General features: G+C 61.6%; 49 protein-coding genes and 1 pseudogene (1 of these 50 running past the window's edge). 18 read left to right on the forward strand and 32 right to left on the reverse strand.

Translation table 11 applies throughout. The annotated features are described in order from the left end of the window. Positions 1–73: 73 nt before the first annotated feature. Positions 74–418: pseudogene (locus tag CO667_RS25350) on the reverse strand (LysR family transcriptional regulator); the annotation flags it as partial. A 107-nt stretch (positions 419–525) separates the two neighbouring features. On the opposite strand from CO667_RS25350, the gene CO667_RS25355 reads away from it, so the two are divergent. The 3 genes from CO667_RS25355 (at position 526) to CO667_RS25370 (ending at position 2,556) form a co-directional block, all read left to right on the forward strand. After that, positions 526–957, forward strand: coding sequence for a DoxX family protein (locus CO667_RS25355; protein ID WP_097621047.1), 432 nt, complete (start codon positions 526–528; stop codon positions 955–957). Between the two features lie 44 nt (positions 958–1,001). Continuing rightward, on the forward strand, positions 1,002–2,042 hold the full coding sequence (locus tag CO667_RS25360) for an AraC family transcriptional regulator (RefSeq protein WP_097621048.1): 1,041 nt from the start codon (positions 1,002–1,004) through the stop codon (positions 2,040–2,042). A gap of 274 nt (positions 2,043–2,316) precedes the next feature. Further along, positions 2,317–2,556 carry a hypothetical protein gene (locus tag CO667_RS25370; protein ID WP_179874218.1) on the forward strand — a complete coding sequence of 80 codons (240 nt, stop codon included), beginning with the start codon at positions 2,317–2,319 and terminating at the stop codon, positions 2,554–2,556. Between the two features lie 11 nt (positions 2,557–2,567). Here the strand turns inward: CO667_RS25370 and CO667_RS25375 are convergent, their stop codons facing one another. From CO667_RS25375 to CO667_RS25390, 4 genes are all read right to left on the reverse strand, one after another. Beyond that, a complete protein-coding gene (locus CO667_RS25375; RefSeq protein ID WP_097621050.1) occupies positions 2,568–3,281 on the reverse strand; it encodes an RNA polymerase sigma factor in 714 nt (237 codons plus the stop codon). 44 nt (positions 3,282–3,325) lie between these two features. Then, positions 3,326–3,652: a cupredoxin family copper-binding protein gene (locus CO667_RS25380; protein ID WP_097621051.1), complete on the reverse strand. Its 327-nt coding sequence runs from the start codon at positions 3,650–3,652 to the stop codon at positions 3,326–3,328. Between the two features lie 7 nt (positions 3,653–3,659). Further along, positions 3,660–4,181 (reverse strand): DUF4142 domain-containing protein, encoded by a 522-nt coding sequence (locus CO667_RS25385; protein WP_097621052.1) that lies wholly within the window; start codon positions 4,179–4,181, stop codon positions 3,660–3,662. Between the two features lie 152 nt (positions 4,182–4,333). Continuing rightward, positions 4,334–4,681, reverse strand: a complete 348-nt coding sequence (locus CO667_RS25390; RefSeq protein WP_097621053.1) for a DUF488 domain-containing protein — start codon at positions 4,679–4,681, stop codon at positions 4,334–4,336. A gap of 204 nt (positions 4,682–4,885) precedes the next feature. On the opposite strand from CO667_RS25390, the gene CO667_RS25395 reads away from it, so the two are divergent. After that, positions 4,886–6,025: a polysaccharide biosynthesis/export family protein gene (locus CO667_RS25395; protein WP_097621054.1), complete on the forward strand. Its 1,140-nt coding sequence runs from the start codon at positions 4,886–4,888 to the stop codon at positions 6,023–6,025. On the opposite strand, the gene CO667_RS25400 is transcribed toward CO667_RS25395, so the two are convergent. From CO667_RS25400 to tssA, 14 genes are all read right to left on the reverse strand, one after another. Then, positions 6,022–6,954, reverse strand: a complete 933-nt coding sequence (locus tag CO667_RS25400; protein WP_097621055.1) for a serine/threonine-protein kinase — start codon at positions 6,952–6,954, stop codon at positions 6,022–6,024. The two genes, CO667_RS25395 and CO667_RS25400, sit on opposite strands and share 4 nt — an antisense overlap. Beyond that, a complete protein-coding gene (gene tagF / locus CO667_RS25405; protein ID WP_097621056.1) occupies positions 6,944–8,317 on the reverse strand; it encodes a type VI secretion system-associated protein TagF in 1,374 nt (457 codons plus the stop codon). The genes CO667_RS25400 and tagF overlap by 11 nt, the downstream gene beginning before the upstream one ends. Before the next feature lie 10 nt (positions 8,318–8,327). Next, positions 8,328–11,804: a type VI secretion system membrane subunit TssM gene (tssM, locus tag CO667_RS25410; RefSeq protein ID WP_097621057.1), complete on the reverse strand. Its 3,477-nt coding sequence runs from the start codon at positions 11,802–11,804 to the stop codon at positions 8,328–8,330. Continuing rightward, positions 11,801–13,330 (reverse strand): type VI secretion system protein TssL, long form, encoded by a 1,530-nt coding sequence (gene tssL / locus CO667_RS25415; protein WP_097621058.1) that lies wholly within the window; start codon positions 13,328–13,330, stop codon positions 11,801–11,803. The genes tssM and tssL overlap by 4 nt, the downstream gene beginning before the upstream one ends. Beyond that, positions 13,327–14,667 carry a type VI secretion system baseplate subunit TssK gene (gene tssK, locus CO667_RS25420; RefSeq protein ID WP_097621059.1) on the reverse strand — a complete coding sequence of 447 codons (1,341 nt, stop codon included), beginning with the start codon at positions 14,665–14,667 and terminating at the stop codon, positions 13,327–13,329. Before tssK ends, tssL begins: the two co-directional genes overlap by 4 nt. Continuing rightward, positions 14,657–15,820, reverse strand: coding sequence for an FHA domain-containing protein (locus CO667_RS25425; RefSeq protein ID WP_097621060.1), 1,164 nt, complete (start codon positions 15,818–15,820; stop codon positions 14,657–14,659). The genes tssK and CO667_RS25425 overlap by 11 nt, the downstream gene beginning before the upstream one ends. Positions 15,821–15,830: 10 nt before the next feature. Next, positions 15,831–16,832 (reverse strand): type VI secretion system baseplate subunit TssG, encoded by a 1,002-nt coding sequence (gene tssG / locus CO667_RS25430; RefSeq protein WP_097621061.1) that lies wholly within the window; start codon positions 16,830–16,832, stop codon positions 15,831–15,833. 20 nt (positions 16,833–16,852) lie between these two features. Further along, on the reverse strand, positions 16,853–18,634 hold the full coding sequence (gene tssF, locus CO667_RS25435; RefSeq protein WP_097621062.1) for a type VI secretion system baseplate subunit TssF: 1,782 nt from the start codon (positions 18,632–18,634) through the stop codon (positions 16,853–16,855). Next, the gene (gene tssE, locus CO667_RS25440; RefSeq protein WP_097621063.1) at positions 18,627–19,136 is read right to left on the reverse strand and encodes a type VI secretion system baseplate subunit TssE; all 510 of its coding nucleotides are present in this window, start codon (positions 19,134–19,136) and stop codon (positions 18,627–18,629) included. Before tssE ends, tssF begins: the two co-directional genes overlap by 8 nt. Then, positions 19,129–19,959 (reverse strand): type VI secretion system accessory protein TagJ, encoded by an 831-nt coding sequence (locus CO667_RS25445; RefSeq protein ID WP_097621064.1) that lies wholly within the window; start codon positions 19,957–19,959, stop codon positions 19,129–19,131. The genes tssE and CO667_RS25445 overlap by 8 nt, the downstream gene beginning before the upstream one ends. Continuing rightward, positions 19,956–21,410, reverse strand: coding sequence for a type VI secretion system contractile sheath large subunit (gene tssC / locus CO667_RS25450; RefSeq protein ID WP_280953248.1), 1,455 nt, complete (start codon positions 21,408–21,410; stop codon positions 19,956–19,958). The genes CO667_RS25445 and tssC (CO667_RS25450) overlap by 4 nt, the downstream gene beginning before the upstream one ends. A 3-nt stretch (positions 21,411–21,413) precedes the next feature. Further along, entirely contained in the window at positions 21,414–22,895 is a 1,482-nt protein-coding gene (tssC, locus tag CO667_RS25455) for a type VI secretion system contractile sheath large subunit (protein ID WP_097621066.1), read from the reverse strand. A 130-nt stretch (positions 22,896–23,025) separates the two neighbouring features. Then, the gene (gene tssB / locus CO667_RS25460; RefSeq protein WP_097621067.1) at positions 23,026–23,550 is read right to left on the reverse strand and encodes a type VI secretion system contractile sheath small subunit; all 525 of its coding nucleotides are present in this window, start codon (positions 23,548–23,550) and stop codon (positions 23,026–23,028) included. Positions 23,551–23,629: 79 nt separating this feature from the next. Beyond that, positions 23,630–24,694: a type VI secretion system protein TssA gene (gene tssA, locus CO667_RS25465; RefSeq protein ID WP_097621131.1), complete on the reverse strand. Its 1,065-nt coding sequence runs from the start codon at positions 24,692–24,694 to the stop codon at positions 23,630–23,632. Positions 24,695–24,923: 229 nt separating this feature from the next. Between tssA and tssH the strand changes: the two genes are divergently transcribed. The 11 genes from tssH (at position 24,924) to CO667_RS25525 (ending at position 38,023) form a co-directional block, all read left to right on the forward strand. Then, on the forward strand, positions 24,924–27,686 hold the full coding sequence (gene tssH / locus CO667_RS25470) for a type VI secretion system ATPase TssH (protein WP_097621068.1): 2,763 nt from the start codon (positions 24,924–24,926) through the stop codon (positions 27,684–27,686). 41 nt (positions 27,687–27,727) lie between these two features. Next, positions 27,728–28,204, forward strand: coding sequence for a type VI secretion system tube protein Hcp (locus CO667_RS25475; protein WP_003575677.1), 477 nt, complete (start codon positions 27,728–27,730; stop codon positions 28,202–28,204). Between the two features lie 111 nt (positions 28,205–28,315). After that, the gene (locus CO667_RS25480; protein WP_245433287.1) at positions 28,316–29,398 is read left to right on the forward strand and encodes a hypothetical protein; all 1,083 of its coding nucleotides are present in this window, start codon (positions 28,316–28,318) and stop codon (positions 29,396–29,398) included. A 10-nt stretch (positions 29,399–29,408) separates the two neighbouring features. After that, positions 29,409–30,335: a hypothetical protein gene (locus CO667_RS25485; protein WP_245433272.1), complete on the forward strand. Its 927-nt coding sequence runs from the start codon at positions 29,409–29,411 to the stop codon at positions 30,333–30,335. Between the two features lie 30 nt (positions 30,336–30,365). Continuing rightward, positions 30,366–32,528: a type VI secretion system tip protein TssI/VgrG gene (tssI, locus tag CO667_RS25490; RefSeq protein ID WP_097621070.1), complete on the forward strand. Its 2,163-nt coding sequence runs from the start codon at positions 30,366–30,368 to the stop codon at positions 32,526–32,528. 4 nt (positions 32,529–32,532) lie between these two features. Continuing rightward, the gene (locus CO667_RS25495; RefSeq protein ID WP_097621071.1) at positions 32,533–32,895 is read left to right on the forward strand and encodes a hypothetical protein; all 363 of its coding nucleotides are present in this window, start codon (positions 32,533–32,535) and stop codon (positions 32,893–32,895) included. Beyond that, positions 32,888–34,426: a hypothetical protein gene (locus CO667_RS25500; RefSeq protein ID WP_097621072.1), complete on the forward strand. Its 1,539-nt coding sequence runs from the start codon at positions 32,888–32,890 to the stop codon at positions 34,424–34,426. Before CO667_RS25495 ends, CO667_RS25500 begins: the two co-directional genes overlap by 8 nt. A 2-nt stretch (positions 34,427–34,428) precedes the next feature. Next, positions 34,429–35,454 (forward strand): hypothetical protein, encoded by a 1,026-nt coding sequence (locus CO667_RS35975; protein WP_245433275.1) that lies wholly within the window; start codon positions 34,429–34,431, stop codon positions 35,452–35,454. Between the two features lie 74 nt (positions 35,455–35,528). Beyond that, entirely contained in the window at positions 35,529–35,777 is a 249-nt protein-coding gene (locus CO667_RS25510; protein ID WP_097621134.1) for a PAAR domain-containing protein, read from the forward strand. 557 nt (positions 35,778–36,334) lie between these two features. Continuing rightward, on the forward strand, positions 36,335–37,087 hold the full coding sequence (locus CO667_RS25520) for a GAD-like domain-containing protein (protein WP_097621074.1): 753 nt from the start codon (positions 36,335–36,337) through the stop codon (positions 37,085–37,087). Positions 37,088–37,594: 507 nt separating this feature from the next. After that, a complete protein-coding gene (locus CO667_RS25525) occupies positions 37,595–38,023 on the forward strand; it encodes a chemotaxis protein (protein ID WP_245433277.1) in 429 nt (142 codons plus the stop codon). 161 nt (positions 38,024–38,184) lie between these two features. Here CO667_RS25525 and CO667_RS25530 read toward each other — a convergent pair whose 3' ends face one another. The 9 genes from CO667_RS25530 to CO667_RS25570 form a co-directional block, all read right to left on the reverse strand. Continuing rightward, complete coding sequence (locus CO667_RS25530) at positions 38,185–40,443, reverse strand: EAL domain-containing protein (protein ID WP_097621135.1); 2,259 nt, start codon at positions 40,441–40,443, stop codon at positions 38,185–38,187. Between the two features lie 179 nt (positions 40,444–40,622). After that, positions 40,623–42,068, reverse strand: coding sequence for an aldehyde dehydrogenase (locus CO667_RS25535; RefSeq protein WP_097621076.1), 1,446 nt, complete (start codon positions 42,066–42,068; stop codon positions 40,623–40,625). Between the two features lie 21 nt (positions 42,069–42,089). After that, entirely contained in the window at positions 42,090–42,875 is a 786-nt protein-coding gene (locus tag CO667_RS25540; protein WP_097621077.1) for a coniferyl-alcohol dehydrogenase, read from the reverse strand. Positions 42,876–42,915: 40 nt separating this feature from the next. After that, positions 42,916–43,953, reverse strand: coding sequence for a branched-chain amino acid ABC transporter permease (locus CO667_RS25545; protein ID WP_097621078.1), 1,038 nt, complete (start codon positions 43,951–43,953; stop codon positions 42,916–42,918). Continuing rightward, positions 43,950–44,882, reverse strand: coding sequence for a branched-chain amino acid ABC transporter permease (locus tag CO667_RS25550; RefSeq protein WP_097621079.1), 933 nt, complete (start codon positions 44,880–44,882; stop codon positions 43,950–43,952). The genes CO667_RS25545 and CO667_RS25550 overlap by 4 nt, the downstream gene beginning before the upstream one ends. Further along, entirely contained in the window at positions 44,879–45,607 is a 729-nt protein-coding gene (locus CO667_RS25555; RefSeq protein ID WP_097621080.1) for an ABC transporter ATP-binding protein, read from the reverse strand. The genes CO667_RS25550 and CO667_RS25555 overlap by 4 nt, the downstream gene beginning before the upstream one ends. Then, positions 45,604–46,356, reverse strand: coding sequence for an ABC transporter ATP-binding protein (locus CO667_RS25560; RefSeq protein WP_097621081.1), 753 nt, complete (start codon positions 46,354–46,356; stop codon positions 45,604–45,606). Before CO667_RS25560 ends, CO667_RS25555 begins: the two co-directional genes overlap by 4 nt. A 5-nt stretch (positions 46,357–46,361) precedes the next feature. Continuing rightward, positions 46,362–47,681, reverse strand: a complete 1,320-nt coding sequence (locus tag CO667_RS25565) for an ABC transporter substrate-binding protein (RefSeq protein WP_097621082.1) — start codon at positions 47,679–47,681, stop codon at positions 46,362–46,364. Positions 47,682–47,743: 62 nt separating this feature from the next. Continuing rightward, entirely contained in the window at positions 47,744–49,207 is a 1,464-nt protein-coding gene (locus tag CO667_RS25570; RefSeq protein WP_179874220.1) for an aldehyde dehydrogenase, read from the reverse strand. 238 nt (positions 49,208–49,445) lie between these two features. Between CO667_RS25570 and CO667_RS25575 the strand changes: the two genes are divergently transcribed. After that, the gene (locus CO667_RS25575) at positions 49,446–50,345 is read left to right on the forward strand and encodes an AraC family transcriptional regulator (protein WP_097621083.1); all 900 of its coding nucleotides are present in this window, start codon (positions 49,446–49,448) and stop codon (positions 50,343–50,345) included. Between the two features lie 549 nt (positions 50,346–50,894). Continuing rightward, the gene (locus tag CO667_RS25580) at positions 50,895–52,079 is read left to right on the forward strand and encodes a restriction endonuclease (protein ID WP_097621084.1); all 1,185 of its coding nucleotides are present in this window, start codon (positions 50,895–50,897) and stop codon (positions 52,077–52,079) included. Positions 52,080–52,097: 18 nt separating this feature from the next. Here CO667_RS25580 and CO667_RS25585 read toward each other — a convergent pair whose 3' ends face one another. The 4 genes from CO667_RS25585 to CO667_RS25600 form a co-directional block, all read right to left on the reverse strand. Then, positions 52,098–52,634 carry a restriction endonuclease gene (locus CO667_RS25585; RefSeq protein ID WP_097621085.1) on the reverse strand — a complete coding sequence of 179 codons (537 nt, stop codon included), beginning with the start codon at positions 52,632–52,634 and terminating at the stop codon, positions 52,098–52,100. Then, positions 52,634–53,536, reverse strand: a complete 903-nt coding sequence (locus CO667_RS25590) for a TIR domain-containing protein (RefSeq protein WP_097621086.1) — start codon at positions 53,534–53,536, stop codon at positions 52,634–52,636. Before CO667_RS25590 ends, CO667_RS25585 begins: the two co-directional genes overlap by 1 nt. Positions 53,537–53,786: 250 nt before the next feature. Beyond that, on the reverse strand, positions 53,787–54,698 hold the full coding sequence (locus tag CO667_RS25595; RefSeq protein ID WP_097621087.1) for a TOPRIM nucleotidyl transferase/hydrolase domain-containing protein: 912 nt from the start codon (positions 54,696–54,698) through the stop codon (positions 53,787–53,789). Beyond that, positions 54,695–55,633: an ATP-binding protein gene (locus CO667_RS25600; protein ID WP_097621088.1), complete on the reverse strand. Its 939-nt coding sequence runs from the start codon at positions 55,631–55,633 to the stop codon at positions 54,695–54,697. The genes CO667_RS25595 and CO667_RS25600 overlap by 4 nt, the downstream gene beginning before the upstream one ends. A gap of 500 nt (positions 55,634–56,133) precedes the next feature. On the opposite strand from CO667_RS25600, the gene CO667_RS25605 reads away from it, so the two are divergent. Then, positions 56,134–57,671, forward strand: partial view of a carboxy terminal-processing peptidase gene (locus CO667_RS25605; protein WP_097621089.1) — the 5' portion only. It continues 559 nt past the right edge of the window; only the first 1,538 of its 2,097 coding nucleotides appear in the window; the start codon lies at positions 56,134–56,136; its stop codon lies beyond the right edge, outside the window.

Below are 57,671 nucleotides of genomic sequence, written 5' to 3' on the forward strand. Positions count from 1 at the left end.
CAGCACCCAGGATGAATCACAATTCTGCTGATTTGGGAATCCCACCTCGATTCCGATAAGCAATGAACCGCTCTAGCACGTCGACGACGATCTCCGACGGCACGATGGAACTCAGCGCGACATTAAGCTCCGCCTCCAGGCCGTCGCTCAGGGCTTGCACGCGCGCCCGCATCAGATCGAGATCGCCGAGCAGCCGGCGGGCGTCCTCGAGAACGGATCTGCCGGCCTCGGTCAGCTGCGGCCGCTTGGTGCCGGAACGGCTGAAAAGCGCCACCCTGAGCTGCGCCTCGAGATTGGCGATCGTATAGCTGACGACCGACTGGGTTCGGTTCAGGGCACGGGAAGCGGCTGAAAAGCTGCCTTTCTCGACCACGGTGAGGAAGACCTGAAGCTGATCCAAGGTCGGCTGGGGCTGCATATCTCATCGATCCTATCGATAAATTTTTTCGAAAATATAACGGTTTTCACGATGAGCTTCCAGCCGTATCTGTTCGGCTCGCCATTCATTGTATTCATGAGGTTCGAATGTCCAACGCCGCGACCGTTTCGCCTGCAGCGCCCGCGGGAAAAGGGCTCCAGATCGCCTTATGGGTCGCGCAGGCGCTCATCTTCGCGTCCTTCACCCTGTTCGGCTGCATGAAATTCTTCCTGCCGGTCGATCAACTGGCGGCGATGTGGGTCTGGCCGGGCGAGGTTCCCGTATGGTTTCTGCGCCTGATGGGCGTCATCGATTTTGCGGGCGGGGTGGGCGTCCTGTTGCCGGCCCTGACTCGGATCCAGCCGCGCCTGAGCGTGCTCGCCGCGCTCGGCTGCGTGCTGCTGCAGATCGCCGCCATGATCTTTCATCTCTCCCGCGGCGAAACCCCCGCGCTGCCGCTCAACGTCATCCTGCTTGCCCTTTCGGCGTTCATTCTCTGGGGCCGCGGCAAGAGGGCGCCGATCGCGCCGCGCGAATAAGGGCTTCAAACCCGATACATAGGATTGGTGAGGATAAGCCTGGAATGCCGCAAGCAAGTTGGAACGCCTTCGATCACCTGTCCTTCGCCGGGACGGATCTGCAGGAGCTTTCAACGTCGCTTTCCCGCTTGCGCAGCGGAATAGACGTAAGGCCGGAAGGCAGCCGGAAGGCGCAGTATCAGATAAATATGGTTCGCGCGCGGGGGATCTCGATCATCGCAAGCGTCTATGACGGCGATTTCTCGATCCATTTTCCCGCATCGGCCGAGACGATCATGGTTCTCATTCCGCTGACGGGGAGCGCAACGGTCACTGTCCCCGACCGCAAGCTGCCGTCCATCCAAAACCAGGGTATTTTCCTCGACGGCCAGTCGAACGGTCAGCTGCGTATTGCCGGCCCGAGAACGCATCTTTGCCTTAGCGTGCCCCACCTCGAATTCGCCCGGCGGATCGAAGCCCGGTTGAATGCTTCATTGCGGGGACGTCTTCGCTTCGCAAACGAGATCGATCTGTCGCAAGGATCCGGATTGGACGTGGCGCGGCTCGCAATAACCATGCATCACGGCCTGGTGGGTGAAACCCTCCGTAAATCGCCCGGGGCGCTTGGCCATCTCCTCGGAGCAATGCTCGAGCTTCTCATCGACGCCATACCGCACAACTATTCCCAGGAGTTCTCCCGTGACAGGAAATCTCCGGTTCCATGGCACGTCAAGCGCGCGATCCACTACATGCACGGCAATATTTCCGAGGTGATGACCCTCAAGGAAATCGCCGAAGCCTGCGGCGTCAGTCCCCGTACCCTGCAGGATGGCTTCCGAAAATTTCGCATGACGACGCCCATGGCCTATCTGGAGCATCTCCGTCTCGATGTCGTGCGCCAGGAGCTTTCATCCGCCCATCCCGATCAATCGGTGAGAACCATTGCGCAGAAATGGGGCTTTGCCCATCTCGGCCGTTTCTCGGGTCAATATCGAAAGCGCTTCGGCGAACTGCCATCCCAAACCCTTTCCCGGATCGGCGAAAATCCGGCCGATGCCGGGAAGGCCGATGCAGACCGCTCGCGACCAATGGCGCTTGCCGAATGAACCCGTCTTTGCTCGGAATTAATAGCTGTCCGAATTTCGCATCTCTATCCATTTGGCGCGGCAAAGCTGCAAACTGAGCTGCCGCGCGGGTGAAAATAGGGATTTGTTAAGGCTGATGCGGCGTTTAGTGTCATACGAACAAGGCGCAACACATTGAAATGAAAAGCGAAGTTGTTCCGGTTGATCGGCGATGAAACCACCGCAGCCCATTGAGCTATCGGGCCTGGAGACATGAGAGTTTCCTGTCCTCCAGAACAACGAAACAAGAATGCAAATGGCTGAAATTATCCCATTTCCAAATCCGGTCTCCGACACCGCTCTTCACAACCTCGAGGCCGCAGGCACACCGTCCGGCGATTCGGAAGTGGATCAAATGCTCCAGGCGCGCGCGCGGATCCAAAAGGTCCTGGACGAACTCGACAAATTGAACGGTGCGCTGCAAACCAGTTTCGCGTCGCCGGGAATCGCAACCGTCGCCCCTCACGTTGAGGCGTCGAGCGAGTTCAGCGTGTGAATTGCAAGACATCATGGCGTCTCGTCGCGAAGGGCTGCGACGACGCGATCGGCCATGAAGGCGCAACGGGCGCCATCGAACGGAAACAGCGCCGAGAATGCGCCGGAAAGCTGCTTTTCGATCGACTGGCGCATCATCTTCCGCGCCCGGTGCAGCCGGGTCTTGGCCGCCTCGGGTTTGATGCCGAGATAGGATGCGGTCTCGTCGGTGCTCATGCCCTCGACATCGCGCAACACGAAGACGGCGCGGAACTCGTCCGGGAGTTCGTCGACCGCATGTTCGAGGAAGTGCCGTGCCTGGCTTCGCGACAGTTCGGTTTCCGGGTCGGCTGCCGAAAGCGAGGACGGAAACTGGAGCACCTGGCCGCCCGGCAACGTCGTCTGCATGTCGATTTCCTCAAGCCCGGTGGTGTTCTTGCGGCTGCGCACGCGGCCCAGCGCCTCGTTGAGCGTAATCCGGGTCAACCATGTGGAAAGCTCGGCCTCGCCGCGGAAGGTCGCCAGATTGGTGAAGGCTTTGACATAAGCCGCCTGCACCACATCCTCCGCCTCCCAATCGCTGCGGATGACGGCGCGGGCCGTGCGAAACAGGCGCTGGTTGTGACGCTGGATGATGGCGCGAATGGCGGGCTCTTCGCCCATCTTCGCAAGCGGCACGAGTTCGGCGTCGGAGAGTGTCGATAGGTGCTGCCGGTGTCGCTCGACCGGAACCGGAATGGCTGCCATGGAAATCTCCGCCTGCCTGTCTCGTCTTTTGGTGGAGCCCGGCCTTACGGCCGGACGTCCAGTTTACCCGTCATGGCGGGATGAAAGCGGCAATAGAAATCGACCGCTCCTGCCCGGCTGATCGTCATCCGCCCCTCCGATTTCGGCGGCAGGTCGATATCGAAGCTTTTGTCGCGAGCCGTTGCAGTATGCCGGAATATATCATCATTTCGCCAGACGATCACATCGCCGACATGCAGCTCGGCGGGCGGCGCACTGAATTTCATGCCCGCGACGGTGACCCGATATTCCGCCGCCGCTGCAATGCCGGCGCCTGCCCAAAGCAGCGCCAACAGCGACGCAAGCCGCAGCGATTTCTTGAGCAGGTCCATCGCAGGCCTACTTGATCATCGAAGCAAGATGCTCTGCATGCATCTGGTGCTGCTTGAACAGGGTGAGGCCCGTTTCCAGAAGCGACTTCAGCTCCTTGTTCTGAGCCGAGGGGATCAGCACCTCGGCAAGCGCTGAGTTGACCGACTTGTGATAGGCAACCTCGTTTTCGACATAGGCCTTGTCGAAGGCCGCGCCGTCGAGGTTACCGAGCGTCGTCAGTTCTTTGCTTGCCTGTGTCGACAAGGACTGGCTGATCGCATTGTCCTCAGGCGTCACCTTCAGCTTCTTGACGAGGGCGAGCGCCTGATCGTTGACGGCCTTGTGGTCGCGTTCCATGGTCTTGGCGAATTCGATGACTTCGGCATTCCTACTCTTTTTCAGCGCCTGCTCTGCGGCGGTGACATCGATCTGCCCTGCCGTGTAGGCGATATGGGCGATCTGCGGGTCGGTCGGCTTGGCATCGGCGGCGATCGAAGCCGTGCCGAGCGAGGCCGCCAGGAGGGCTGCGCCGAGAATTGGTTTCAACATGATCTGTCTCCCTTATGTCATATGACGGAACGTCTGCCAGCCGCGGCGGTGCGCCTCTGGAAGCAAGCATTGGATGCAGATCGGGCGAAAAGGTTCCCGGAAAATTTTTACGCGGTGCAAGCGGCGTATCATCGGCGTTGGCCGCCGAGGCTTCAGTCTTTGCCGAGGAAGCGCTGAAGCACGAGCGCGTGGTTGTGGTGCAGATCTTTCGCCGCATAGAGCAGCGTGGCGTTCGATTTTCCGATCTGGCGTTCGAGTTCCTCGACGGCCGACGCGTTCTTTTCGAGTTCCTGCCGGTAACGGCGCTGGAACTCGGTCCATTTGGCGGGATCGTGGCCGAACCATCGGCGCAACGCCGGGCTCGGCGCGATATCCTTCAGCCAGATGTCGATGGCCGCATCCTGCTTGTTCAGTCCGCGCGGCCAGAGCCTGTCGACCAGAATGCGCGTGCCGTCTTTGTCTTCGCTAGGCTCGTAGATTCGTTTGATGTGCAAGGTCATTTGCTCGCCTGAATAGGTTCGAAACCGTTTCGACCGAATAGGTTGACGAGGGATTTGGTTCCAGCTCAAGCCAGATGGTTGCCAATTAGTCACAGCGGCCTGCCTCTGAGCTGTCACAATTGATTTTTCGCGTACAACTGGTATTGCTCGGTCATCTGCCGCTGATATTTTCCGATTCTCTCAATATTGCCAAAAGGATACCTGATGCGAAAGCTGGCGCCGTTGGTCCTTGTCGCAGTTCTTAGCGCATGCGCCCGGCCATCTGATGGCCCAACTGCCGGTGGTTTCTATAATGCCACCTCACCGCAAACGAACGAGCGAATTCCCGTTGTCAGGTTGTCGGAAGCGCCGATGGGTCCGGTTTCTTCAGCCCCGCTTGCCTATGCGGCCACTGATGCAGGGCTCAGCAGCATGCGCTCGAGCGGATTTGCCGATACCAGGCTGCGGCGCGGCGACGTCATCGACGTGACGATTCTCGACCCCGGCGAGGATGGGCTTTTCTCCTCGACCCAGAGCAAAACCCTCAATCTCGGCCGCTTCACCGTCGATTCCACCGGCAATGTGACGCTTCCCTTCATCGGCAAGCAGCGGGTGGTGGATTCCTCGACCGAGGCGCTGCAGACGCGCATCGTCACCGGCCTGAAGGGGTCGGCGGTCAATCCGCAGGCTGTCGTCACCGTGGTCGACAGGCCTTCCAGCGGCGTCACCGTCAATGGTGACGTACGCTCCGCCGGCCGTTTCCCGCTCACCGCACGCAAGGAGCGCGTACTCGATGCGGTCGCACTTGCCGGCGGCGCATCGTCTGCGCCGGGCTCGGCGACCGTGACGCTGATGCGCGGCAAGCAGCGCGCCACCGTGCCGCTGCAGCGCGTCATCGACGACAGCAAGCAGAATGTCTATCTGCTGCCGGACGATCAGATCTACGTCGACAAGGATTCACCGACCTTCACCGCCTTCGGCGCCTTCAAGAGCGTCGGCGAGTTCGAATTCGAGCCGGGCAGACTGACGCTGGCCCAGGCGCTCGGCCGGGCGGGCGGGCTGCTCGACGATCGGGCCGATGCGAGCAATTTCTATGTGCTGCGCAACCAGCCGGTCTATACGCAGGTGGCAGCTGTGAATGCCAAGACTGCCGCGCCTGTTGTGGTGAGCAGCAAGCCGGTGATCTACCGGGTCAACATGAAGGACGTGTCCAATTTGGCGCTGATGCAGCGCTTCCAGATGATGGACGGCGATATCATCTACGCCAGCAATGCCAGCCTGGTGGACTTCGCCAAGCTCTTCAACGTCTACCAGAAAAGCGTGCCGACGGCCGCTGCACCAATCCCCGGCTCGAGCGGCAATTAAGCGCCGACTGGACGTTTCGAGGGGCCGCCGAGCAGATGCAAGGCGGCCTTCGCATTTTGGGGCCTCTCTTCAGGATTGCGCTGCGACAGGCAGATCGCCAACGCCTCTAAAGCCTGAAGCTCTTCGCCTTCCTCGTCGCAATGATGGAGGAGCAGGGACAGCAGAAGTCCCGCGGCATAGAGGTCGGATCGGCCGTCGAGCGATCCACCGGCCATTTGTTCCGGTGACACGAAATCCGGTTGGCCGGCGAAGGCGAGATCGAGTTGCCCGTGCCGGAACCCGACCTCGATCGCGATGCCGAAATCGGCGATCTTCAAATGGGAGAGGTCGCCATCGGCAAGGAGAAGATTGAGCGGCGACAGGTCGCAATGCACGGTGCCGGCGGCATGGATGGCGTCCAGTCCGGACAGCACCGAAATCATGATCGAGATGACCTCATCCAGAGAGAACGGTTGTTCCTGCAAGCGATCCGCAAGCCGTCTCCCGAGCCATTCCAGGACCAGGGCCGGGCGTCCGTCGGCAAGGCGCAGAACCGCTTGTGTTCCAGCGATATGAGGGTGACGGAGCGTTATGCCGATCTCGGCTTCGCGCAGCATGAGTTTCCTCAGCACGGGGTCGTCGGCGTGGTCGGGCCGCGGCATCTTGATGGCATGAAGCGTTCCGAGATCACGATGGCGAGCACGATAGATTTGGGTGAGCGCGCCGTCATGGACCAGCGCCTCGAGCACGAAGCTGTTGGCGACGATCCGGGGATCGGTATCGCTGAGGCGGGCCTCGCCTCGATCGAGTGCATCCCGGACCCGGTCGACCAGCATCTGCCGGGTCTCGGGCGGATACGGACTGTCCGCCCTGGCATTCAATGCCTGCCAGAGATGGGCGAAACGTCGCGCGATCTCCTCGAAATCCGCGTTCGGAGGTTCACGGCTCATCAGTCTTCACGTCGATCACGATGGCGCTGAGATTGTCACGGCAATTGGCGATCAGCCCCTCCTGGACGAGGATGTCGGCCGCCTTTTCGATTTTTGCGGAAAGCAGGATTTCGGCGATGCTGCGTTCAGGGACCGTATTCGGCAACGGCGCGCTGCAGAGCAGGAGCCGGTCGCCGGCCTGCAATCCGCCGGAGAGGACTTCCGGAATGAGATGGCCGCGCAGACCGATGGCGCGTGAGAGCGTGCGCCGCAGGCCGATCTCCACATGGTCGCGGGTGAGGCAGCGCATCATGCCCTCCCGCAGGAGGTAGCAGCGGGCATTCCCGACCCAGAGCAGGGCGCAGCTCTCCTGAAGCGTGGCCAGCACGACGATGCTGGCGGCCGACGGCTCGCGATCGGAGGAATGATATGCCGATTGAAGCAGGCCGTGGGCACGGCCGAGCTTGCCCTTGACCTCCTGCACCAGAGCTTCGATCGTCTGCTGCTTCGCCGTTTCGGCCAGCACGTGAACGGCGATCTTGCCGACTTCGGCCGCGGCGTTGCCGTCACCGACGCCATCGGCGACGGCAAACAGCGAAGGCGTCTCCGAAACGAGCAGTGCGTCGGCATTGACTGTGAGCCGCGTGCCGGCATGTGTGGCGTGGCTGTGACGGAGCACCAGAGGATGATGTGGTTCGACGACAACTGCGCGCGGTGTCGCGGCTGTTTCAGGTTGCGGGGCCGTTGAAACCACACCGGAACTCTCGCGCAACAGCTTTGCCAAGTGAGCAGGTTCCGGGGCGCCGGTGACGCCAAATCCCTTGGCCCGCCGCTCCTGCGGGTCGATCCGCCACCAGATCGTGCCGCGGCTGGACGTTCTGTCCTGCAGCGTCTCGTTTTCGGCGAGATCGGCCGGCCGCAAGCTCCGCAGCCGCTTCAGGCTTGCGGTGAAATGGTTGATGTCGAAATCCCGCTTGGCCGAGCTTTCGGCGATCGCCTCGGCCGCCGTGAACCACGCGTCGTCGAGATAGAGCTGGCGCGGATGCTCGGCAAAGCCGTGAAGCTGGGCAGCGATGACAAGCGGAAAACTGCGCCCGACGCGATCGAGGCTGGGCAGCAGAACGCCGGCGACGGTGGCCGGTCCCCAGAGGCCGCGTTCGACGATGAAACGCCATGCCGGCATGAGACGGAAGCGGCGTTTCCAATCCTCGCCGAATTCCTGCTGTGCCGCTTGCAGCCCAGCCTGCAGCCAGGCGTCGAGCGCGGATTGCAGATTGCGGCCCAAGTCCATGGAAACGAAATCGCCATGGCTCGGCAGCTTGCCGAAGAAGCCGATCCTGTCGGCCTCAATCGGGTTTCGCTCGAGGGTGGCGCGCTCGTTCATACCAGGCCGATCAGAATTGCACCGGGCATGAGAAGGCGCCGAGCGCCTCCAGCCGGAATGGATTGAGCACCGAACCGAATTGCACGTCGAACTCCGCCGCCTGGCCGTCCTGCTGGAATTTTGCCCGGAAAAGATCGTCGCCCTGAACCGTGACGTTGGCATCGTCGAAAAGGCGGAAGGGCGACCAGTCGCCATTTTCCGTCAAGGCCTGCTGCCAGCCGCCCGGCTGGAAGGCGATGCGCGAAGCGTTGCTGGCTTCCGCCGATGGCCATGTGATCGATTTCGACTGGATCGGACCGTGGAAATAGACCACCCGTTCGCCTTCGATCTCCAGCATCACGGCGCTGGCGGCATCGGTCAGCGAGACCGGTTTGACGTTGATCGTGATCGACGGGTTCTTGCTGCCGGCCGGGAAGAAGGCGCGGTTGATCTTATCGGCATTCTCGAACTGGGCGATCGCCGCGCTCGGGATGCTTGCCGCGCCGAACGTGCCTTTCCAACCCCATGGCGAAGCGCTGGTGTCGACGAAGGCTTCGAGCTTTTCCTTGAAGAAGGTCTTGAACAGGCCCTCGGGGCCGAACAGCCTGACGAAGTCGCTCATCGCCACGTCGCGCGTGGATTTCCGGTCGAAAGGATAACGGCCGGCGACGACATTCGAGCAGAAGCCCGCGCCTTCCGCGGCCCAGGCGCCGCTGATGCGCGAACGGGCGGATTTGACCGCCAGCGATCCGACATCCGCAGCCAGCCCCGCCATCCAGCTATCCACCGGCGCGGGCAACTTGCGGGCCTGCTGAAGCAGGTCCTGATTGGCGTCGGTCAGCTGGCTGTCGACGTCGAACACTTTCGCCACTTCGGCTGTCGACGTCGTCGCCCGCGAAAGTTGCTCCTGCACCCGCTGCAGGATCGGCTCGAGCTGCCCGATCTCCGACCGCGGCGCATCCTTCGACTGGTCGGGAAGCGGAGACTGGCCGGCCGGCGCCTTTAGCGCGTCGCGCAGGCGGCCGAAGGGATCGGGCGCATTCGCTGCGCCGGCAAGCGCCGTGGTCGAGGTCGCCAGGCTGTCGCCGGCGGCCGAGGCGATTTCGGCGCCAGGCCCGCGCAGATCGGTGGCAGCAGTGATCGATTTCGCAATCGTCTCGACCGGACCGGGCTTGCCGGCCAGAATGCGGGTGGTTTCCGCCGCATCGCCGGTCGTCTGGGAAGGCTTCACCCTGATATCGGTCAGAAGCGTGGACCAGCGCTGCTCGAAAGCGTCGAAGTAAAGCTGAAGTGTCGCCCGGGCGACCGTATCGACCGTGACGCCGGCAGGATTGGGATCGCCGCGGACCCATCGCTCGTCAAGCGCCTCGCGCGCGGCGTCGGTGATCCCGGTGAGAACGACGGTACGGTAGCCGGTCGCCGAGAAAAGGCCGGGAATGCCGTCGCTGAGCGGCGCCTTGGAGGTCCGCTCGAAAGCCTGTTCGCCGAGCGGTCCGAGCGCGCCGGCTGGGCTCCAGCCGGGAAGGGCGCGAGACTCGCGATATTCCGCCAGGATGTCATAGGCGCGGCTGGCGATATTCTGCGAGCGGATGATTTCGCGCGCCTTGGCGATCAGCGTCTTGTCGAGCTCGATCGGCGGCAGCGCGCCGCGCGTCATGGCTTCGGCATGGGCGATCAGCGCGTTGCGGGCTGCGGCCCGGCCTTCGTCTGGATAGAGCCTGGTGAACATGTCCTCTGCCTCAAGCGAGGCAAAGTCCGTATCCACGGGGCCGAGACCGCCGAGCATGCCATAGAGTTTCAGCGCGTCGAAGGTCCGGGTGACGTCGGTGGTCTCGGACATCTCCTTCTGCAGCTGCACCAGCATGCGCGGCAGGAGCAGCGTGTTCAGCGCCCGCTGATAGGCCTCGCGCTGGCGGCTTTCGACCTTGCCTTCCTGGTCGAGGCCGAGGCTGATCGGCCAGACGCGGGTCTTGCCGAAGTCGGTGGTGACGGTGGCCAGATTGTCGAGCGCCGGCAGGATGCGCAGGAAATCCGCATCCGACACGTCGCGCACCGGCACGCCGCGTACCAGCTGTTCATAGGCGTCGATGCGCCTTTCCGCGCCGGCAAGCGCCGTGGTGTTCTGGATGTAGGTGGCCGTCCAGCTCGTCATCACGACGGCAAGCAGCAGGACCGCCGATACATAGGCCGCCCGACGGAAGAGGAGCTGCCGGCCGGAAAGCCGCTTGTCGCGGGCAACCAGCGAGGCCTCGCCGAAGATCACCTCCTTGAAGAGCCGCGAGAGGAAATAGCTGCGCCGCATGCGGGGAACGGCAACGGTCTCCTCCCTCTGGGTGCTGGAGGCGAAGTAGATGCCGCGCAAGAGCGGCGCTTCCACCAGTTTCGAACCCGAGCACAGTTCGGTCACGACCTCTTGCAGGCGCTCCTTCAAAGAGACGAGTTCGGCCGGGAAGCGGAAGATGCGGCCGCGCAGCTCCGGATTGGGCTCCTGCTGCAGGCGTTCGATCAGCATGGCGTCGACGCGCTGCTGCAGCAGGGTGAATTCCTCTATGAAGCGTTCCGGGAGGTTCGCCGCCTTGTAGCTTTCGTCGAGCCCGAAGGTCGTGCCCCAGACCTGTTCGCGGTCGCTCTTGTTGAAGCCGTCGAAGAACTCGACGAAGCCGGTCAGCAGATCGGCCTTGGTCAAAAGCAGATAGACCGGCACACGCGCATGCAGGAGTTCGTCCAGCTCGGACAGCCGCTGGCGGATCGCCCTGATCTCTTCGCGCTGGGCTTCGGGATCGCGTGTCAGAAGATCGCCGATCGACAGCGTCACCAGCGCGCCATTGATCGGCTGCGAACGCCGGTACTTGCGCAGCAGGCCGAGAAAGCCTTCCCAGCCGGCCTTGGCGGTGCCGTTCAGATCGTCCTGCGTCGTGTAGCGGCCGGCCGTATCGATGAGGATCGCCTCGTCGGTGAACCACCAGTTGCAGTTGCGCGTGCCGCCGATGCCCTGCACCGAATTGCTGCCGAGCGCATCGCCGAGCGGGAATTTGAGGCCGGAATTGCTGAGCGCCGTCGTCTTGCCGGAACCCGGGGCGCCGAAGATGACGTACCATGGCAACTCATAGATATAGCCGAAGCGCTTCTTGGTGATGCGGCGGAGCAGCTGCAGCGCCTCCTTGAGCCGGCTGTGGATCTCGCCGACCTCAGCCTGCTGGCTGGCCGCCGCTTCGGCTTCCGCGTCCCGCTCGATACCGTCCACGAGCTGCTTGTCGCGGCGGCGGTCGCGGATGGTGGTGAAGACGAGATAAGCGAGCCAAGCGGCGATGATGATGCCGATCAGTGTCAGCCGCGCGCTGGTGCTCGCCAGCGGCTTGAAATCGCCATAGGCGGCGAGATAGCCGTAGAACCAGATGACGACGCAGATTGCCGCCACCCAGATGATCGAGATGAAGCGGCGGCCGATGAGGCCGGCATAGGCCTCCACATAGGAACGCAGCGTATAGAAATAACTGAGCGGGTTCATCGCGAACCACCTCCTGCAGCGGGCAGCGTCGGTTCATCCGGCGTGTCGGCCCCACGCGATGTCGTCAAACCCGCATCGTTCAGCCGCTCGCTCGGATCGGTCAGGACCAGGATCTCGGTGCGGCGGTTCATCTCCCGACCCTCCGACGTATCGTTGGCGGCGATCGGATCGGTGTCGGCACGCCCCTCGGTCAGGATCGCGCCCGGCCCGGTGAACGAAGTGAGGATTTCGCCGACCGCTTTGGCGCGGGCTTCGGAAAGGTGCCAGTTGGAGGGGAACTGGACGGTGCGGATCGGCACATTGTCGGTATAACCCACCACCACGGCGCGGAAATTCTCTGCGGCGAGCGCGCCGCCGATCCGCTGGAGAAGATCGTGGAATTTCGGGCTCACCTCCGCGCTGCCGATGGCAAACAGGCCGGAATTGCTGATGCGCACCAGCAGCCTGCCGTTCGAATCCGAGAGCGTGACCAGCTTCTTTTCGACCTCCGGCTGGAGGAAGGCGAGCAGATTGTCGAGCCGGCTCGGCGGTTTCACTTGCGGCGGCGCAGGGGGCGGAGGGGTTTCGGCGACGACAACGGGCGGCGGCTGCCGCGGCGGCTCGGGAATCTTGACCAGCACGCTCGGCATATCGCGCGGCGGCAGCTTGGCGAGCCGCTCGAAGGTTCCGTCGGAGGCGCGATTGAGCGAGAGGGTGAAGAACAGGTAGCCGAACGCCAGGATCAGGGTCAGGAGGGAAAGAAGCGTCCAGATCGCGGCCGCGGTGCGCAACGGCTGGTGTCGGGCCGAGACGCCCTTCCAATGGGGAGAAAGCTCCCGTTCGAACACGCCGCACTGACCAAGCAGCGTCTTGTAGAGACCGTCGCGGATGCGGCCGAGCTCCAGCCCGCCGCGCGCCGAGACGCGGGTGCGGCCTTCGAAGGCAAGCGACAGGCAGAGATAGATGAGCAGCAGCAGGTCCTTGTTGGCGCCGGGGCTCTGCTGGAAATGGTCGAGCAGGTCGAACACCCGTTCGCCGCCGGTCACGTCCATGTGGAAGGTGGACACGAGACCCGAGCGGGCCCAGCCGGCGCGGACGCCCCAGGCCTTGCTGAGCACGACATCATCGACCGTCGCGCAGACGACATAATGGGCGGCGCGTGCCCGTTCGGGGCTGATGCGGGCGCTGGCGAGATCACGCTCGTAGCGGCCGACCGCTTCGATCGCGATCTGGCGCAGGGCGTCGATCTCTGGCTGCTCTTCCGTGTAGCGCAGGGCGTGGGCAAGGTTGAGCAGCGGTGCGGCCGAGCGTACCAGCGTCGGCACGTCGTCGGCGCCGAAGCGAAAATCCCGGACGAGCGTTTCGATGGACGCGGCACTCTTCGGAAGTGATCCCACCGGCCCCTTTCCTGCCTCGCTTTCGGGAAAATCGAGAACGTCATCCAGCATCTCCGCCATCTTGCGGGCGGATTGCTTTTTCCGAGTGCCGTCCTCGGTGAGTTCTACGACGGTGGGCAGGTTCTGCCAGGAGGCGGGTTCGGTCTTCATTCTCTAAGGGCCCACAGTTCTATTTCGAGCCCGGGGAAATCGCCGGCGAGATGCACGGCGATGGCGCCCGAAGTGTCGAGTTGTTTCCAGAGCGGGTTCTTGGTGTCGAGTTCGAAATAGATGGTGCCGGAGCGATAGGGGAGCTGGCGCGGCAGCACCGGCAGCGGCCGCACGGGAATGCCCGGCAGCGCCACGTTGACGAGGTCGGCGATGCGCTCGACCGGGCCGACCTTGATCTGCGCCGGCAGCTTGCGGCGCACGTCCTCGGCCGGCATCTCGGCCCGCACCGCCAACACGAAGCCGGCGTCCCTGAGCAGCGTGCGGTCGTTGATCGTGCCGATCCGCACACCATGCCGGCGTTCGGCCAGTTCGATCGCCACCGCCGCCTGTTCGAGCACGGAGGACAGCGAGGCTCTGAGATCGTCGAAGACGGCGGCAAAGGTCGCCTTGAGGTCGTCGTGGCGATAGGGCGGGAAGTCGCTGGCGCGCTTGCGGTCGGTCGTGAAGGTGGCAAGCTCGCCGGCAAGCTGGATGCAGTTTTCGTAGAAGGTGATGGGGTGGATCCGCGTCGCATTCGCCGAAATATGCTTCAGCATCGGATCGGCGCGGTTGAGGATCTGCAGGAGCAGGTAGTCGCCGACCTCCGCCGTCCCGCGGATGGTGGGGTCGCCGATCCGCTCGGCGATCGCCTCGGCGCGATGGCGCACGATGCCGAGAAGCTCGGTGATCAGCTCGTTCAGCCGTCCCGCGGCCGTGCAATTGAGGCTCGGCAGGATATAATCCGGATCGAGGATCACGGCCCGGTCGGAGCGTACCTCGATGATGCGGGCCAACCCGATCAGCTCATAGCCGGCAAGTTCGTCGCCGGTCTTGAGATACCGCAGGCTGAGGCGGCCGACATCGATCGGCGCCATGAAGTCGGTCTCGACATTGGCATCGGGCGCTTCATAGGGCGAGGCGACGAGGCGGACGCTGTTGCGCGCGGCGCCGCCGTTCAGCGCCACATCGGCCTTGCCCGGCTGGCGGGCGGGAAGTGCGAGATAGACGATCGTATTCTTGGTATTCTCGTCGAGATCGAGCGGCGGCGGCAGGTCGGTATCGATGGGGGCTTCGAACGGGGTGCCATCGGGCAACACGCCGCGCAGGTTCGACAGCGCGAATTGGCCGATCGCCAATGCGCCGCGGTCGATGCCGATCTCCGCTATGCCCCAGGGATAGGGCGACAGGCCGTGCGTGGCGGTGCGCACGAGCCGCTCGGTCCAGCGGTCCGCCTGCTGGAAATGCTGCACACGAAGGAACATGCCTTCGCTCCAGGCCACCCGGTTCTCATTCCTCATGATGCGCGTCTCTTCCTTCCTGCCTGTCTTGCGGACGAGGCCCTGCCTGGGTGCCGATCATGGCATCGCGAAAAAAATCCTGAATCGACCGGCTTTTGCCGTCCTTTTCGAATTGCGCCCGGTAGGCCCTCCAGTAATTCCGGTCCCGGCGCCAGGCGCCCGTCTCGACACGCGCTTCCAGGCTGCGCGGCTCCAACTGGCCCGCCGCCTGAGCGAGAGCCCCGAGCGCGGAATTAAGCGTGAGCTGTTGCCCGAGCAGCGCCTCGATGCGGGCAAGCAGCGCCTCCTCCGTGCCGCCGGCCGGGAAGTCCGGCTGCCTGTCGAAGGAAGGCGCATGCATCTCGAAAACCGCATAGCTGTTCTCGACAGCCTCCTCGAGCCGGCCGAGCAGCGGCTCCAGCCGATCGGCGAAGGCTTCGAACCGGCCGATCGTCAGTGATGGAAATTCCTGGGCTTCGGGCTTCGGGTCGTTGTCGTTGACGATCTCGATCACCGGCGCGGCGCGGCGCTGAGCGATCGGTACGGCGACATGGGTGGCGGACCCGTGTTCCAGATGGCTGCCGTATTCGGTCTCCTCCGAATTCCAGTCTTCGGGCAAAAGCTGGGTGGCTGAACGGATCTCCGGAGGGCCGCTCCAGCCGATCTCAACACTGCGGGATGAGGCCGCTCCCTTTTTCCCGGCCTTTTCTGGAAGGCCCCAATCATCGGCGGCACGCTCGCCAAGGATACCGTTTGCAGTACGACCGCCCGGAGCGATATCGGCCAGGATTGCGGAAATGGTCAGCGGTTCGTCACTCAGCATGAGACCGGCATCGGGGTCCTCGATCTCGCGGTCTTTCTCGCCCGATATGTGGACCGAAAAGGCAAGTCCGCCCACCTCCAGCCGCGACCTGTCGGAAAGCCGCACGATCTGTCCCTCATGCACGGCGACGCCATCGACCCGGGAGCCGTTTGCGCTCTGGTCGCGCAGCAGGAAGCCTTCGCGGTCGCGCTCGATGATGCAATGGAGCTTGGAGATGGAGCGCCGATCCTCCGGCAGCCGCCAGTCGCAATCGGGCGCCCGGCCGAGCGTTCGCCGGCCGCGTTCGAAGAACCATTTCGACTGGCCTGACGCCGTCGCGTCGCTGCTGATCTCTTTCAGTTCGAGCCGCATTCTCGTCTCCTCACCGCGCCTGCACCGACAGGCGCTCGACGATCACCGCATCGCCGCTGTCCTTTGCCGCCGGGGCGACCCTCGCCCAGCTGTTCCAGCCCAGGCGCGGCGGATCGCCCGCCTGTCCGAGCTGGCAGAAGGGAACGTCCTCCTTCTTCAGGATGGCCTGTATGTCGAATTCGAGTGCGGCGCCGACATAGAGCCGCGTCAGGGCGAAGAGCTCGGTGACGGCGCGGCCGCCCGGCGCAAGCTGGAGGTAATCGGCATAGCCGAGCGGACCGATGACGATGCGAAAGCCGCCGCTGAAATCGTGGATCGCGGCACCTGCCGTCGCATTGACGCCAAGCTGGACGCCCTGCGGCTGGCCCATGCGGCTGCGCTCTTCCGCCGGAATGGCCAGCCAGCGGCCGCGGAACAATTCGATCTCCACCGGCAGGCCGCTGAATTCGGTAAGCATGGCGCGCAGATTGACGGCATTGCGGTTGCGCGCGGCGAAGAAACCGGAAAAACGCAGGATCAACTCCTCGTCGACGCCGCTCTTTTCGACGAGCCGCTTGGTGCCGAAACCGGTGAGCGAGAGCAGCGTGGTGACGAAAGCATTGCTTGCCCAGGCGCCGCCCCAGCGCAGCCGCCGGGCGATGCGGTATTTCTCGCAGGCGTCGGCGAAAAGTTCCGCCATCCGCGCGCCGAACAGGTCGAAGAAGCCGGCCAGCGCCCGCGACCGGTTGCGCTCTTCGCGCATGACGAGTTCGTTATAGGCCGACGGCATCGAGCCGAGAGCGCCGACGAGACCGGCAAGCGCGCTGCGCACGGTGGCGCGGCCGGCCTTGCGGCGGTATCCGCTGACGGCAAGCGGCGCCGGCGAGACGCCGACATGGGCGGCCACGTCCAGCCGTCCTTCAGCCACCGACGACTGCGCGACGCGGAACGCCGTCACCGGCTCGAAGCGGCCGGGGTCGCGTTCGAGCAGATCGGCAAGGGCGTCTGGTTTGCGGGCGACGGGGAGATCCATGATTCGCTGGCGATCCTTTCTCAAAGCAGCGGGCGTTCGGCGGCGCGTGCCGGCCAGCGGGCGATCGGCCTCGACTGCCCCTTCATGCCGATGGTGAGCCTGGTGAAGCTGTTGACCGAAGTATAGAGACTGAAGAAGCGGTCGAGCACGCTGCCGAACAGGAACGCCGAGGGCCGGTCGATGGCGGCCGGATCGAATTCCAGCGCGATCTCGGTGCCGGGCACCATGCCGCCGCTGCCGAGACGGGCGGTCGAATTGGCGGCCTTGATCCGGACGAGCGCGTCGACGAACTGCTTGGTCTCTGGACTGTCGCGGAAAGCGTAAAGCGACAGGATATCCTTCAGCGCCGCACCGCCATTGTCGAAGAGCGAGAGGTGATTGAGGACGAGATGCGAGATCAGCCGCCAGTTCCGGCCCTCCTGATCGTTCATGCGGACCGATGGCGTCGGCGGGATCAGCGCCTCGACGCCTGCCACCGCCTCGTGGCCGGAGGCAAGCTGCAGGAAGGGATGGCCGCCGCCGAAGGGAAGCTGTTCCGGCAGATCGCGGTTGAGGCAGAGCGTGTCGACGCTGGCGACCGCATCGACAGGGCCTGCCGAGCGGCGCTGCCGGTCGACGAAGGCAATGTCCATGTCGCTGGTCCTGTCGTCTTCGTCGAAACGGCGATAGGCCTGCCAATAGGTCGTGCTCGTGCCTGCCCGTTGCGACCGGCCGAAGAAGGGCTGGCAGAATTCCTCCTGGCCGCGCGATCCGGTCAGCAGAACGCGGTCGATCGAATAGATCTCGCGGGTCTTCTGGCGCCGCGCATCGGGCAGGAGACGGTATTCGGTGCGGGTGCCGTCGATGGCGATCGGCTCGCAGACCTGGCGGAAGAGATTGACGACGGGCGTTGCGTTGAGCGCGAAGTCGCGCGCTGAAACCGCGCGCTCCAGCTTGGCGTCGCTCTCCTTGAGATAGATGAAGAGCTCCAACGTCTCGCCCATCCAGGCATCGAGCCCTTCGATGTCGAGAAAGAGAAACTTCCGGGGCAGGGCGAAGAATTCGGTCAGCAGCCGATAGCCGGTGAAGCTCGGCGCCGGATAGGGCAGCATGGCTTCTTCGGGCTCGAAGCCGACCGGTTGGAGATTCCCAGCCGGCAGGAAGACCGGCGACCGATCGTCGGCATGTTTGGCAAGGGCGATGCCGAGCGTGTGATTGGCAAGCAGTTCGTAGATCGCCACCGCCTGCTGCCAGGGGGAGGGAATGTGCAGGCGCAGCCGGCTCACGCCGAGGCCGCCGAAGGGCTTTCGGGCATCGAGGCTGCGGAGGGACAGCCTGAGGCAGCCGGCAACGCCGGCATAGGGTGAAAGCGGCGCATTGATCGGCTGACCGGAAAGGGTGGCGCCGGCAATTTCGATCGGCGCCATTTCGACGTCCTGCGTGGTGCGGAAGCGGCAGGCTTCGCCTCTGACCGGCTCGGCCAGGACTTCCGTATGGCGCGGCACGGTCTGGACCGAGGCGAGCGTATCACTCGGCCGGAACTTGACGATGCTCATCGATGGCAGCGGCGCGAGGTAATGCGGATAAAGCGTTTCGAGCAGGCTGTCGGTGAGTTCGGGAAATTCGTCGTCCAGCTTCTGGCGGACGCGCGCAGCCGAATAGGCGAAGCTCTGGATCAGCCGTTCCACATGCGGGTCGTCGGCGACGTCGCCGGTCATGCGCAGCCGGCCGGCGATCTTCGGGAAGGCATCGGCAAAACGCGCGGCCCGGCGGCGCAGCGCCAGCAATTCCTCATTGTAACGGTGCAGGAAACCTTCAGCCATTGCCGGCCTCCACGAGGAAGCGCTGGGTCGAGGGATCGATGGTCGATTCGAAGCTGATCGGCGGCATGCCTTCGTGCAGGCGGAAGGTCGCCTGGATGCGCATGCGCAGCGCCCGTTCGGTCATCGTCCGGCTTTTCAGGATCGTCACCCTGACATCGGCAAGCCGTGTCTCGAACAGCGCGATCCGCCGCTCGATCGCTGCGGCAAGCTTGAGCTTGGCCTGCTCGGTCATCAGATTGGCCGAGACGATGCCGTCGACGCCATAGCTCACCAGGGCGTCCCTCAACTCGGAAAGCACGGCCGGCGGCGTCGCCGGGGAGCGCCGTGTATTGAGCAGCGCCTCGAGATCGCGGCGGATGGCCTCTCTGACCTCTCGCACCTGGTCGACGAAGCTCATCGGCGGGTCGACGGCGCGATCCGGCGCCTCGTCGATCAGCCTGTCGAGGATCGAGCGGGATAGGACACGGTCACGCAGCCGGTAACGTTCGAGGGGATCAACCATGCGCGACCCGCCTGCCGGGGGACGTTGCCGGCACCATCTCCAGGTTTCGGGTGTCATGGAAGGAAACCAGTTCGTCGCCGGCGAGGTAGCAGCGCTGGCCGCGACCGGTGGTGATGCCTGTCGGTTCCTCGATCCACTCGGTCTCGCGGCCAAGCCGGAGCGTCGCGTCGTCGCCGGTGCCGTGATAAACCGCCGGCAGAAGCACCGATGCGGCGGCGCCGTCGATGAGCGACAGTTCGGCACGGCGGAAGGCGAGATCGCGCGGCCGGGCAATCGGCTCGATCGACAGCGCCGCGATCTTGGCGAAATCGATCCACAGATAGCCGCCGCCGGTCATGATCACTTCGAGAGCGTGCGGCGTGCGGTCGTCGAGGTCGCGGAAATCGGAGACCGGCCTGCCGTTCCAGATCAGCGGCCGCTCGTTCCTGAGGTTCTCGAGCGCATCGAGCGCGGTTCGCGCCTCATCCGCATTGCCGTCGCGATGGGCGATGCCGAGGCGAACGGCGAGCTTGTCGAGTTCGCTCGGCCCCTGCGGAAATTCCGGCACGGCGCCGCTCGTAAACCAGGCATCGCGCGCCGCCATCGCCCGCAGCTCGTTGCGCAGCAAGGCGAAGCCCATCGTCGCGTCGGGAGAGAGAGTGGCGGCAAGGCTGCATTGATTGTCCGCCCGCTGGTAATCACCGGCAAGCACGAGAAGATCGATATAGAGATGCCGCGCTTCCTGATCCGAGGGCTTGGCCTTCAGATGCGCCTTGACCTCCTCGAGCGCGTCCTCAAGAGCGTTGTCGCTGAGCGATTGGGCGATGCTGGCGGAAAGCGTCATGCGGACATCCTCTCGGGTATGGTGACCGGGCGGCTCGGAATCTGGCCGGTGGTCGCGGTCTCGGCGATGAGATGGAAGCTCGTGGCAACGTCATCGAGCTGGAAATGCGGCTGCAGCCGGACCGTGCAGGAAAAGCTGCCGGGCTTGCCCGGAATCTCGGCGACGCCGATGCCGGCGGAGCGCAGGGGAAAGCGCGTGCGCAGCGCAATATCGGCATCGTCGTTGCCGAGCGTATAGGCGGTGAGCCAGTCCGCCAGCCGGCGCTCGATCGAGATCGCATCCGAAAGCTGGCCGATTTCGTCACGCATGATGACCTTGAGATAATGCGCGAAGCGCGAGGCGCAGAGCACATATTGCAGCATGGCGGCAAGCCGGGCGTTCTGGCGTGCATGTTCGTTGGAATAATGCGGCGGCGCATGCAGCGACTGATTGGAATTGAAAATCGCCGAAGAGGAGAGATAGGTGGTCGCGGCAGGGATGATGCCGAGCTCGCAGAGCTGCTGCTCCTGGCTGCTGGTCAGGTGGATTTCCACCGGCGCCTGGGCGGAAAGTCCGTTGCTTTCGGTGCCGAAATCGTAAGGCGGGAGTTCGGCTGCGCTCAGCAGGCCGCCATCGATCGCATCCTGGGTGACGCCGCGGATATCGGCGAACCAGCCGGAAGCGATGAAGTTGCGGATGACGACAGTGGCAAAGGCGAAAGCGGCATTGCCCCACAGCAGCGAACTGCCGTCGCTGGCGATGCTTTCGCGGAAGGGAAAGCCGTCGTTGCGATCGCGCGCATGCGGTGCGAGCGGCGAGCGCATCAGGATGCGCGGTGCGGCAAGCCCGAGGAAACGCGAATCCTCACGCGCCCGCAGACCGTTCCAGCGGATCCGGTCGGTCTCCGTCGCAAGCCAGGAAAAGTCGTTGACCCGGTTCAGCTCGTGAAAATCCTCAAGCCCGATCGCAAGCGGCGCAGCACCGGCAACGAAGGGGCAGAAGGCGGCGGCCGCCACCATGCCGATCTGCGACAGCGTACCGACAGGATCGCCGCCGGCGGGATCGCGCGGAGAAAGATGATAGTCGCCAACCAGCAGGCCGAAGGGCTCGCCGCCCGGCATGCCGAACTCGCGGCTGTAGATCAGTTCGAAGAGATGGCTCTGGTCGAAGTCGCTGGCGCGCTCCATGCTGCGCGCGAGCTCGCTCCAGCTGACGCCGAGAAGCTTGACCTTCACCTCGCCGCTGCGGCTTGCCTCGCGCACGAGCATGGCGAGGCCACGCCATCTCGCCTCCATCGCCTGAAAATCGGGATGGTGGAGGATGGCATTGACTTGCCTGTTCAGCGCCTCGTCGATCAGCGTAATCAGCTGATCCGCCCGGCGCCGCCATTCAGTGCTGGAACCCATCGTCGACCTGACCAAATGTTTCGAAAGAGTTTGGCGCGGCGGCGAACCGCCGCGCCGGACCCTGATTTCTCAGTTCTTCGACGGAATCCGGGCGACCATGCGCAGCGAGGTGGTCAACTCCTCCATCTGCAGCCAAGGACGCATCCAGGCGACGGCGTTGTAGGCGCCCGGCCTGCCGGGGATTTCCTGCACGGTGACTTTCGCTTCGCGCAGCGGATATTTCGCCCGCGACTCCTCGCCGGCGTCGTCATTGGCGTTGACGTAGTTGGAGATCCAGCGATTGAGCCAGGCCTCGCAATCTTCCGCCTCCATGAAGGAGCCTATCTTATCGCGGCCCATCACTTTGAGATAATGGGCGAAGCGCGAGGTCGCCATCATATAGGGCAGGCGGGCGGAAACGGCCGCATTGGCGGTCGCCTCGGGCCGATCGTAGAGCTTCGGCTTGTGCGCCGTTTGCGCCCCGAAGAACACCGCATAGTCGGTATTCTTGTAATGGCAGAGCGGCAGGAAGCCGAGTTTGCCGAGTTCGGCGTCGCGGCGGTCGGTGATGCCGACTTCCGTCGGGCACTTCAGGTCCAGATCGCCGTCGTCGCTGGAGAAGATGTGCATCGGCAGGCCTTCGACCTTGCCGCCGTTTTCCGCCCCGCGAATGGCGGTGCACCAGCCGTTCTTGGCGAAGGCCTCGGTGAGACGCGTACCCATTACATAGGCTGCGTTCATCCAGCAGTAGGAACCGTGCGACAGCTCGCCGGTCTTGGAGCCGCCGGTTTCGTCGAAGTTGAACTCTTCGATCGGGCTGGTCTTCGGGCCGTACGGCATGCGGGCAAGCACGCGCGGCATGGCGAGCGTCACGAAGCGCGAATCATCGCTGTCGCGCAGGCTGCGCCACTTGGCGTATTCGACCGTCTCGAAGATTTTTTCGAGATCGCGGGGTTTTGCCAGCTCCCGGAAATCCTCGAAACCGAACATGCGGGGGCTCGCCGCCGAGATGAACGGCGCGAAAGCGGCTGCGGCGATCATCGAGACGCCCTGCAAAAGCTGGACGTCGTCGAAGGAGTTGTCGAATTCGAAATCGCCGATCAGCGCGCCCATCGGCTCGCCGCCGGGCGTGCCGAACTCGTCTTCATAGACCGACTTGAAGAGCCTGGACTGGTCGAATTCGACGGCCTTGGCCAGATCCTTGGCGACATCGCGCTTCGATGCATTGAGCACGCGGATCTTCAGATTGGCGCTGGTCTCGCTATTCTTGACGAGATAGTTCAAGCCGCGCCAGGCGCCTTCGAGCTTGGTGAACTCCGGCGACTGCATGATGGCTGCGAGCTGACTTGAGATCGCCTTGTCGATCTCGGCAATGGCATTGTTCAAGGTGATCGTCAGGTTGCGATCATAGGTGACAGTGCCCTTCAGGGCCTGGTCGGTCAAGGTGCGCAGCAGGTCCTGGGCACGGTCGGGCTCGGTCTGGCGGGTTGCCGCAACGACCTTCGAGAGCAGGCTCTCATCGGCTGCGAAGCCTACTTCTTCCTTTGTTTGCAATTGCGTTTCGGCGGTCATCTATCGATCCTTTTTGCGAAAGCGGCGGCCCTCGAAGCATGAGGGGTTCCCTTCAAAAGGGGCCGCTGCCGGACAACGACTCTTCAGGAATGGAGCGCGCGGGCCGCTATCGGTCCGCGATCCCAGGCGCTCAGTTCAATGCGTCCTTCGCCGCTTCGGCTTTGTCGCCGCCAAGCTGGGTCACCAGCTGCGAGAGATCGGCCTTGTTCTGCAGGATGTCCTCGAGCAGACGCTCGAGCTCCTCGGAGCGGTCCGCCTTGCTCATCAGGTCGCGCAGCTGATTGCGGGCGTTGAGCAGGGCCTTCAGCGCCGGCACCTGATCGACGACCGCGCCGGGTTCGAAATCGGCCATGCTTTCGAATTTCAGCGAAACTGGAAGCTCCGTTCCGTTTTTCTCAAGCGTGTTCTCGACCGAGAGGGTGAGGCCCGGCGTCATGCGGCGCATGACGTCGTCGAAATTGTCGCGGTCGATCTGCACGAACTTGCGTTCGCCGAAAGCCTTGAGCGGCTGCGTGGGATTGCCGGAGAAATCGCCGAGCACGCCGACGACGAAAGGCAGCTCCTTCACCACCATCGCGCCTTCGGTTTCCACTTCGTATTTAATGTGGACCCGCGGCTTGCGAACCCGTTCCAGTTTCTCATGCACACTTGCCATCGAGATTCTCCTTCGTCTTATCGGCGGATTGCGAATTGCGGATGCTCCGGATTGCGGCCGAAAGCCCGGCCGCGCGCCGCTAGCCTCCCTTGTCGGTGACGGGCTGAATGCCGGCTGCCGTCAGCACGGCATTGCGCGTGTGCTGTTCGGGCAGGAGCTCGGCAAGAAGCTCGGAAAAATCCATGCGGCCGCGACGCACCAGCGTCTCGATCGACATGGAGATCGGTGAATGGGGCTCCGTGCGGCGAAAATAGCGCGCCACGGCAACCAGAAGTTCGAAGGCCTCTTCCCGCGAACGAATCGCCTCAGCGCCGGCAGGCCGCGTGCGAACGGTCTCGGCACCGTCGCTATCACCTGCCTGTAGCGGCTCCAGCCCTTGCAAAGCAGGCGTTTCGGCTGCGGCCGCGGAAGCTTCGATGCCGGCGAGCATCCGGATTGCAGACGCGGCCTCCTGCAACACATTGCGTGTATTCGAACTCGGTGGCGCCTGGTCGCCGCAGTGTCGGTCAAGTATTTCGACCATGCGGTCGAAAGCGGCGATGCACTCTGTGAGCACGCCGAGATAGGCTGACATTTGCGCGACACCGGCTTCTGCGGCCGCCTGCTGCAATTCTTCGCGCCGTTTGGCCTCGTTCGGCCGCTGCGAAAGCTGGAAATCCCAAAGCGAAAATTGAGCGAATTTCCCGTCCGGGATCAACGATGTCAAACGAATAGCCTGGATGAGGGTTCCCTCGCCGCCGACACCGTTGAGGCCTGCGAAGGGCCCGAACCGTTCCTCGAAATCGTTATCCCCGATCGAATGCAAAGTGTCGAAATACTTGTCTAAAAGCGACACGGTTGCGACGTAAACATCTCGCAATCCTGAGAAGCCGCGCAGCCGCAGCTGAGCCTCGGCCAGCCAGGCCAATACTTCGATGTCCTTGCTCCGGGAAGAAAGGATCTGCAATCCAAGATTGCTAACATCGTGCCAAGCAGGTGCAAGCGCAATAACGTCACCCGGAGAAATACTACGTTCGGCTGTACGAGCGGCGTTCCTCGCGTCCTTAATTCTATAGTATATTTCACGTGACGCAGTATTAACGCGCACGTTTTCTCCGCACGGGCGATCTGTTTCAAGTGGATCGATAATTTCGTGGACGTTCACGCGGTTAAATACCTCAAAAATCAGAGAATACAGCAGATGGCTGGCATTTTGGGCGGCCTGTATTGGCTTGTCAACCATCTCCGGATGATGACGGATTTATGACGACTTTCGATATGCTCATTTTTTAAAATAGAGTCGTTTTTCTTCTGGACAAGGGTTTATGAGCGCCCTAGTTGTTCTTCGCATCACGAGAGCGCGCTGAATTTCGACGTAAAAACAGGACTAGCGGATGTCCCATATCGATCTCAATCGTCTGATAAGAACGCTTGAGCCCAATCTACGTGTCGGTCTTGAGACAGCGGCTTCACTTGCTGTGCGTCACCAGCACGCCGTTGTGGACATCGCCCATTGGCTTCGCTCCCTTGTTGATATTGCGGGCTTTTCCGCCGTTTTCGAAGAGCTCGGGACCTCCTCCGCGACGCTGCGAACCGAGCTCGACGCGGCAATCGCCGACATCCCGCGCCAGGATGGCGCCTCGCTGGCGCTCTCCCCTAATCTGCTTGCCCTTGGGAGGGAATCCTTTCTGGTTGCATCGCTGCAATGCGGGCGCAATATCGTGCTTCTCGCCGATCTGCTTGCCGCCCTGCTGAGCGATCCGGCATTGCGGGCCCTTATCCGCGGCATCGCCCCGTCGCTGCGCAATCTCGACAGAGCAAAGCTCGACAGATTGCTGGAGGCGGAAGCGCCCGGTCCGTCGGAGGAGCTTTCCGTGTCGGCCGCCTCGGCGGGAGACAATGAATTCCTGCGGCTCTACACCCGCGACATGACGGCGGACGCCCGCGCGGGGCGCACCGATCCGGTCATCGGCCGCGATCGCGAGCTGCGGCAGGTGATCGATATCCTGATGCGCCGGCGGCAGAACAATCCGATCCTTGTCGGCGAGGCAGGCGTCGGCAAGACCGCGGTGGCCGAAGCCCTCGCCCTGGAGATCGCCGGCGGCAATGTGCCGGCCCGCTTGAAGGGCGTGAAACTGCTGCTGCTGGATCTCAGCCTGCTGCAGGCAGGCGCCGGCGTCAAAGGCGAGTTCGAGAGGCGGCTGCATGGCGTGGTCGATGCGGTGAAGACCTCCCCGCAGCCGATCATCCTGTTCATAGACGAGGCGCACGGGCTGATCGGTGCCGGCGGACAGGCAGGGCAGGGCGATGCCGCCAATATTCTGAAGCCGGCTTTGGCGCGGGGAGAGCTGCGCACGATCGCGGCGACGACCTGGGGCGAATACAAGCGCTTCATCGAAAAGGACGCCGCGCTCACCCGCCGCTTCCAGACGGTGCATGTCCGTGAGCCGGACGAGGAAGCCGCGATCCGCATGCTGCGCGGTGTGGCGGAAGGCCTGAAAACCCATCACAAGGTCCGCATCCGCGACGAGGCGATCGTCGCTGCCGTCCGGCTTTCGGCGCGATATCTGCCGGACCGGCAGCTTCCCGACAAGGCGATCAGCCTGATCGACACGGCCGCCGCCGCCGTGGCGCTGGCGCGCCACACGACGCCGGAGGCGCTGAAGCTGCTGACCGACGAGCGCGATCTTCTGGAAACCGAGGCGAACTGGCTCGCCCGCGAACCGGAGACTCCGGAAAAGCGCGCCCGGCTTGGCGAAATCGCTGCGAAGCAGCAGGAGATCGTTTTCGAGATCGAGGCGTTGCGGTCGAAATTCGACGAAGAAAACCGGCTCGTCCGCGAGGCCGACCGGCTGGAGGAGTTTTTCTCGCCCGACGACGCAATCGTCCCGCTGGCGCCGGCCGACAATGCGGGCGACGGCACGAATGTGGCGCCTTTCCCACCACAGACCATGACGGCCGAGAGCGCCCGCGCGGCCCTTGCCGCGACGGAGCGGAGCCTGGCGGCGGTGGCGGATCAAACACCGCTCCTGCCGCGCGTCGTCGACAAGGAGATCGTTGCCGCCGTCGTTGCCCGCTGGACCGGAATTCCCCTGGGCAAGCTGCTTGCCGACCAGATCGAGACCGTCAAGACGCTCGATATCAGGCTGAAGGAGAGGGTGCTTGGCCAGGACGCGGCGATCGAGCGGATCGCTTCGGCCATGCGGGCGGCCCGCGCCGGGCTTTCCGATCCGCGCCGGCCGCCGGCCGTTTTCCTGCTGGTCGGCATGTCCGGCACCGGCAAGACCGAAACGGCGCTGTCGCTCGCCGACATGCTCTATGGCGGCAGCCGCTACCTCACGACCATCAACATGTCCGAGTTCAAGGAGGAGCATAAGATTTCCATGCTCCTCGGTTCGCCCCCCGGTTATGTCGGTTATGGCGAAGGCGGCGTGCTCACCGAGGCGGTGAGGCGCAGGCCCTACGGCGTGCTGCTGCTCGACGAGATCGACAAGGCGCATCCGGGTGTCCAGGAAATCTTCTACCAGGTGTTCGACAAGGGAACGCTGCGTGACGGCGAAGGCCGGGACATCGATTTCAAGAACACCACCATCGTCATGACGGCGAATACCGGTTCGGAGATGATCGCGGCCCTTGCCGCCGATCCCGACACGATGCCCGGACCGGATGCACTCGAAGCGCTGCTGCTGCCGGAATTGCAGAAGCATTTCAAGCCGGCCTTCCTTGGCCGCACGACGGTGCTGCCCTTCATGCCGCTCGGCACCGAGACGCTGTCCGGCATCGTCGACATCCAGATCGGCCGTATCCGCGAGCGGGTTGCCGCCACTTACGGGACGACGCTTTCGCTGTCGCCGGAAGCCCGCGACGCGCTGATTTCGCGGGCGCGCACCAGCGAGATGGGCGCCCGCGCGATCGAGGTGATGATCGCCCGCGACCTCTTGCCCGATCTTTCGACATTTTTCCTCGATGCCGTCGCAACGGGCAAGAAAATTACGGGGATTGCCATCGGCTACGATGGCCACCGCTTCGGCCTTGATGCCGAAGAGGCTGCCCCGCAGGAATTCGACACGCCGGGGGAAAACCGGTTGTCGGATGAAGTAACCCCGAGCCGCAAGCGCACTCGGGGAGCAGGAAGAAGAAAGGCTACTACGCCTTAGACGCAACTAGGCACTCAACCGCCAACAGGAGAGCTGACAGCATGCCGATTTATCTTCAGATCGACGGTATCCAAGGGGATGCTACCCACGAACAGCATCGCAAGTGGATGGACATCGAAGCCATTCACTGGAACGTCGCCCGCAACATGAACACCTCCGCTGGTTCGGCGGCAAACCGCGAAGCTTCCGAGCCGACCGTTTCGGAAGTGATCCTCACCAAGGTCAGCGACTCCTCGTCGACCAAGCTTTTCCAGGAGGCCTGCTCGGGCCGCACCGGCAAGCGCTCCGTCATCCACCTCGTCACCACGGGCAATCCCGGCGACACCTATATCGAGTATTCGCTCGAGAACACGCTGATCGCCAGCTACTCGATCGATTCCAATGGCGACCGCCCGGTCGAGACGATCAAGCTGAACTTCACCAAGATGGAAGTGAAGTACACGCCTTACGACGACAAGCACTCGCCGCAGTCGCCGATGATCGCCTCTTACGATCTGGCCACCACCAAGGCTGCTTGACGCTTCACGACATCGGCAATGCCAGCCTTGCTGCTGGCATTGTCGTCCCATGTTCTCTCGTCTCCCCAAGGAAGGCGATTGAACAGGCTGTTTGCGCTTTGGACAATGGAGATGATCGTGTCGGCTGCAACTGAGCGTTTGAACGATATTCTGGTAGAACTGCCCAAGTACAAGTCCCAATGGGAGACGAATATCTCTAGTCCCTATGTGCGGGCCTACGATCTCGCCATCGACAATTTCCAGAAGACCACAAAGGCCCAGGAAGCCCGCGACCGCATGCTGGCCGAGCTTTTCGTGTTGTCCGCGTCGATCTTGACCGGCAGCATCATGATGGCTGCCTTCGCGACGACTTCGTTGCGTGTGCTGGCGGGCCGCGCCGCGCTGAACGTGATCTGCAACAATAATCTCAACCGCACCTTTGGCGTCATGCACGCCGCCACCAACAGCAAGGCGGTGATGTTTGCGCTTGGCGGCATCCTCGACGAAGCCAAGAAGCTTGCCAACAAGCAGGTGACGAGCGCTGCGGAAAAACTCACGAGCAGCGCGCCGATCGCGTCCGCCCCGACCGCCCTGAATTTCAAGACACGGATCGATGATTTCATCGCCATCAACCACGTCTGCGTGCACGAATTCATCAGGGGCGTGCAGCAGGACAACTCGATCAGCGAAGCCAGCAAATCGAGGCTTGCCGATCTGGTCGGTCAGACGCCGTTCTGCAATCCGCCCGAAAGCCGGCGCGTCGATGAAAACCGGCTGTCCCAGAAGATGGAGCTCTTGTTCTACATGAGCGCGGTTCTGGATTCCGACAAGCTCGTGACCTATGTGCCGTCCACCGGCGGAACAGCCGGCGGCATCGGCCGCGACATCGAATACAGCAAGAAGGCTATTCCGCAGCTGCCTTCGGCATCGGACTATCCAAAGTCCATTTCGCCGCGTTTCACCGGCCGGCCTTTCCAGCCCTACGATCCCGGTCAGCGTGTCGAATACGACAATGTCGGATCGGTCGTGCGCGATCGCATCAATACGCTCAGCCGTCTCACCGGCAATTCGTCCTTCTATCCCGAGCAGAACTTTGCCGAAAAGCTGTTGATCGATCCGACTGGCGGCGCCCAGATGGCGAAGGCGGAGCAGATCATCAACCGCCTTTCCACCGATGCGCGGCCCAGGCAGCTCACCGATGTCAGGATGATCTGAGGCGGTGCCGATGCGGTTGACTGACGTCTTGAAGCGTGGATTGATGGGTCGCATGCGATGGCTGGTGATCCCGGCGGCCGCCGCCTGCGTTCTGGCAGCGACTGCTGCCGGCACAACAGGCGCATCCGGTTCCGTCGATCAATCCCTGCTTCAAATCGAGCAGGTAGGAGCGCGCCTTTCCAGAACGCCTGCCGCCGTCGAAAATGTCGCCAAGGCCGCGTCCGATCGCGGCATTTCCGAGGCTTCGCAAGTGCAGCCGCTGCTCGAAACGGCCGCACGGTCTTCCTTCAAAACCGACAGCATGGCTGCCGAGATATCGAAGGCCGTGGCAAACGCCGGCGACGATGGCGTCGATCCGAAACCTCTCGCCAAAGCGGCGACGGCATTGGAAGAGGGGCAGGCAAAGATTGCGCGGATGACCGAAGCGCAGGATCAGACGGCGGCGAAGGATATTGAGACGCGTCTTGCCGACCCGGACAATGGTCCGCGCATCAGCCAGCTCGCCAATCTGATGGCCGGCCCGGATCTTGCTGTCGAAGCCGCCTTCACCTCGCAGCTCATGTATCTCTCCCTCGAGGCTCTTTCCAATTCCGATACCGAAGAACTGGCGTCCGCTTCGCAAGGCAAGCTGCAGTCCCAAATGCCGAACGTGATCTCGGCGCTGCGCTCCCGAAACGAGAACGAGAAGCCGATTCCCAAGGATACGGCGCGAGCGAACGAGAAGGCACAGCTTACCTTTGCGCTCGCCACCCTGTCGGCGCAGGACTTGTCGGTGCTCTCGGATTTCTACGGGAGTCCGGGCGGAAAGGCCAAGCGCGACGCGTTGGTCGAAAGTTACAGGCAGGTGTCCGATCGGGCGAATACCGAAATGCTGGGGCAGTATTTCTCGGCACTGGCGGATTACCTCAAAACCCATCCTCGGCCGCAACAGCAGTAGTAATCGGCTTCCAAGACGGAACGTGATGTTATGGACGATTTGCAATCCCTTGCCGCCGATTTCATTCAGGCGAACCGCATTCTGAAGATCGTCTCGCCGCTCGGCGAAGACCAACTTCTGCCCGAGCGGGTTACGATCGAGGAAGGGATTTCTTCGCTCTTCGAGATCAAGCTTTCTGCCCGCGCCAAGAAGCCATCCGTCAAGCCGGAGGAACTGATCGGCCGGCTGATGGATGTCTCCGTCGAGGTGCAGCAGGGCGATGGCGAAGGCGGCGTGCGCCGACCGTTCAACGGCCTCGTGACCGAACTCAACGAGGGCCCGCCGATCACCCGCGGCCTCAGATCCTATTCGATGGTGCTCAGGCCGCAGATGTGGCTGCTGTCGCGCCGTTCCGACTGCCGCATCTGGATGGACAAGACCGCGGTCGATATCGTTGAGACGCTGTTTTCCGAGCACGGCATCCCGGCGCCTGACACATCGGGCGTGATCACGCCGCCGCCACCGCAGCATTATTCGGTGCAGTGGAACGAAACCGACCTTGCCTTCCTCACCCGCCGCTTCGAGGAGGACGGCCTGTTCTATTGGTTCTCGCATGAGGACGGCAAACACAAGCTGCATGTCGCCGACAGCCCCAGATCCTGGCTCGGCCCGTCGCCTTCGGCGCAGGGCGAAGGGCGAGTGCGCCTGGCCCAGGGCTCGGCCGACCGCAACCACATCACCGAGTGGAGCCGGCGCTATTCCTATGTGCCCGGCCAGCGCGCAGGCGCCGACTGGAATTTCGAAACGCCGCGCATGGTGCCCGGCACCATGACCCCGTCGCTGGTGCAGATGCCGGAAGCGACCAAGCGCGAACTCTACGAATATCCAGCCCGCATTTCCTCGGTGGCCGAGGCGGAGCGGGCGGAAAAACTCAGGATGCAGGCCTCCGAAGCCGACCACGACCGGGTCTTCGGCGGCTCCACATCCCGCATCCTGGAGGCAGGGCGCCGCTTCACCCCCTATGAAGTCGCCCATCCCGACCACGTCTATGAAGAGCACGTGGTGGTCAAGGCGGCCCATACCGTCGTCGACCGTTCCTACGAGACCAACAGCAACGAGCCGGAATACACCAACACCTTCGAGGCCGTGCCGTCGCGGGTGGCAATGACGCCGCATCGCGAGACGAAGCGGCCGCGCATCGAGGGCACGCAGGTGGCAATCGTCGCCGGCCCTTCCGGTGAGGAGATCCATCCCGACCAGTACGGCCGCATCAAGCTGTGGTTCCCCTGGGACCGCAAGGCGAAGAAGGACGGTTCCGACACCTGCTGGGTGCGGGTGGCGCAGAATTGGGCCGGCTCCGCCTGGGGCGGGCAGATCATTCCGCGGATCGGCATGGAGGTGATGGTCGCCTTCGTCGACGGCGACCCCGACCGGCCGCTGGTGACAGGCATGGTGCCCAATCCCGCCAATGCGGTGCCTTATACGCTGCCGGCGAATAAGACCAAGAGTACATTCCGAACCCAAACCCATAAGGGCACCGGCTTCAACGAGATGAGCTTCGAGGACGAGAACGGTCGGGAAGAAATCTACATGCATGCGCAGCGGGATCATCGCATTCATGTCGAAAATTCTCGTTCGAAGCGCGTCGATAACAACCAGTCGGAATCGGTCGGCCATAACAAGACGATCGAGGTTGGTAACAACCACCACGAAGTGATTGGCGGCAACATGACGCTGATGGTCGGCCCGAACATCCTTCAGAAGGGAGTGACGGCCGCCATGGGTATTCTGCGCAGCAAGGTCGGCGACTTGCTCACCGATAAGCTTGGTGCGTTCACAGACAAGCTCGGCTTCCTGTCTGACTCGACCATGGGCGAGGGCAATCTCGTTATCGGGGTGGCCAAAAACAAGGCCGAGACGGTGATGGTATCTTCCACAGAGATCGTCGGCGCTGCGAAATCGATGACGATCGGCGGCGGATTGCAGACGACGGTCGGGGGCATCCGCAACGATTCGACCGCCATCGGCCACTATCAGGAAGTGGGTATGGCCAAGTCCACGGTCGTGGGCAAAACCTACGAGATCGTGGTCGGCAAGACCAGTGTCAGGATGGAGGCCGACGGGACGGTTCACGTCAAGGGCGAAAACGTGACGATCGAGGCGGGACAGGAACTGGTCCTGAAGGCTTCGAAAGTCGATATCCGCAGGAGCTGACGGGATGACCCTCGTAACCTCCGGCGGCTGGATCCCCGAGGCAAACGAACGGCGCACCGTTCGCGATGAAGTTCGTAGCCGCTTTCAGGGGCGCGTTGGGATCCAACCATTCGGTTCCATGGCCGAATTGTCCTTCAGTCCCGAACAGCAGGTTTCCGTTGTCCAGGGACTGATGTCCAAGGCCAATCCGCAGAACTCGGCAGACATTGCTATAGGGCTCGGGGCATTGTCCGCGGCTCTTGGAAGTGTCGGTCTCGGTACCGGCGGCCTGATGGCGGCGATTGGAGCGCCGTCGCTCAACTTCGACGAGCTCGTGCCGCAGGAGCTTCAGAAGTGGCATTTTCTTGAGGAAAATGTCGATGGGTAGTAGCGCGATGGGGGCCGGATATCCGGATACGCGCCCGCAGGGCTTTCATCCAAATCCAGAGACCGATCTGCAGAAGTATACTTATGACAAGCTGCTCGAATACTGGAGCATGGTCTATACGCTTGGCTTGTTGGGCGGCGTCCTGGGTTCCGCGGAGGAGCAGAAGGCGGCACGAGAAGCGGTGCTTGCCGCAATGGAGGACGCGGTCAAGGAGGCCATGGGCCTTGTTGAAGCCGCCGGCGTCGCGATCGACGATTACACGCCACCCGGTTTAGGCGCCGCTCATCTCGGCATGCAGCGCGGCGGCCTATGGGCAGCGCAGAAGGTCGGCAGCTTCTTCGGCTATGATCCCGGCTTTAAGGGCGATATCGAAAATCTCGACCGCAGCATACGCGACAGTGTCGCCGTCGACGTGAACCAGACCTCACAGGTCATGAAGGGCGGCAAGGCGACGGTCGAATGGCTCGGCAAAAGTACCGGACTTTACGACTACAAGGCGGACACGACAGCCGAGGACAAGGTCATCGCGGCTACGCAAGGTACGGTCGATGAGCGCCACGCACAGGTCACCGCAGCTCTTTCCAAGGTGTGGAATGCGCTGAAAGAGACCGCTCTGGCGCGCTACAACCAGTTCCTCTCCGACTGGGAGAAGGGCGGCCCGAGCTACGCCTTCGGGACGCTCGGCATTGACGGCGCCTTCCTCGCGCTTGAATTGGCGATCTCGGCGGCGGCCGGCGCTCTGACGGCCGGTGCGGGCGCCGTCGCCCTCAAGGTGGCGGTGTCGATCGGCAAGAAGGTCGGCGGTGCAGCGCGCAAGATCGTCATCATGCTGAAGCGGGTCGGTGGAAAAGTCGGCAAGACTGCTCGCATCGAGCTCCCTGAAGCAAAGGTTGTGGAGCATGCCAAAGCACATAAGGGTTTTGGCGACGACCAGGCAGGGCTCCCAAAGTCGACACATGAAAACGTCAAGGACCCGGGGGGGCCGGAGACCGCTGAAAAGAAGAAGTTCAACTATAAGGAAATGTCCGACAAGGCAGAGGGGCAGGCGCGCAAGAAGTTCTCTGACGAGGGCTATAGCCAGCAGTTGGTTATCCAGAACCCGCAGGGCAACGGCGTTGATCTGATTGGACGTGACCCAACGACCAACAAAGTGATCTTTGGGGAGGTCAAATCTAACGGCGCTATATTGAGTGAAGATCAATCCTACATGGGCGGGCCGGCTTATGTACGGGATCGCCTGGAGCGTGTTACGTCCCAAAGTGGTGAGTGGAAGAATGCTACCCCGGCTCAGGTCGCGGACGCGCAGAAGGCTTTGAGATGGTTGGACGAAAGCCCAGACTTCAAGGAAATCAAATATGACGTCGATGCCGACACTGGTGCAGTCACGAATTATCGTGAAAGAGACTGGAACTACGCTCCGGGCGAACGCGAGAGCCGCGTAAAGTGGTATGACGGCAGTGGCGGGCAAGTCACAAGCGAGGGTAAGCCGATCGGTCGGAGAAGCCGCAGTCGTGGGCCTCCGAAAAAATAGATGTGTTCAAGGTGAAGCTAAAAACAGGGTTTAGGGTAGACATGAATCTGTCAGAAATCAGAAAATACGTTACGACGGAATTTCCGGAGTGGCAGGTTAAGTACGAGAAAATGCTGGCTAGCTTGGTGCGTAGCGACCTGCAGGAATGGCTAGACGGCGATGACTCCCACGACAAATCCATCGGCCGATACCTGAGCCAGCTTAGCCTTCTGGAGTTGAAGGCCTTTGTCCTGAGCGCCGTCGAGGGCCATCCGGCATCCGACCGACTGGCGATGGCGGCACGCCTGTCCGCTCCGCGACTTCCCTATGCGATCGGTATCCAGCATCTGAACACCAACAGTGCGATCTCCTTTCCCGATTTCGTCAACGGACTGGCTCTGACGATGACTGTCGGCTGGAAGGACTGGAGCGAGTTGCTTGGCCGGCTTGCATTGCAGGAACTGGAGAAGGATGCGATCCAGCGCGGTAAGTTCCATGGCGGAGCCCTGGGGCAGGGCGTCACCAGCTTCGGTTTTCCCTATGCGATGATGGATATCGTCGCGGACTGGTTGAAGGCGGACGAGGCCGCGACAATGACCGAGTGGCGCGAGAAGGTTTACGACGAATATGCCGGCGGTTATGGCGGCTGGAGCGAGCTTGTTGAGCACTGGCGGGAGCCGGACGTGGTTGCTTTCCACCGCATCCTCGGCAAGGCGGCCGACTACCACGTCGCACAGAGCAGCGACATGACGACCACCGGCGACAAGCGCGACAAGCGCGAGAAGCACTACGAAATAGAGCCAGATGCCTATTGGGCGTTTCCCGTTCTGCTGCTGATGATCCTGCGCATGCGCGAATGGGAGGGCTTGCAGAACCCCGGCTATCTAAATCACGACCTGTTCCAGATGGGCGTCTTCAAGGAGCTTCCGAAGCCGGTCTTATGGCCTCCCGATGCCCTTTTCGACGCAGCGGACAGAAAGTTCCGTCAGGAATTTCCAGGCACGCCCTCGACGGCAGATCTGCCGAGGCTGCGTGCAGAGCAATCCTAGGCATTGTTGTCTTTGCGAAAGGAGGTGAGCCGGTGACGAATGTTTCTCTCAAGGGCCACAACCATGTTTGTCCGATGGTCGAACCCGGGCCGAAGCCGCATGTGGGCGGCCCGATCTCGGAAACGCAGACACTGGTGACGGTGGAAGGGGTTCCGGTTGCTGTTGTCGGCGATAAATGCACCTGCGTGGTCGGCGGGCCTGACACGATCAACGGCGGTTCATCGATCGTCTTTATCGAAGGCAACGCACTTGTCCGCATCGGTGACCCGACGGCCCATGGCGGCCGTGTCGTCGAGGGTCTCGGCTGGTTCACATCCGAGTAGATTTAGCTGCACGTGGCCGACAGTACGTCGGGTTGTTTGGTCAGTCGCGGTCGGAGAAAGACTAGAGGTAGTAATAGCCAAGTTCATTGCCGGTGAGACCGAGGAGGAGCGAGGTTCGTCTTGTGGAAATATTGGCGGACATAAAAGTGCGGAGCTTGAAATACCGCGATATCTCTGTCTTCGAGGAAAGCCCGCGCGACTTGATAAAGCATATTGCAGAGACTCTGGGAGAGAACCCCCTCATTCCGAACGAGGAAGTCGCCTTTCCAGCCAATTTCATATTCCTGTTCGAATTCGTACGAGAAGCTTGGAGGCGCATATGCGGAGGGCAGTCGAACCGATCGGTCCATCATATGGCGATCCGGGCCGCGCGAAGGCGGGGTTGATCTCTCCGAGTATAAGCCGATGAAAATTTGAGGATGGCGGAGCGATCAGCCGAGACGCTTCCGTCTTTCTGTTCTCGGCGACGCCACGCCGAGGATGACATCATCGCTCCCCGTTGTCGATCAATCGGCCGTGCCAGTCGAAGCGTTAAAGCAACATAAAAGGTAAAGCGAATGACCGCAGCAGAGTTTCTTGAGGCGCGAGGCAAACCCAACGAGGCAAGACGGATTTCCGAGGCAGAAGCGGAGAGTGCCGTCGGGCGAGTTCCTGAGGAGCTAAGACAGTTCTGGATGCAACATGGCGTGGGCTACTATGCAAAAAGGAACTATTGGCTGTGCACGCCGGCTCTTTTCGAGGGCTTCTTCCGGGAGATACTAGCCAATGTGCCGGAATTGAAGGCTGATGACCTCGCCGCCTTCGGCTATTCGAGCCTCGGAACCGTCGATCTCTGGCATAGGGCAGGACGGCACTTCACATTTTCGCTCGATGTCGCACTGCTGATAGATTTGACGAGCCGAAGCCGAACCGATCCTCTGCCCGATGATCTGGAGGAGATCTATCGCGCTGCCGGTGTGGATATGCCTGAAAACGCGATTGAGCTTTTTCTGGAAGCGAGGTCTGCGCCGGAGGACATTTGGAACATATTGTTGGCGGCAACCAGCGCGGATTCATACAAGGCGATTTATGACGATAGCGGTAAAGCCCTCACACCGCAGCTCCGCCGAAGCCTCGGTGATCTCTCGCAGAACGAGATCTATTTTCGAGATAGGAATGCAGGCGGAAATACCGCGGATTATTATCAAAAACTGAAAATTTCCGAGGCTGTCGCGCGGGTGTCTGACGAGATCCACTATTCATTTGCAGTCGAAGTCGGAGGGCAGCAGCAAATTGTCTCCCAAACGATCTCCGTTGGTAGCGTCCGGTAATTTGCCCCGGCTTACGGCCGCAACTTACTGAGCAAGAGCGTGTTTTGCGCTGTGCAGGCTCGTGCCATGTCGGGCTGCCGCCTTCCAAACGCGTTTGCAGTCGCCCAAGCCTGATCAAAATACGTCGACACTATCCGTTCTGCGCGAAAAAAATCCGGCCGTGGCGGCGCCGAAGGATTTTTTTAAGCGTTGTCGCCTTGGATGGGATCGCCTTCTGTCACCTGGGGATATCAGGCTTGTGTGGCAGCGGCACGATGGTCTGCAGGCATATGGGGAATACGCCATGGTACATAGCAATTGTGCATTTATGATCCGCTGTCGGTTCTACGGCAGCGGTGCCTTGCGCTAGGCTCGGTGTGCATGGTCGAGACAACCAACGGCACGGGGTGGAATACGGCATATCGGGATCAAGGTTCCGACGGTCCCGATACCCTGGAGACGCCAACCGATCTCAAGGATCAGAAAGCCCGCTTCTGCGCCGAGATCGCGGCATTGGCGACGGCCGTCATGAGCGGAGATCTGACGCGGCGAATGAAGGCCGATTACGCCGACCCGGATCTTTGCCGTTCTGCCGCCATCCTCAACCAGCTGATCGTGTCGATCGGCGATAACCTGTCCGATTTCGACGATGCCATGGTAGCGCTCGCAGAGGGCGATCTGCATCGCGGCATGCGGGACAAACACCGTGGCGCGTTTGGGCCGTTGCAAAAGAACTTCAATCTGGCCATCGCGACGGTCCGCACCGTGCTGGGCGAACAGGGTTCGGATCAGTTCACCGATAAGGCCGCCAGATTTCGCCGGATGCTCTCGTCCGTCAGATCGGATGAGACCGCTTTCGCAATTCGGATCTCCGATGAAGATTCGCGCCCCATTCCTTCGCCTCCCCATGATCTGTGGCTGAAGCTTGCCGACGCATTGGACGGGTTCTCGGTCTAAAGCATGCTGCGCAAAAGTGTGCAGCGGTTTTCCGTCCGGAATTGCGTAAAAACAAAAGGATAGATTCGACCCGGGACTGCAGTCTGCCGAAGGAGGAGCTTCCTGAAGCAGCGCATCGGCAACGTCTTCAAGCTCTCCGGGCGGCGGGAAAGCAGCAGCTATCAGCCTGCCTGTGTCAGTCCCTTGTCCCTCATGCGGCAAAATTCAATCAGCTGCTCCGAGCTCATCGGTCGCGCCAAAGCGTAACCTTGCAGCAGATGGCAACCAAGATCTTTCAGGATCTTCGCATGTTCCATTGTCTCCACGCCCTCGGCAACGATGTCGATATTCTGTGATCGGCCGATTTCGATAATCGAGGAGACCAGGCGGCGCTGGGAGGGGGACGCGATAATCGGCTTGATAATCTCTCGATCGATCTTCAGTCGCCGCGGCTCAAATCGAAGCAGGCTGACGATGCTGGCATGGTCGGTGCCGAAATCATCGATCTCGATTTCGATGCCAAGCTCTTTGACAGCGGGAATGATCTCGCTGAGAACAGGTTGAAGATGGTCGAAGGAGATTGTCTCAAGCAGTTCGAAACACAGGCGGCCGCTGGCGACGGGCAGTGCTGAAAGCTCGGCAAGCAGATCTGCCTGCGCCAGTCGACGCGCTGAAATATTCACTGAGACACGCGGGATTTGCATTCCCAGGCTGTCCCATCGCGTCAGCTCGAACAGGGCCTTCTGCAGGATCAGCCTGTCCATGTCGCCGCTGCGCCCCAGCCTTTCGGCGACATCAAGAAATGCGTTCGGGGCGAGCAGACCTTTTTTCGGATGATCCCAGCGGGCAAGGGCCTCGACGCCTGCGATCGCCAATGTATTGGCATCGAACTGCGGTTGGAAGAATGCAACGAGTTCATTGCTGTCGAGCGCATGATCGAATTCATCCGCCAATTCTTTTGATTGGATTGCGGCGCTGCGAAGCTCCTCGGTGAAAATGGCCGCGCGGCCGCGGCCCGCCTTCTTCGCCTCGTAGAGAGCCAGATCGGCATTCAGAAGCAATTGGCCGAGGTCCCGCCCGCGCGCCTGTTCGGTTTCCCAGGCGACACCGGCGCTGGCACCGACCACACACTCCGTACCATCAATGAACAGCGGCTGCTCGAGCCTATCGACAATCTGCTCGGCCAATCCGTTCGCCTTAGGCTCGGGATCGGTGCTCCAGCTGGCGAAGATGAACTCATCTCCACCGATCCGCGCCGCGACATCGTTTGGACCAGCCAGATCGGCAAGGCGCGAAGCGGTGGTTTGCAAGACCGTGTCGCCGCCGGCATGCCCTTTGGTGTCGTTGATCTCTTTAAAGCGATCCAGGTCGATGTGGATCAGGATCAGGCAATCGTCTGCACCGGGTCTTCGCGGTTGCGCGATCATCCGGTCGATAAATCGTCGATTGGGAAGCCCGGTCAATGCGTCATGCAACGACAGGTATTCCAGTCTCTGCCGTGCTCGAACGAGCTTTTTCTTGTGAAGGCGAAGCTTTTCGATGGTTCTCTGGCGTGATTTCGTGAGAAAGCCGACCCAGATCATCGGCGCGACGACACACAGTGACAACAGGCTCGCATAGAGCTCAAAAGTGCCGAGCCCGCTATATCGGCCCCATCCGCTCTTCGGCACTGCGGCGAGGGTCCATCGACCATAGGTCATATCGACGAAGGTCACGACCGGTTGCTTCGAAAAAGTTTCCAGGCTGCCGAAAAAAACCTGTTTGGGCGCGTTCGGGTCCGGTACGGTGCTGATGGCGATCTCAAGCTCGGTCGCGCCAAGGCCGCTTTCGCCGTAGAGCCTTGGAATGTCGATCAATCCGGAAAGCAGACCCCAAAAGATCTGGCTTGTTCCGTTATTGATGTAAATCGGGCACCTGACGACAAAAGCAGTTCCACCTTGGACCAGGTCCACCGGGCCTGTCAGAACGATATTGTGGGTGTTGCGCGCCAGCATCGCGCCGGCCCGTTGCTTTTCATTCGTTCGGTAGTCCAGTCCGATGGCCTTTTCATTTCCCTTTTCCGGATAAACCCACTTGACCACCATGCCGGGCGCCGCGGCGAAGCTTCGCAACTGTGAATCCGGTAGCAGGATCTGCGCGGCAAGTTTGGAAAATGCGTCCTGGTCCATCGCCGGATTGGCTGCGATACCCGCCGCCAGGCCTTGTAGCAGCTTCACATTGCTGTTGAGGTTCGTCTGAAGTCGGGATGATATGCTGGCAAGCTCGCCGGCGACAATCGAGCGTTCATCGGCCAGCAATCGCTCCAGCCGCCAGTTCGTTGCCACCCAGACGACGATGACTGCGATGACTGCCGCAAATATTGCTGGAGCAAATGCGCTGGTGTGGCTCATTGCAGAACCCGCGAAGCCGCGCGCTACCTTAGGATTTCTTCGAAACTTCATCAGGTTGCCGGTGTGGATGACAGGCATCTACCCTTGCACAGTTTGTTTAAGGCAACGCTAAACCCGCTCGCCTGTTCTGGAGGAGGCTTCTTCCGACCGTGAACTCGGAGTAAAATGCGCCACAACCGCAATAGCCGCTGTGGCGCTGATGATTTTCAATGCCTCCGGACAAACGCCCCTCAGAAGGGATAATGCTGGGCGGAATCCTCTACCGTGATCCAGCGCAGGTCGGTGAATTCGGCGATTGCCGCCTTGCCGCCGAAGCGGCCGTAGCCGCTGCCCTTGACGCCGCCGAACGGCATTTGCGCCTCGTCGTGCAGCGTCGGGCCGTTGATATGGCAGATGCCGGATTCGATGCGGGCCGCAACCGTCATCGCCCGCTGAATGTTGCGGCTGAAGACGGCCGATGACAGGCCGTATTCGGTGTCGTTGGCGATGCGGATGGCTTCCTCCTCACCGGAGACACGAATGATCGGCTTGACCGGGCCGAAGGATTCTTCCGCATAGACGCGCATCTCGGATGTGACATGATCGAGCAGCGTCGCCTCGACCACGGTGCCGGAGCGCTTGCCGCCGGCCACGAGTTTGGCGCCCTTGGCCGTCGCATCGGCGATCAGCTCCTCCATCTTCTTGGCGGCATCGAGGCTGATCAGCGAGCCGAGAACGACATGGCCGCGCGGATCGCCGGCCGGCAGCTGGCTGGCGCGGGCGGCCAGCTTGGCGACGAACTGATCGGCGATCGCTGCGTCGACGATGATCCGCTCCGTCGACATGCAGATCTGGCCCTGATGCATGAAGGCGCCGAAAATGGCGGCGTTGACGGCGCCGTCGATATCGGCGTCGTCGAGAATAACCAGCGGCGCCTTGCCGCCGAGCTCGAGCAGGGCGGGCTTGAGATGCTTGCCGCAGGTCTCGGCGATGATCTTGCCGACCTTGGTCGAGCCGGTAAAATTCACGCGTTTGACGGCCGGATGGGCAATCAGCGCGGCGACGATCTCAGGCGCATCCTCCGGCGCGTTGGTGAGGACGTTGATGACGCCGGCCGGCAGGCCCGCTTCGGTCAGCGCGGTGGCGATCAGCCGATGCGTGCCCGGGCATTGTTCGGATGCCTTGAGGATGACGGTGTTGCCGCAAGCGATCGGCATGGCGATGGCGCGGGTGGCGAGGATGACAGGGGCATTCCACGGGGCAATCGCCAGGCAGACGCCGGCGGCCTGGCGAACGCCCATGGCGAGCGTGCCGGGCTTGTCGGACGGAATGATCTCGCCGGTGATCTGCGTGGTCATGGCGCCGGCCTCGCGCAGGATATTGGCGGCGAGCATGACGTTGAAGCCGGCCCAGGGCGCGGTGGCGCCGGTTTCCTCGATCATCAGCCGGGTAAATTCGCCGACTTTCGAATCCATGATATCGGCCGCCTTCATCAGGATCGCCCGGCGCTGCCCGGGGCCGGTCTTCGACCAGGTGTCAAAGGCGGCGGAGGCGGCATCGACGGCGGCGGCGGCATCGTCCAGGCTAGCTGCGGCGGCGCGGCTGGCGAGTTTCTCGGTGAAGGGGTCGATGCGATCGTAGGTCCGGCCGCCGGAGGCCGCGCGGTCTGCGCCGTTTATGAGGAGGGAAATATTCATCGGGGATCTCCTGAGGGCAAGTTAGAAGCCGAGGACGTCGGCATTGATGGATGCTTCGAGGCCGCCGTCGGCGGCAAGATTGGTGCCGTTGATCCAGCGTGCGCCGTCCGAGCAGAGGAAGAGCACGGCCGGCGCGATATCGGCTGATGTGCCGGCCCGGCCGACGCGGGTGATATCGCTGTCGACCCTGGCGTCACCGAGCACGGCACGGAACTGCTTGAGGATCGGTGTTTCCACCGGTCCGGGGCTGACCGCATTGACCCGGATGCCGCGGTTCTTGAACCGTGCCTGATGGGCGGCGCGCATGGTCCAGAGCAGCAGCAATTCCTTGGAGAGCGGATAGCCCTCCTCGTCCTTGAGGCCGTGTTCGGCGACAACCGCCGCGACATCGGGAAAGCCTTCGATCGATGTCAGCGTTTTTGCCCGCTCGAGATTGGCGCGCCAGCCGTAGCCGGCGATCGAGGCGACGTTGACGATGGCGCCGCCTTCGCGCAGGCGCGGTGCCACGGCTTCCGACAAAGCGCGCAGCCCGTAGAAATTGACGGCGAGCGTCGAGACGACGCCGGTGTTGCCGGAGAGGCCGGCGACATTGGCGAGCGCGTCGAGACGGGTCGGCAGCTGCGCGACGATCTCGGCAACGCCTGACGGTGTGGACAGATCGCCCTTGATGAAGGCGGGACTTCCACCCGCCGGTTCGCGCACGTCGACACCGATCACCTCGGCGCCCATCTGGCCGGCCAGCTCGGCCGTGCGGGCGCCGATGCCGGAGGCCACGCCGGTCACGAGGATTGTTTTACCAAAAAGCATGAACGTCACCTTTCACAAGAGAGTCCTGACATAAGCCGGCTCATTCTTCCCATTTGATCTTGGTCGGACCGGGCAATTTCAGCCGGTAGCCGACGGGCAGAAGTTGAAAGTCGTAGCGGCGCTCGATTTCGCCCCAGAGGCCGCGTGGCAGGTAGAGGGAGAAAATCAAGGCGGTGGCGCCGAGGCCGATCAGGTACCAGACGCCGGCTGCGCCGAAGAAGGTCTCGATCACGAAGAACAGGATGGCGCCGAGGATGGCGCCCTCGAATTTGCCGATCCCGCCGACCAGCACCATGAAGATCATGTAGGCCGTCCATTGGACGCTGAAATAGGTCTTCGGCTGGAAGGTCGTGGCGGTCGCCAGCCACAGGCCGCCGGCGACGGCGATGCCGAAAGCGGCGAGCACGAAGAGCAGCCGCTTGGTGGCGATCACGCGCACGCCGACCGAGGTCGCCGCCTCCTCATTGTCGCGGATCGCCTGCATGGCGGCACCGGCGCGGCTGCGCATCAGCATGAAGAGAGCCCCGAGCAGGGCGGCCATGGACGCCAGCGCGAGCCAATAGATCGCCGCCCGCCGCGTGCCGCTGTCATAGACGTTGAGCGAGATCAGCGAGGTTCCCGTTTCCCCCTGGATCAGCCGGTCGAGGTTGACGAGCAGATGGGCGAGTTCGGCTATGACCCACATGCCGATCGCAAACTCGCCGCCCTTCAGCCGCAGCATGAACAGCGAAAGCGGGATCGACAGGGCGCCGGTCACGATCGCGGCGGCAAAGACCGAGACGAAGGGATTGAGCCCCGCATCGGCCAGCCGGATGGTGAAATAGGCGCCGAGGCCGAAGAACACCTGCTGGCCGACCGACACCAGCCCGCCGAAGCCGGCAAGCGCATTCCACATGGCGGCAAGGATCACGTAGATGAACAGGGCGGTCATCCGGTCGATCGCGCCGGCGCCGAGCACGGCGGGGGCGAGGATCAACAGGGCAAGCACCGCGGCCATGGAGCCGAGCGCCAGCCGCGACGATGTCGTCCAGCGCTCGATCGATATTCCGTTGGAGGCAAAGCTGGTGTTGGGGCTCATGTCGGACTCCGAAGGCGGGCGCGAAGGTTGAGGAGGGCGCTGGGTTTGAGAAGCGCTCCGACTTTGTCGAGAACCGGCAGGCGGGACCGGGACAGCCTGATGAAAAGCACCAGCAGGAACACGGCATGGCCGCCGATCAGGAAGCCCTGCGGATGCAATTGCGCGCCGAGCGATTGGGCAAGGCCGAGAACGATGCCGCCGGCAAGTGTGCCCCACAGCGATCCCGCCCCACCGATGACAGCCGCCTCGAAGGCAAAGAGAAGCTGCGGGCCGCCCGCATAGGGGCTGAAGGTCGCCCGCATCCCGAGAAAGGCGCCGGCAATGCCTGTTGTGACCATGGTGATGGCGGTGGCGACGGCATTCACCCCACGTGCATCGATGCCGACCAGCCCTGCCGTATCCGGATCTTCGGCCGTGGCGCGGATGGCGCGGCCGAGCGCAAAACGGCTGAGGAAGAACTGCAGTCCGCCGAGAATGAGGATCGCCGTGACCATCATCAGGACGGCAAGCTTGCCGACGAAGATGTGGCCCGGCAACTGCCAGGAGGCATAGGACAGGTTGCCGATGAAGGGCGCCAGCGACCGTGTGTCGGCGCCGAACTGTTCGAACAGCAGGTTGTCGACGACGATCGACAGACCGAAGGTCGTCAGAATCGGCAGCAGCGTGCCGCCGCGGGCGCTGCGTTCGAGAATGAAGCGCTGCAGCAGCCAGCCGAGGATCGCCATGACGGGCAGCACGATCAGCAGGCCGGCGAAAGGCGGAATGCCGGCTTTGGCGGCGAGCAGCCACAGCCCGTAGGCGGCCGCGACCGCCAGGCTGCCATGCGCCAGATTGATGATCCGCATGACGGAGAACATGAAGGACAGGCCGCAGGCGATGACGGCGTAATAACCGCCGAGCAGAATGCCCTGGAGCAGGGTGTTGATCATGATGCGCTCCTTTCGCCGGATGCCCGGTGCAATCCGAAATAGGCCTGGGTGACATCAGCCCGCGCGACGGCGGCTGCCGGTCTGTCGAGGACGATGCGTCCTTCCAGCATGCAGATCACACGGCTGGCGACGCTCATGGCGCGGGCAAGATCCTGCTCGACGAGCACAATGGTCGTTCCCGAGGTCAGCAGCGCCTGCAATTGCGCATAGACGCGATCGACGACCAGAGGCGAAAGCCCGAGCGAAACCTCGTCCAGCAGAAGAATATCGGGGTTGCTCATCAGCGCCCGGCCGATGGCGGTCGCCTGCTGTTCTCCGCCGGAGAGGTGCCCGGTCTTGGCGTGACGGCGGGGTTTCAGGTTCGGAAAGGCGTCGAGCACGCGGTCGATGCTCCACTCGCCCTTGCGGCCGCAGCTCTTTCCGAGCAGCAGGTTCTCTTCGACCGTCATCTGCGAAAACAGCCGCCGGCCTTCCGGCACCAGGGCGATGCCCTTGGCGATCCGCTTGTGGGACGGGACGGAAGCCAGATCTTCACCGTCGAGAAGGACGCGGCCGGAGGCGGGAAGGTGGGCGCCGGCGATCGACCTGAGCAGCGTCGTCTTGCCGGCGCCGTTTGCGCCGACCAGCGCCAGCACTTCGCCCTTGGCGATGTCGAAACTGACCCCGCGCACCGCCTGCAGCAGGCCGTGGCGGACGTCGAGGTCGCGGATGGAGAGAAGGCTCATGCGGGTGTCCCTCCGAGATAGGCCTTGACCACCTCCGCATCGCTCATGACCGCTTTCGGTTCGCCATCGGCGATGATCCTGCCGGCGTCCATGCAGATCAGCCGTTCCGCCACCTGCAGCAGGATATGGACGATATGCTCGATCCAGACGATGCCGATGCCGCGGCGGCGCAATTCGAGGATGGTTTCGACCAGTTCGCTCGCCTCGCCATCGGTCAGGCCGCCGCCGATCTCGTCGAGCAGCAGCAGCCTCGGCTGCGTGGCGAGCGCACGGGCAAGCTCCAGCCGTTTGCGATCCAGCAGGCCGAGCGTGTCGGCCTGGCGATTGGCGACGCCGAGCATGCCGCAGAGCGACAGCGAATCCACCACGCGCTCATAGGCCTCGTCGCGGCTTATGGCACTGCCGTGTGATGCGGCGACGAAGACATTTTCGAAGGTCGTCATGCCGCTGAAGGGTTTCGGAATCTGATGGGTCCGGACGAGACCCGACCGGCAGCGCTCCGCTGCCGTCCGGCTGGTGACGTCGGCGCCGTCGAAGGTGATGCTTCCCGCACTCGGCGGGTAGGCGCCGGCGAGCACGCTGAGCAGCGTCGTCTTGCCCGCGCCGTTCGGCCCGACGATACCGACCGCCTCGCCATCGCCCATGGAAAAATCCAGGTCGTCCAGCACCACCAGCGCGCCGAACCGCTTGTGGATCCCCTTGGCCGAGAGAAAAGCTTCCCCCGGCCGATTTTGAGCTTCCTGCCGCACTTTGGTTATCCGTTGTAAGCGGTGAGCTTGGCGCCGACCGGAACATTGGGATCGGTGGCGTTTTCGGTGACGACGTAGTCGAGCGCGAATTTCGAGCCCTCCGCCGCCTTCACCCATTGCGTGCCGATGATCGGCCCGGCCGAGACGTTGGCGACAGGGCCGCTGGTGAAGTCGACCTTGCCGGCGATCGTCGTGGTCTTCAGCGTTGATATCGCCTTGGCCACGGCCTCCTTGCTCTTGACGTCGGTGCTCGCCTTCAGCGCATCGAAGCCGGCGTCGAAAAGGGCCAGGCTGGCGCCGAGCTGCTGCGTCCACTGCTTGCCGCTTGCCGTTTCATAGCCGTCGGCGAGTTCGGTTCCGGAGACGCCGGTCAGCGTGGATTTATAAGGGAAGGCCTTGTGCCAGTAGGCGGCGCTGCCGATGTTCAGGCCGAGATCGCCGAGCGCCTCGATGTCGGATGGAAACAGGCCTGTTTTGGCGACCTGGCAGATCTTGATCTGCTGGGTGAGACCCTGCTGCGCCGCCTGACGCCAGAAGGCGGCAAAATCCGGCGGGATCGGGAACGAGTTGAAGATCTCGACACCCTCCTGCCGGAAGAGGGCGATCTGCGCGGTAAAGTCGGTGGTGCCGGTTTCATAGGCGCCGGGATCGACGATGGTAAAGCCCGACTTGGCAAGTGCCGGCGCCAGATGGGCGCGGATCGCATTGCCGTCGGCGTCGTTGGGGTACATGACGCCGACCTTCTTGTTGGTCTCGATCAGGCTCCACTGCGAAACATAGGCCTTGTGGAACTCTTCGACGCCGAAACCGAAATGATAGGTCCACTTGAACGGCGAGGGCGCGCCGGGCTTGGCGCCGCGGCCGAAATACCAGGCTTCCCAGGGCATGACCGTCGACAGGCAGGGAATGCCGGCTGCCTCGCAGGCATCGGCGACCGGATTGATGGTCTCGGGCGTCGAGACGGCGAGCATCAGGTCGATCGCCTGGTTGTTGATCAGCTCCTTTGCCAGCTGGCCGGCGCGCGAGGGGTCGGATTGGGTGTCCTGGTCGAGAATCTCCACCTTCCAAGTCTTGCCGCCCGTCTGCAGGCCGTTCGCCAGCGCCTTGCGCGCCAGGTCGAGCACATAACCGTCCGTCTCGCCGAAGCCGCCGAGAGGGCCGGTGCGCGGGCTGATGAAGCCGACCTTCAGCGTGTCGCCGCTTTGAGCAAAGGCCGTGCGGCCGGAAAGCGCCAGCGCCGCACTGCCTGCGGCAGCCGATGCGATGAAAGAGCGGCGGGTGAGAGACGCCGCGTTGAGTTTGCCGTTGCGAAAAATGCCGTTCATGAAATTGTTCCTCCTCTTGATGGGCCTCCCAGCCCGTTCCCTGTGTTCATCCAGATCTGAATTCAGATCGGGTAATGTCGTTTTCCCGATGCCATGGTGATCCATCTCAGCTCGGTGAATTCATCGATTGCGGCCTTGCCGCCGAAGCGGCCGTAGCCGCTTGATTTGACCCCGCCGAACGGCATTTGCGGCTCGTCGGAAACCGTGGCTTGGTTGATGTGGCAGATGCCGGATTCAAGCCGCATGGCGACCGCAAGCGCCGCATTGACGTCGGCGCCGAAAACCGCCGCCGAAAGTCCGTATTCATTGTCGTTGGCAACTGTCACCGCCTCGTCGACGCTGCCGACCCGGATGATCGCCGCAACCGGCCCAAAACTCTCCTCGCGGTAGATGCGCATGGCCGGCGTCACATGATCGATGACGGTCGCGTCCATCAGCGTGCCGTGGGCCTCGCCGCCGCAGACGAGCACCGCGCCCTTCTGCAGGGCATCGTCGATGAGCGACCGGACGCGCCGGATGGCTTCGGCATTGATCAGCGTGCCGAGCGGCGTATTGCCGTCACCGGGATGGCCGGCAACAAGGGTCGCGGCCTTCGTCCGGAACTTGCCGACGAAGCCGTCGGCGATCTCGTCCATCAGAATGATCCGCTCGGTCGACATGCAGATCTGGCCCTGGTTCATGAAGGCGCCGAAGGCGGCGGCAGCGACCGCCTCGTCGATATCGGCATCGGCCAGGACGATGAACGGCGCCTTGCCGCCGAGTTCGAGCAGGCAGCGCTTCAGATGCCTTGCCGCGGATTCGGCGATGATTCTGCCGACGCGGGTAGAGCCGGTGAAGTTGATGCGGCGCACGGCCGGATGGGCGATCAGGGCGTCGACGATGGCAGCGGCATCGTTCGGCGCATTGGAGACGACATTGACGACGCCGCGGGGGAAACCGGCATCCCGCAGCACGTCGCCGATCAGGCCATGGGTTTTCGGGCAGAGTTCCGAGGCTTTCAGGACGACGGTGTTGCCGCAGGCAAGCGGCATGGCGACGGCGCGGGTGCCGAGGATGATGGGCGCATTCCACGGGGCGATGCCGACACAGACGCCGGCCGGCTGGCGCACCGCCATGGCGAGGCTTCCGGGAATGCCTGACGGAATAAGTTCGCCTGATATTTGCGTGGTCATCGCCGCCGCCTCGCGCAGAATATCCGCGCCGAGCCCGCAATTGATCGTCGCCCATTGTCTGGTGGCGCCGGTTTCGCCGGTCATGGCGGCAACGAGCTCCGGCGTTCTGATATCGAGAAGATCGGCGGCGGCGTTGAGCAGTCTGCGTCGTTCGCCCGGACCGCTCTGCGACCAGGCGGGAAAGGCGGCCGCGGCCGCATTGGCGGCCCGCGTCATGTCGGCGACCGATCCAGCCGAAGCGATCGTTGCGACGTCGCCGGTCAGCGGATCGATGCGTTCGAAGGTGCTCCCCTCGGACGCATCCATCGCCTCGTTGTTGATCAAAAGCTTTGCCGAAAACACCGCTTCACCCAATTCGTCACGTGTCGGCGCCAAGTGCTGGCGCCTGCGTTATTGCCATGGGAGAAAATGAGCGGACGCGGCGCCACGAGGGTCGCTTGAGCGTTCCTGCATCTGTTGAAGAGCCTCCTCCCAAAGGCTGATGGAGACAAGGTTACGCCGATCGGCTAGGGATGGAATGCGATTTATTGGGTTAATATTGTAATTATCCGGTGATAGCAGCATTGTTTGACAGCGGAGCGGAGGAGAGGCGTTGGCAACGAACGGCGGCATTCATCACTATGCCAGGGGCGAGTGGCATGCGCCGTCGCTGTCGCACCGGCGCATCCGTTTTCAAAAAGGTCTCTATGCCGATTTCCACCATTTCCTGTTGCTCGGCGAGGGGGCGGCCGAGCTTCATTTCGACAGTGGCGAAGATCGGCCTTTGCACGGACCGCTGCTTGCCTTCCTGCCGCCGCAGGCGCGCTGCGACCTGTCGATATCAGCCGGAACCGCCGCCCATCTGGTCGGGGCCTCGCCGCAGATCATGGTCGATGCGATCGGCGACAAGGTGGAATCCTATTCGCTGCGCCTCTTCACCGAACAGCGCAAGCTGGTCGAGGCCCTGGATCCCGCAGCGGTGGCCGAAATCAGTCCGCTGATTTCAGGCTTCGTGCGGGAACTCGCCGATCCCTCCCGCTCCTCCTGGATGGTCGCATCCGCCTATATCAGGCTGATCCTGATGGCGCTGTGGCGCGGTTCCGACGGCGAGAGAAGCGAACAGCGCGGGCACGGCGAAACCGGATCGATCCTGCAGCGATACCGGCAACTGGTCGAGGCCGGTTTCCGCCGGCACCGGCCGATCAGCGACTATGCCGCGGAGCTGGGCGTCACCGCCGACCGGCTGCATTCGATCTGCCAAAGGGCGCTCGGCCGCTCGCCGATCCAGCTCCTGCATGAGCGCGTCGTGCAGGAGGCAAAGCTGAGATTGGAACGCTCGGCCCGCAATATCCAGGAAATCTCCGACAGCCTCGGCTTTCGCGACCCGACCTATTTCAGCCATTTTTTCAAACGCAAGACCGGCCTTTCCCCCGCCGGCTACCGCGACATCGCCCGCGCCTCAGCCGGCTCGGAAAACAGCATGCTGTCCTCAGGTTATGCGGATTGGCCTTAGGCTCGGGGCTTATTGGTCAGAGCTGGAATTTGCCGGTCTGGGATGCAGATCATACTGACACGGAATTCTAAGTCGGCGTAGGACTGCATGCGGCAGGAGCAGTCGTTGGCCCGGCATAAAGGAATGTCCGATTTAGGGCCGATAACAGACTGGCAGCTTCGGTCTTGGTGATGGAAAAACCAGTCACGACTTTGCTGGCACGGCCTTGTGGGCGCCTGCTACGGTTTAGAATGGCAGCGCGAGTGGCGGATCGCAGGCCTGCGCAGCTGAGCCCCGCTGATCGTGAACGTTTCTTGCGGCAGGCGCTTTTGTCGCTTAGCGTGCAGAGACAGCTAACCTTCGACCTGATCGGCGTTGGGGCGCGTGGCAAGAGCCGCTTGCCATCATCGCCCCACTGGTCGGGATCGGCTTCGAATTCGCGATAAAAGATGAGGTTGGCGCATGTCTCGACGCGGCGCGCTGGTGTTGTAGAAATGGTCTCTGAATACTGCAGGCAAATGCCAAGGATTTTGTATTGCCAAGAATTTGCGATGTTTGCCACAATGAGCCATGCACGATAATAACAACTATAGCGACGAAAAGCTTTTAAGCGAACTACGTGCCTTTCAACATGCCGTTGAGCAGTGGGCTACAAAGCGCGACATATGGTATGACTGCGGTTTCAAGTCGTACCTCGATCACGTTGACGGTGAGCCATCGGAGACGCAGCCGGTGGTTTGCGTGCAGTATTACAGTTCCGATTTTGAATTAGCTGTTTACGGCAATCTCGAGGGCGAGTTCTCAGAACTGGTTCGTAGTCATGGGTTTCATTACGAACCGGGAATGTTTGCCAACATTCATTACTATCCTGAGGAAGGACCTCGTGCTCTAGCCTACGGTCGGTATTTCCGGTGGCTGTGGATATGTAGCCTAGTGCGGGAAGATTTTGCGGATGTGTATGAGGAGCTCTATGGCCACTTCGCTTCGCGTCCAGACGATCTTTATCGGTTGGGGTGGCGCGACTACGAAATCCTTCTGGCCCGAATATTTCAAACGCAAGGTTTCGACGTCGAGCTTGGGCCTGGGCAAGGCGACGGGGGCGTGGATATCCGACTCCTTCAGCGTGACCCTATCGGGGACATTCTGACCCTCGTCCAAGCCAAGAAATACGCACCGCGAAACAAAGTCGGACTGGAAGCTGTCCAGGCCATAACCGGCGCCGCTTTTGTTGAAGGCGCCCAGGGCATGGTCGTCACGACATCCTCCTACCTGCCCGGAGCAAGAGAGTTCGCCGCGCGCACGTCTGGCCGCATCGACCTCAAGTCCTCCGATAATGTCGCGAGTTGGTGCCGAGAGGCTGAGAACGGGATCGTTCGCAATAAATCCTCGTTGGTTTCGGCCCATGCCGTTGAGCGGCTTCTTCTCGATGTACGGCAGAAGAACGATGGGCGAATTCTCCACGCCTCCTATGGCTATAATTCGACTCACAATAGTTTTGCAGTGGTACTCAAGGAGACGAAGCATGCAGCTTTGCTAATGAGTCTTCCGTTGCAGAAATTGACAGATGACGGCTACGGCCAGCGTGGTACCGAGGCTCCGCTGATCGACCAGCGTGCGATCGGATTTCACCATCAGGATACGGTTTGGAGGGCAAAGCGACGCGTTTGGGGCGATGGGAGGGTGTCGTTTTGGGATGGCGACCACCTCTATCACGTGTGGGATGGTCAACCGACCAATTTTGATTATTACGACTGAAGCGAAGCTACCGTTCGGTTAGGCGATTGATCCCTTTATCGCAAGCTCACAGAGCTTGCGTTTCACTAAGGTGCTCAACTGGTCGGTGTCTACTAGTGCCGCGATTTCGGCAGTAGTCAGAACGATAAGCTTTCGACGCTCCAGTAGGGCGGCGGCAACGAGGTTGTGGGAATTGGTCAAATCGGCGGCGTTACCGGTGATGCCATTCGTGGCAACGAGAACGCCGAAATCTAACCCTCGGCTGCGCAGCTTGTTGATAAACCACGACACCTCAATGCTGGACACGGCACTGGACCAATTCTTACATTCAATGAGGATGACGCTCGGCAGGTAATGGAAGCCGTCAGAGGCACCGTCATTGAATATCGCCACGTCAATTTCTTCGGTATCGAAAACGTTCATCTCGTTGCGGTGAGTGACTGCGATCCCCGGCACCTGGCTAAACACATAAGCAACTAGGTCCTCCAGAGCCTTCCCCCGTTGCGACGTGGTAGCGTTTTGGTCGAGGGCGATTGCGAGGTGTCCTTGCATGGTTGGAGCGTCGAGTAGGGGCATCAGGGGTAGTTCCCGTGCACCTTTTGATTCCGCAGGTCTTTGACGACTTCCTCGAAAGCCTGGCGCGTCATTCTGTCGAAAAGAGTCACTAGATCAATTGCGAGGATATTCGGCGGTAAGCTGCTGCTGATTTTGACGGAGGGCTCAAGACCTTCGCCGTAAAGGAGCAGTCCCCATGGGGTGCCTGACGCTGACAGATGCTTGGACAAGGTTGTCGCTGCGGTGCGGGCTTCGGATCGTGACGAGAGGCGCGTCTTGATCTCGATCAGCAACGGATTGCCAGTAACCGGTTCGAGAACGTCCGACCAAATCGCCATGTCTGCTCCATGGTCGGGACCTGGGGGTTCGACAATCACCTGCACGCCGGACTTCTGAAGGGCTTCCGCGACGAGCTTTTCCAAGGCAAACCCGTTCCGGGTTTGAACAGCGTCTCGCACTTGCTGTGCTACCACGGAAGCATCGGGTACTGGACCAGTCGGCAATGGGCGCTTGGTCGATGGCTCCCGCATGTCGCTCGCTGGGGCTGCCAGTAACTGATCCAATGCGAATCCAATAGCTTCAGCATTGTTGACCTTGGATCGGATGACCAGGAGACGTTGTAGGTTCGAAGGGATAAAGTCGCTCTTTGACGAGGATGCAATAAGCATGATCCGGCGCTTGTTGGCCCAAGCCAAACCGAGCTCAAACAAGACCCATGCTGAACGGCGCTCGGTCGTCAGGACGCCAATGACGAGATCGGCTCGCGCCACAAGTGAGTTGGTTTCGGCTGAAATGTCGGCGCCCTCGCTGAGCCCGTCGGGAACCAATACCTCGATCCCCCGAGATGCCAACGCGTGGCGAAGAACGTCAAGTTTCACGCCGGATGGCGCCGAGATGAAGCAAGTGCGTATGACGCTGTTCATTGCAAGCTCCTGGCCAAAACGGGCAGTCGAAGAGAGTTTGCCGCACGCTCATGGGGAAACTCTTGCGGACAATCGCGCCACTTGTCCAGCACGGGGGGCGCCGCCGTGCTATTGCCGCATATTTTTTGTGCTGAACTCTGCTTTCAGTCAGCGTCACGATGGGGCCGTAAGTTCACCTTTCGGGCTCGGTAGCGGGCGAAGCTGACGTCGCCCCTTACTTCTGGTATCGCCTCGGCGTTATTCCAGAACATTATTCAGCGATGGCATCGATGATCGACCGTATTTCGCGGCTCTTGCTAGAATTATCGTCTGCCAGAAATAACTGAAGACCATTTTGGCAGAATTCGATCACATGACTAAGATCCTTCCTAATATCAAGGTACGTTTCGAGGTCGCCTTCGCGAAGGACGAACATGCCGTCTGCTGCCGAGGCGTCTATATGACCTTCCCAATCTAGGTGTGACTGTTTGAATGCGGCGATTTGTTCAGCCGTTCGGAGGAGAACACCATTGTCGGCGGGATAACGCAAATTCACGATGTAATCGAAGTCTGAGATTGCGTAAACGCGGAGGCCGAAGCTTGAAAACAGACTGTGCCACTTCGGCAGTTCTCTCTTTCCGCCGACATGGAGAACCGCAATTTCTTGTTCGAGCAGACGGTGCCGCTCCTGGAGCAGCGCCCTGAAGAAATAGCGGTCGGTGTCGCCCTCCACCAGAACCACTTTTTTCGAGAAAAAGGCATAAGTGGACCGGGAGTTGTCGAGAATGCGTATGAGGCTTTTTTCATCTGCGGAAAGTGTTGGCGAGAAGATTGACGTGTGACCGTTCGCGTCAAGCGCAAACCGGCGTACAGAACTTATGGTGCTCGAATTGATGAGCGATTCCGAGTGGGTAACGAGAATATATTGGCAGTTCTGCGTCCGGTTCAGCTCTCGAAGTACCTGCAGATACTCGTGCTGAAATTGATAATGCAAATGGATTTCAGGTTCATCAATGATGACGACGCCACCCTTCAGCTCACCCCTCCCATACGCCTCGAGCACCAGGTGGATAATCGCTTTTTGACCCGCGCTCAGGCTGTTAATGTCGCCGATTGGCTTGTTGCGACGGGTGTCGTAGAATTCAAAGCTGTACCGCCATGTCCGCTGGTCCAGAAGCTTTATTTGAGCAGATTTACCACGCGCAGTCGCTCATTGACCGACCTCACAAAGGGAAGATCGTTCGCTTCTTGCTCACACTGCGCGAGATCTTTTGCTTCTGAAATGAGGTTGAAATGGCGCTCAGCAACCTGAAGCCGTACGAGCGCGAACACAGGCGGTTCGTTGCTATCGGTGGCATTGAGGCTACGATTGAAATCTTGATTCCGTATGTCCTGAATTTGCTGCGACGCCGACGCGCTGCTGAGGGAAATTGAGGGCTGAAACGCGTGATAGTTGCGATAGCTACCGATAAGCGTGAAGCTCTCATAGAGCGGTGGGATCGGCTCGCCGCGCGTAAGGGCATTGTGAAGTGAAATGGCTTCTCTGAAAAGATGATAGTCGGTTAGATATGTGAAGCCAAAGTCATGTTCTCCACCCGGTAGCTGAATCGAGAAGTTATTCGCGGCACGGTTCAATATCACGTCAATAACGTACGTGTCGCGCTCTTCGCCATTGGCGTTAACACTATAATTGGAGTATGATCCTAGCGTTTTGGTAAGCTCAACAAAGTAAGACCTGATATTAGCAATGTTTTGCCGGTCGATGTCGTCGAGTCGCACTGCTATACGAATGCGCTGCTCTTGATCTTCGCTATCCCAATTTGCGTCCAGCCGAAAACCATTGATGTTGGTGTGATTGGCCGGCTGCAGAACCTGCCGCCTATCATCTATTGCAAGAGTTGAGCGGCGTCCGAACAGCTCACGATTGAAGCTGAACTGACGATATATGACCCTTCGGAAGAGGAAGTTGACAACCTCGAGAGCTGTCGATTTCCCGGAGCCATTCTCGCCGATAATAATATTTAGACCATCGTGAAATTCTATTTTATCGGCTTGGCGCACATCGGCACGATAGGGAAAGCTGAGGACATTTGATATTTGAAGGTATTCAATTCGCATGCCTTAACCCTACACCCTTTACCGGAGTAGCATAACGAGGGCCGATCTTTTGCTCAAGCTGCGGTTGAGGTGGGTTTGTTACGTATGCCGCTTACCACCCCGCAGCGTGATCTTGGTTCGGCTGTAGAACCTCACCCGTATGGCGGCTTTCGGTACCGGCATTAGCACCGGCGAACGACGACTATATGGGCGTAAAGGTACCGAACATCAGTAGCCCAATGTGAGTCCGCTTCCGGTCCGCCGCGAAATCTATGCTCAAGTTGGCTTGACGCAGAAGAGCAGCCCAGCTCACGACAAGACGAAAATTCTGATCTCTCCCGATGCCTGAAGTTCCGCCACGCGGGAGGCCGATGTCGAGTGAGACGATCCCGCGCAGAACCCTGGATGCATTTTCCTGCCGTTGCCAACCATGTCATTTGCCACCTGCTTGCCAAAAGACCATAATTGTCTCACCTAGATCACCCATCGACATCAGGCAGTCTGAATTGGATCAACGCTGAATGCGCATACCCTACGTTTTTCTTGCAGCATTTCTTGCACTCGCATCGTCCGCATATGCTGAAGTTGCCTCACCGCCGGCTTTGGCGCCGCTGAAGCGGCAGGCGCAGGCCGCTCAGTTGAGCGCGCAATTTCTTTCGCGATACAGCTACAAACCCGTTGCGCTCGACGACGCCTTGTCGGCCAAGGTCATGGATCGCTTCATCAAGTCGCTTGATCCGGACCGCATGCTCTTCCTGCAGACCGATGTCGACAGGTTCATGGCTGACCGCAGCGAGATCGACGATGCGATAGAAAAGCAGGACTTGAAGATCCCGTTTGCGATTTTCAACGCCTATGAACGGCGTGTTGTCGACCGGATGACCTACGCGCGCAGCCTGCTGAAACAGGGCTTCGATTTCAGCGTGAAGGAAGATTTTTCGGTGCTGCGCGATAAGGAGCCGTGGCCGCAGTCGGAAGCCGCGAGCAACGAGCTTTGGCGCAAGCGCGTCAAGAGCGACTGGTTGCGGCTGAAGCTGGGCGGCAAAACCGACGCAGCTATTCGCGAAACCCTCGACAAACGCTACGAAAACTCACTCGAGCGGGCTTACCAGTTTAAAAGCGACGACGTTTTCCAGTCGTTCATGGACTCCTTTGCAACCTCTGTCGATCCGCACACCGACTATTTCGGCGCGGCCGCTTCAGCCGATTTCAATGTCTCGATGAAGCTTTCGTTGTTCGGTATCGGCGCCGTGCTGCAGGAACGCGACGATTACACGACAATCCGTGAGCTGGTGCCTGGCGGGCCGGCGCAGCTGTCCGGCAAGCTCGCGGTCGGAGACCGCATTACCGGTGTCGGCCAGGGCAAGGATGGGCCGATCAAGGAAGTGGTGGGCACGCGCCTGGATGAAGTCGTGCAGATGATCCGCGGGAAGAAAGGCTCCGTCGTGCGCCTGGATATCCTGCCGGCCGATGCCGGCGCCGATGCCGCCCATCGCGTCGTCAGCCTGGTGCGCGATAAGATCAGTCTCGACAAGCAGGCTGCCAGGAAAACCGTGCTGTCGGTGAAGGCGGGCGACGCCACGCGTAAAATCGGCATCATCACGCTGCCGGTCTTCTATGAAGATTTTGAAGCCAAGAGCAAAGGCGACAAGGACTACAAGAGTGCAAGCCGCGATGTCGCCAAGCTTCTCGGCGAACTGAACGAGGAAAAGGTCGACAGCGTTCTCATCGACCTGCGCAACAATGGCGGCGGTTCGTTGGATGAGGCGATCGATCTCACCGGTCTCTTCATCGGCAACGGCCCGGTCGTTCAGCAGCGCGGCAGCGACGGCAAGGTTGCGGTCAGAAGCGCTGATTTTGCTGCACCCGTCTGGACAGGCCCGATGGGTGTCCTGATCAATCGCGGCTCGGCCTCGGCCTCGGAAATCTTTGCCGCGGCAATCCAGGATTACGGTCGGGGCGTGATCATCGGCGAACCCAGTTTCGGCAAGGGCACCGTTCAGACCGTCGTCGATCTTGACCAGGTGGTTCACAACAGCAAACCCGAATTCGGCGAGCT

The sequence above is a fragment of the Rhizobium sp. L43 genome, from assembly GCF_002531725.1.
In the GTDB taxonomy this organism is placed as follows: domain Bacteria; phylum Pseudomonadota; class Alphaproteobacteria; order Rhizobiales; family Rhizobiaceae; genus Rhizobium.

Coding starts and splice junctions, on each gene's coding strand:
- CO667_RS25355 (WP_097621047.1), top strand. CDS start 526: ATGTCCAACGCCGCGACCGTTTCGCCTGCAGCGCCCGCGGGAAAAGGG.
- CO667_RS25360 (WP_097621048.1), top strand. CDS start 1,002: ATGCCGCAAGCAAGTTGGAACGCCTTCGATCACCTGTCCTTCGCCGGG.
- CO667_RS25370 (WP_179874218.1), top strand. CDS start 2,317: ATGGCTGAAATTATCCCATTTCCAAATCCGGTCTCCGACACCGCTCTT.
- CO667_RS25375 (WP_097621050.1), bottom strand. CDS start 3,281: ATGGCAGCCATTCCGGTTCCGGTCGAGCGACACCGGCAGCACCTATCG.
- CO667_RS25380 (WP_097621051.1), bottom strand. CDS start 3,652: ATGGACCTGCTCAAGAAATCGCTGCGGCTTGCGTCGCTGTTGGCGCTG.
- CO667_RS25385 (WP_097621052.1), bottom strand. CDS start 4,181: ATGTTGAAACCAATTCTCGGCGCAGCCCTCCTGGCGGCCTCGCTCGGC.
- CO667_RS25390 (WP_097621053.1), bottom strand. CDS start 4,681: ATGACCTTGCACATCAAACGAATCTACGAGCCTAGCGAAGACAAAGAC.
- CO667_RS25395 (WP_097621054.1), top strand. CDS start 4,886: ATGCGAAAGCTGGCGCCGTTGGTCCTTGTCGCAGTTCTTAGCGCATGC.
- CO667_RS25400 (WP_097621055.1), bottom strand. CDS start 6,954: ATGAGCCGTGAACCTCCGAACGCGGATTTCGAGGAGATCGCGCGACGT.
- tagF (WP_097621056.1), bottom strand. CDS start 8,317: ATGAACGAGCGCGCCACCCTCGAGCGAAACCCGATTGAGGCCGACAGG.
- tssM (WP_097621057.1), bottom strand. CDS start 11,804: ATGAACCCGCTCAGTTATTTCTATACGCTGCGTTCCTATGTGGAGGCC.
- tssL (WP_097621058.1), bottom strand. CDS start 13,330: ATGAAGACCGAACCCGCCTCCTGGCAGAACCTGCCCACCGTCGTAGAA.
- tssK (WP_097621059.1), bottom strand. CDS start 14,667: ATGAGGAATGAGAACCGGGTGGCCTGGAGCGAAGGCATGTTCCTTCGT.
- CO667_RS25425 (WP_097621060.1), bottom strand. CDS start 15,820: ATGCGGCTCGAACTGAAAGAGATCAGCAGCGACGCGACGGCGTCAGGC.
- tssG (WP_097621061.1), bottom strand. CDS start 16,832: ATGGATCTCCCCGTCGCCCGCAAACCAGACGCCCTTGCCGATCTGCTC.
- tssF (WP_097621062.1), bottom strand. CDS start 18,634: ATGGCTGAAGGTTTCCTGCACCGTTACAATGAGGAATTGCTGGCGCTG.
- tssE (WP_097621063.1), bottom strand. CDS start 19,136: ATGGTTGATCCCCTCGAACGTTACCGGCTGCGTGACCGTGTCCTATCC.
- CO667_RS25445 (WP_097621064.1), bottom strand. CDS start 19,959: ATGACGCTTTCCGCCAGCATCGCCCAATCGCTCAGCGACAACGCTCTT.
- tssC (WP_097621066.1), bottom strand. CDS start 22,895: ATGACCGCCGAAACGCAATTGCAAACAAAGGAAGAAGTAGGCTTCGCA.
- tssB (WP_097621067.1), bottom strand. CDS start 23,550: ATGGCAAGTGTGCATGAGAAACTGGAACGGGTTCGCAAGCCGCGGGTC.
- tssH (WP_097621068.1), top strand. CDS start 24,924: ATGTCCCATATCGATCTCAATCGTCTGATAAGAACGCTTGAGCCCAAT.
- CO667_RS25475 (WP_003575677.1), top strand. CDS start 27,728: ATGCCGATTTATCTTCAGATCGACGGTATCCAAGGGGATGCTACCCAC.
- CO667_RS25480 (WP_245433287.1), top strand. CDS start 28,316: ATGATCGTGTCGGCTGCAACTGAGCGTTTGAACGATATTCTGGTAGAA.
- CO667_RS25485 (WP_245433272.1), top strand. CDS start 29,409: ATGCGGTTGACTGACGTCTTGAAGCGTGGATTGATGGGTCGCATGCGA.
- tssI (WP_097621070.1), top strand. CDS start 30,366: ATGGACGATTTGCAATCCCTTGCCGCCGATTTCATTCAGGCGAACCGC.
- CO667_RS25495 (WP_097621071.1), top strand. CDS start 32,533: ATGACCCTCGTAACCTCCGGCGGCTGGATCCCCGAGGCAAACGAACGG.
- CO667_RS25500 (WP_097621072.1), top strand. CDS start 32,888: ATGGGTAGTAGCGCGATGGGGGCCGGATATCCGGATACGCGCCCGCAG.
- CO667_RS25510 (WP_097621134.1), top strand. CDS start 35,529: ATGGTCGAACCCGGGCCGAAGCCGCATGTGGGCGGCCCGATCTCGGAA.
- CO667_RS25520 (WP_097621074.1), top strand. CDS start 36,335: ATGACCGCAGCAGAGTTTCTTGAGGCGCGAGGCAAACCCAACGAGGCA.
- CO667_RS25525 (WP_245433277.1), top strand. CDS start 37,595: ATGAGCGGAGATCTGACGCGGCGAATGAAGGCCGATTACGCCGACCCG.
- CO667_RS25530 (WP_097621135.1), bottom strand. CDS start 40,443: ATGAAGTTTCGAAGAAATCCTAAGGTAGCGCGCGGCTTCGCGGGTTCT.
- CO667_RS25535 (WP_097621076.1), bottom strand. CDS start 42,068: ATGAATATTTCCCTCCTCATAAACGGCGCAGACCGCGCGGCCTCCGGC.
- CO667_RS25540 (WP_097621077.1), bottom strand. CDS start 42,875: ATGCTTTTTGGTAAAACAATCCTCGTGACCGGCGTGGCCTCCGGCATC.
- CO667_RS25545 (WP_097621078.1), bottom strand. CDS start 43,953: ATGAGCCCCAACACCAGCTTTGCCTCCAACGGAATATCGATCGAGCGC.
- CO667_RS25550 (WP_097621079.1), bottom strand. CDS start 44,882: ATGATCAACACCCTGCTCCAGGGCATTCTGCTCGGCGGTTATTACGCC.
- CO667_RS25555 (WP_097621080.1), bottom strand. CDS start 45,607: ATGAGCCTTCTCTCCATCCGCGACCTCGACGTCCGCCACGGCCTGCTG.
- CO667_RS25565 (WP_097621082.1), bottom strand. CDS start 47,681: ATGAACGGCATTTTTCGCAACGGCAAACTCAACGCGGCGTCTCTCACC.
- CO667_RS25580 (WP_097621084.1), top strand. CDS start 50,895: ATGCACGATAATAACAACTATAGCGACGAAAAGCTTTTAAGCGAACTA.
- CO667_RS25585 (WP_097621085.1), bottom strand. CDS start 52,634: ATGCCCCTACTCGACGCTCCAACCATGCAAGGACACCTCGCAATCGCC.
- CO667_RS25590 (WP_097621086.1), bottom strand. CDS start 53,536: ATGAACAGCGTCATACGCACTTGCTTCATCTCGGCGCCATCCGGCGTG.
- CO667_RS25600 (WP_097621088.1), bottom strand. CDS start 55,633: ATGCGAATTGAATACCTTCAAATATCAAATGTCCTCAGCTTTCCCTAT.